Source organism: Brucella tritici (genome assembly GCF_902825325.1).
Classification (GTDB): Bacteria; Pseudomonadota; Alphaproteobacteria; order Rhizobiales; family Rhizobiaceae; genus Brucella.
In genome coordinates this window covers 230,687-288,357 of record NZ_CADEAR010000004.1, presented here as the reverse complement: position 1 = coordinate 288,357, position 57,671 = coordinate 230,687, and the positions used below count along the sequence as shown (strand labels likewise).

Sequence of the window (57,671 nt, the reverse complement as noted above, 5' to 3'; positions counted from 1 at the left end):
GCTCTATGGAACGCGAGAAGCCGAAGCTCAGCCAACGCACCTAAAAGCGGGCTTGCTTGGCCTGGATTTAAGCGACGGCAATCTTCGCACCATCACTTATGACGGCGTCGAAGTTCTGCGCGCGGTCTCCTATCTCGTGCGGGATCGAGACTGGGGAACCTACAACCCGGAAATCCATGATCTGAATGTTGAGCAAAACGACAGCGGTTTCATTGTCACCTATCAGGCACGTTGCGAAGGCCCGGATGCGACCCAACTCACCATTGATGTCCGCATTCAGGCAGAGAGTGGCGGAACACTTACTTTCGACGCCGTGGCCACTACCGTGACCGGCTTTGAAACTAACCGTTGCGGCTTCTGCATTCTCCATCCAATTGTCGGCGTGGCAGGTTCGCCTGTAACAGTCGAGCATGTCGACGGTACACTCAACAAGACCCGCCTGCCCGATCTGATCGAGCCATGGCAGCCTTTCAAGGACATGCGTGCAATCACCCATGAGGCCATGCCTGGCGTTACGGCGGAATGCCGTATGGAAGGCGATACGTTTGAGATGGAAGACCAGCGCAACTGGTCCGATGCATCTTACAAGACCTATGTGCGTCCCCTGGCTTTGCCATGGCCTTACCAGATCGAAGCCGCCAAACCCCAGCATCAGCGCATCGTGCTCAACATTTCCGACACGCGCGCGGCGACACCAAATAGCACCCGGTATGCGGAGCCGGTGTGCATCACACTCGGTGACGCAAGTGGAAAAATGCCAAATATCGGCATCATCATCACACCAGAAGAAGCCAAGGCCAGTTTAGCTGCAATAGAGCTGCTTGAGGAAATAGCCCCGCAGGATCTGTTATTTCATTACGATCCTCTGGCAAGTCATAACGAATCAGCTTTTGCTGATTTCGCGACCTTGGCTGCGAAGCATAGCGGGCACGTTTCGCTCGAAATTGCATTGCCTTGCGAGAAATCGCTCATCGAAGAGACGACAGCAATCGCTTCTGACATGACAGCAGCTGGCTTTACCCCGGATGCGATCATTCTTTCACCGGCCATAGACCGGCAATCGACGCCTCCCGGAAGCAAATGGCCTCCCTGCCCGCCGCTCGAAGATGTTTATGCGGCAGCAAGAGAAGCCTTCCCGGATGTACGGCTTGGCGGTGGAATGCTGAGCTATTTCACAGAGCTTAATCGCAAGCGCGTTCCCTGCGAGCTTGTTGATTTCGTCACCCATTGCACCAATCCGATTGTCCATGCCGCTGACGACCTGAGCGTCATGCAGACACTAGAGGCTCTGCCTTTCATCACCCGCTCGGTGCGAGCGATCTATGGCGACAAGCCCTATCGCATTGGGCCGTCGACGATCCCCATGCGTCAGAATCCCTATGGAAGCAGGACGATGGAAAACCCGAATGGCAAACGCATTGCCATGGCCAATCTCGATCCACGCCATAATGGAAAATTCGCGGAAAGCTTCGCCATGGCCTATGCCATATCGGTGCTGAATGCAGGCCTTGATCGTCTAACGCTTTCGGCCATGACTGGCCCATTCGGGCTTATTGCTGGCGAAGGCGAGCCAACGCCAGCAGGCGGAAAACGTCCGCTCTTTAATACGATAAAAACATTGGCCGGGCTGGCAGGTAAGAAATGGCAGCAGCTTGTTTCGTCGCGGCCTGACCACGTTCTGGCCTTTGCAACAGAGCGAGAATTCTGGCTGGTGAACATCACTTCACAACCTCAAACTGTGAGCATCGCTCAATTTACCGAGATTGTTCTCAATCCCTATGCGGTCAAAAGCTTGAAACGCTGCTAGTTTTTAATCAGGTCGACGTTTCGTTTTGATCAGGAGGGACCAGCGCCAGCTATAAAAACGATATGCCCGCCAGCAAGAACTGACGGGCATAGATCGAAAGAGTTTTGAGCGGTTTAGATCAGATTTGAGTGGTAGGCAGACGTCAAATTATTCCCACTCGATCGTGCCAGGCGGCTTTGAAGTCACATCATAGACAACGCGATTGATGCCACGGACCTCATTGATGATGCGGGTTGCCGCATTGCCAAGGAAGTTCATGTCGTAGTGGTAGAAATCGGCCGTCATGCCGTCCACCGAAGTCACGGCGCGCAGCGCACAGACGAATTCGTAGGTACGACCGTCGCCCATCACGCCTACGGTCTGAACCGGCAACAGAACAGCGAAAGCCTGCCAGATGGCATCGTAGAGGCCAGCCTTACGGATTTCATCCAGATAAATCGCGTCGGCTTCGCGCAGAATCTCGAGTTTCTCTCGCGTAATGCCGCCCGGGCAGCGGATAGCAAGACCCGGTCCGGGGAATGGATGACGACCGATGAAGCTGTCCGGCAGGCCAAGTTCCTTGCCGAGCAGGCGTACTTCGTCCTTGAACAGTTCGCGCAATGGTTCGACGAGCTGCATCTTCATGCGCTCCGGCAAACCACCAACATTGTGGTGCGACTTGATCGTAACCGAAGGACCACCGGTAAACGAGACACTTTCGATCACGTCCGGATAGAGTGTGCCCTGCACGAGGAAATCCGCACCGCCGAGCTTCTTGGCCTCTTCCTCGAACACTTCGATAAAGAGGCGGCCAATCGTCTTACGCTTCTTTTCAGGATCGGTTTCGCCTTCCAGCTCACCGATGAAACGATCAGCAGCATCGACGAGAATGAGTGGCAGGTTATAGTGTTCGCGGAACATTTCAACGACCTGCTGCGCTTCGTTCTTGCGCATCAGCCCATGGTCAACGAGAATGCAGGTCAGCTGATCGCCAATAGCTTCATGCGCCAGAAGCGCCGCAACGGACGAATCCACGCCGCCGGAAAGCGCGCAGATAACCTTCCCACTGCCGACCTGCTTACGAATTGCCTCGACAGCCTGCTCGCGATAGGCACCCATCGTCCAACCCGGCTTTACGCCGACGATACGATGAACGAAATTCTGCAATAGCTTGGCGCCATCCGGCGTATGCACGACTTCCGGGTGGAACTGTACGCCGTAATATTTGCGCTTCTCGTCAGCGATGACTGCAAAAGGCGCGTTTGGCGAAGTACCGATAATGGTAAAACCATCGGGCAGCGATGTAACGCGGTCGCCATGGCTCATCCAGACCTGATGGCGAGTGCCCTTGGCCCATATGCCTTCGAAGAGAGGGCTATCTTCCTGCACATCCAGGAAAGCACGACCGAATTCGCGATCATGGCCACTTTCCACCTTGCCACCCAGCTGGGCGCACATCGTCTGTTCGCCATAGCAGATGCCGAGGACCGGAATGCCTTCTTCGAAAACGGCCTGGGGCGCACGCGGCGACCCAATATCAGTCGTCGAATGGGGGCTGCCTGAAAGGATAACGCCTTTCGGCTTCAGCCGCTTGAAAGTCTCTTCCGCAGACTGGAAAGGGACGATTTCACAATAGACGTTGGCTTCGCGCACGCGACGCGCAATCAGCTGCGTAACCTGGCTGCCAAAGTCGATAATTAGGATTGTGTCGGGATGTGCCGTGGTGCTCATGTGCAGCATCTATTTAAAAAGTGACCGGGATGCAATGCCTATATGGGTTATAGACGCCATGCTCAACAAGTGCGTTGCCAAAAATCGACCTATACTGACATACCATTGTCAGGAGCCGACAAGAGACCATCCGCGATTGCAGCCTCCAGTCGCTCGACCGCTTGGGCCAGTTTTTCATCGATAATGTGCAGATACTGTGTCCAGTCCCCGACATGCTGCAACTCGCTTGCACCATCGGAGATACCGCGAAGCCCAATAAGCGAAATTCCTGCAAGCTGGCATGCGCGTAGACAGGCATAGGTTTCCATATCGACCATATCCGCATCAATCGCCGCATAGGCTTTGCCGGAAACGATATTCGCACCTGTTGAAAGCGATGCGGCAGAGATTTCCGGTACGGAAACCGGGAGTTCGATCACTTTGGGAAGATCGAGAAAAGGCGTCGCGCCTTTTTCAAACCCAAGCGGCGAAGCATCCATATCGCGATAGGAAACGGAAGATACCTGGAACACTTCCGCTTGCGGTAGTCTGGCTGAGCCTGCAGAGCCGAGTGAAACCACAAGATCAGGCTTTTCTCCCGCCTGCATCAGAGCTGCAAGAGCATAGGCGAGATTGGCAGCCGCCTCGACCGGCCCTACCCCGATCATGACCGGCGTGAAGAGCTTCGCCAGATGACGCCCATATTCGGCATCAACAGCCACAACGTAGAGCAGACGCTTTCCGGCGACAATTTTCATCATCCCTGCAGGCCTTTTCTGTCCTGCACGACCATCATTGTTCCGGTCATTGTTGCGATCAGGCGCACTTCTGTGTCGGTAACCGCAAATGCCTGTCCATCACTAACCATGATGGTACGACCGGGTTTGGTGACCTCACCGCGAAAGAGGAACCGCTCCCCTTTGCCTGGAGCAAGCAGATTCACTTTGAATTCGATAGTCAGTACTGCCGCATCGGAAGGCATCAGCGTCAGCGCAGCATAGCCGCAGGCAGAATCGAGTGCGGCAGAAATCATGCCTGCATGCAAAATGCCGTGCTGTTGTGTCAGCTCCTCACGAAACGGCATTTCGACTTCAACGATACCGGGCTCACACCGTGTCAGTTCAGCGCCGATCAGCTTCATGGCCGCCTGCCGACCAAAGCTTTCCTCGACGCGCTCTTTAAAATCCGGTTCTGCTACACGATGCGCTGACATCGTCTCCCCCGCTTTATTTTGATCTTTGCAGAATGCTCACATAAAAACCGTCAGTGCCAGTGGACAATGGCGAAAATACCGCACCATGCGACGGAAATACCGGCTCCACTTCACCGGCATCGGCAACAATTGTGTTCCAGATCGCCTGTGGCGCGACCTCCGAAAAATCAGCGTTATCTGTGAGAAACCTCGCAACCTGTTGCGTGTTTTCTTCCGCAAATAGAGAACAGGTAACATAGGCAAGTCGCCCACCCGGTTTCACATAATGCTTGGCAGATTCCAGCACTTCCTTCTGGTCCTGAACGCGCCGCTCAAGCTGCTGGTCGTTCAGCCGCCATTTCGCATCCGGGCGGCGGCGCCATGTGCCGGAACCCGTGCAAGGCGCATCAGTCAGAACGAGGTCCATCTGCCCTGTGAGCGGGTCGAGTGCATCGAGATTTCCATGGACCTGCGTATTGCGCACCCCTGCACGCTGCAGTCGCTCATGCATCGGCGATAACCGGGAGCGTTCCGCATCATAGGCGTGGACTTGACCACTATTTTGCATCGCAGCAGCCAGAGCCAATGTCTTGCCACCAGCGCCAGCACAATAGTCCAGTACCTGCTGGCCTGGTGTGGCACCAGCAAAGAGCGCGGCAAGCTGTGATCCCAAATCCTGAACCTCAAACCAGCCGTCGAGAAAGGCCTGCTCGCCCTGCACATTCGGGTGGCGGCCAAGTGCTTCAATCGGCGGTATGCGCAAGGCTTGCGCAAGGAATGGCGCCGGTGCAGCGCCAGCTTTTTCCAAGGCCGCAAGCGTTTGTTCAGGCTTGGCCTTCAAACTGTTTACGCGCAGATCGACGGGTGGCCGTGTTGCCAGTGCCCTACCCTCATCCACCCAGCGCGCCCCGAAAAGTTCCTCCAGCGAAGATGCGCACCATTCGGGCACATCCGCCTGAACATGGGCTGGCGCTTCGGTGACATCCCTGCTTTCCCAAGCAATACGACGCAGCTGCTCCAGCACGTGCGGCGCAAACTTATCTCCATCGAGAGCGGCATCAACAGCAACAATATCCATGCCGCCATCGGCCAATAGCGCGCCAAAAGCCAGAGCGCGTGCATCGTCGGCGTCCATTCGCCACGCGATGGACAGTTTGCGGCGCAGTGCATCATAGACGATATTGCCAATCACAGCGCGGTCACCCGCGCCTGCGAAACGATGGGAAGCGCCCCAATCCTTCAGCACGTCTGAAGCCGGACGCGTGCCCACTTCAATCTGATCCAATACCTCGATAGCCGCCTGCAGACGTCCGCCAAGCCGCATTGTGTCTCCTTCTCGAATGCCTGCTTGGGCATAGCCTTCCTTGGAGGGAAAAGGCAATCGGCAAATCAAAACAAAAAAGCCGGAGCGACGAGCTCCGGCTTTCTTTCTATCTTATGACAGCGGTTTATTCAGCCGCCGTTGCCTCTTCATTAGTGGCAATCGTGTTGGCTTCATAGCCATGGGCATCCTTCAAGGCTTTACGCACGCCAGCCTCATAGTCGGGATGGATCAGCTTGAAGTGACCGAGCTGACGCTCGACGATGAAGCCCGGAACCCCACCCATTGCCGCAGCGATATTGGAGAACAGGCGTTGTTTTTGTCCGTCATCGAACAGATTAAACAGGGCCCGCGGCTGCGAATAATCGTCATTACCAACACGATGGTCATAACGAGCAGCATCGCCTGAGATACGCAGCGGCGGCTCCTTGGCTGACGGCTGTTCAACCGGACCATTGAACGAGTTCGGCTCGTAATAAGCATCTGGATTGCCGGTCTTGATCCCGCCATAGACATTCATCTGACCATCGCGGTGATAATGATGAACCGGGCACTTCGGCTGGTTGACCGGAATGCTTTCGTAATGTGTACCAAGGCGATGACGATGCGCATCCGCATAGGAGAAGATACGCGCCTGCAACATCTTGTCGGGTGAATAGCTGATACCCGGCACGATATTCGACGGCGAGAAAGCCGCATTTTCAATCTCGGTGAAGTAGTTCTCCGGATTACGGTTCAGCTCCATGATACCGATATCGATCGGCGGATAGTCTGCATGCGGCCAGACCTTTGTGAGATCGAACGGATTGTATGGCGTCTTGTCGGCATCAAGTTCCGGCATGATCTGCACCTGAACCTTCCACTTCGGGAAATCTCCCTTGTCTATGGAGGTGAACAGGTCTTCCTGCGTGGATTCACGCGTACGGCCAATCACATTCTCGGCTTCTGCATTGGTCCAGTGCTTGTGACCTTGCATGGTCTTGAAATGGAACTTGATCCAATAGCGCTCGCCAGCATCGTTCCAGAACGAATAAGTATGAGAACCATATCCGTTGATGTGACGCACATCGGTCGGCAAACCGCGATCCGACATCAGGATTGTCACCTGATGCAGGCTTTCCGGCGAGAGCGACCAGAAGTCCCACATCGCAGTCGCCGAACGCAGGTTTGTCTTGGGATGACGCTTCTGGGTGTGAATGAAATCCGGGAATTTGACCGGGTCGCGCACGAAAAACACGGGTGTGTTATTGCCGACCAGATCCCAGTTGCCTTCCTCTGTATAAAACTTGAGAGCAAAGCCGCGTACATCGCGCTCGGCATCAGCGGCACCCTGCTCGCCGGCAACGGTCGAGAAGCGCGCCAGCATCGGCGTCTTAGCGCCTGGCTGCAGAGCCTTGGCTTTGGTGTATTTCGAAATATCGCCGGTAATGGTCAGTGTACCATGGGCACCCCAGCCCTTGGCGTGGACAGCACGCTCTGGAATGCGTTCGCGGTTCTGATGGCTCAGTTTTTCAATGAGCTGATAATCCTGCATCAAGAGAGGGCCGCGCTCGCCCGCACTCAGGGAATTCTGGTTGTCCGGTATCGGAGCGCCTGCACTCGTCGTCATTGTCGGGCGATCTGCCATGGGAATTCCCTCCTGAAAAAGCCAATATTGGAATACGACTAGCCTTGCTAGAAGCACGACACGGTTCGTCCGCGTCATGCCGTGGCTAGGTAACGGGCTCAGATTAGACCTATTCCAATCATAATCTCCAATTGCTTTTCCGATTATTTTTGATAACTTTTTCTTATCATGTTTACAGTACGTCAGATGCGCTATTTCGAAGCGCTTGCCACCACGCTGCATTTCCGCAAAGCCGCACAATTGGCTCATGTGTCCCAGCCCGCGCTTTCAGCTCAGATCGCGGAAATGGAGGCCGTTGCGGGTGCACCGCTTTTCGAGCGCTCTCAGCGACAGGTAATAATGACGGAGCTTGGCAGGCAACTTTATCCAGGTATCAAGACAGTGTTGCGTGAACTCCATGCACTTGAGGAAATTGCCGCGCAAAGCCGGGGGTTGCTGCAAACACGGCTACGACTGGGTATCATTCCAACCGTTGCACCCTATTTGGTTCCGGTGCTCATCCCACTTCTGCGCGAACGGCATCCGTCATTCCGCCTCCAATTGCGGGAAAGCGTAACCGCCAAACTTCTTGATGAGCTGCTTGCGGGTGAAATCGATGCGCTTGTCGCTGCCCTTCCCATTGACGACGAGCGGCTCGCCCAAAGAAAACTGTTCGATGATCGCTTTCTGATAGCGACCTCCACCAATGATCAAACGGTTTTGGCTTCACCGATGACGCAGGACAACGTTGCTATCGACCGATTACTTTTGCTGGAAGAAGGGCATTGCATGCGAGATCAGGCATTGGCCGTTTGCTCGCTACCATCGCAACGCCAGCTCGTAAAATATGGCGCCACCAGCATGACTACCCTTTTACAAATGGTGAGCCATGGCATGGGCTTTACACTCATTCCAGAAATCGCGGTGCGTGCTGAAGCGCGCAGTAATCATATGCGCATCGTGCCTTTTAAAGGCGAACAACCGAAGCGGGAAATTGCTTTGTTCTGGCGAAGACAGAGCATGCGTCGGCAGGATTTTCTAGCCCTCGCGGACTGTATCACTGAAAGCGTAAGCGGACTGAAAGTAGGCCACGATGATCTCTCTGTCCTGAAGTGACCGTCCCTCACACTCTTAAGGCTGCATTAAGTTTGGAAACATAGCCACTCAACGTTTTGATTCTGAAACCTATTGCCTGGAGGGGATAATGAGGTGGTCCGATTTGGCGGCCTATGGTGTGGTCTTTTGCCTGAGCTTGACTTATTTCGCGGTGACGAGCGACAGTTCGCGCTCTTCAATTACGCCGCGTACAAACCACGCCATCGCTAAGAATAATGCAACCGTACCGCAGAATGCGGCGACGTCTGCGAATACGGGAAACGTTTCTGCAAAAACAGCGGCGGCCGAAGACGCTGCCTGGGAGATACCAGATCCCGACACATTGCCTGACGATGCGTGGGGACGAATTGTGCGCTATGGCCACGATCTGATTACCGAGACTTATGCGCATATGGGTCCAGAAGTGGCTGATGAAACGAAACGTTTTGCAGGTAACAATCTTTCCTGCCAAAGCTGCCATCTGGAAGCCGGAACCAAGAAATATGGACTACCTCTCGTTGGTGTCTACGGCGACTTTCCTCAGTACCGCTCGCGAGAAGGTCAGGTCGGCACGATTGAAGATCGCGTCAATGGTTGCATGACCCGAAGCCTAAATGGCACAGCGCTGGCCATCGATTCCCCGCAGATGAAAGCCATGGTCGCCTATATCAAATACGTCTCTGCAGGGACTACTGTTGGCGAAAACACCAAAGGTCGCGGCTCTGGAAAGATGCCGGAACTGAAACGCCCGGCCGATCCGGTGCACGGCGAGAAACTCTATGCCGAAGTTTGCGCCGCCTGTCATGGAGCGGATGGTCAGGGCAAACGGGTCGGCGTCGTGGGCGATGCGAAAGGCTATGAGTTTCCGCCGCTCTGGGGGCCGGATAGTTTCAATGACGGCGCAGGCATGAACCGGCTGATCTCAGCGGCAAATTTCATTCACGCCAACATGCCGAACGGCGTATCACTTGACGAGCCGCAATTGGAACCGGAAAATGCATGGGACATTGCCGCCTTCTTCCAGTCGAAGCCACGTCCAGCTAAAGCAGATTTGGACAAGGATTTCCCAAACCGATTGGAAAAGCCTGCAGATGCTGGCTACGGCCCTTATGCCGACAACCTGTCCGCACAAACGCACAAGGTTGGTCCCTTCGATGAAATCCGCACAGAAATTAAGAAGTTGAAGGCCGTAACCAACTAAAGATAAAAAAAGGCGGCTTCAATCGAGTCGCCTTTTTCCATTCGTGAAATCTAATGAATTACATGCCGCCAGGATAGTTTGGGCTTTCGCGGGTAATGGCAACGCCATGCGAATGGCTTTCACGGAGACCGGCATTGGAAATCCGCACGAACGTTGCTCTCTCACGGAACTCTTCCAGTGTTTTGGCGCCAACATAGCCCATGGAGGCACGCAAGCCGCCTGCAAGCTGATGAAGAACTGCGGAAATCGGCCCCTTATAAGCTACCTGCCCCTCGATGCCTTCCGGTACAAGCTTCAGCTCATCGCGCACTTCCGCCTGGAAATAGCGATCAGCCGAACCGCGCGCCATGGCACCAACCGAGCCCATACCGCGATAGGCCTTGAACGAGCGACCCTGATGCAGATAAACCTCGCCTGGGCTTTCTTCCGTACCGGCCAACAGCGATCCAGCCATCGCTGCGACTGCTCCGGCAGCCAGCGCCTTGGCGAAATCGCCCGAGAACTTGATCCCGCCATCAGCGATAACAGGAATATTCTGCTTCTGCGCGGCCTCAACGGCTGACATAATGGCCGAAAGCTGCGGAACCCCGACACCGGCGACGATACGCGTGGTGCAGATGGAGCCCGGCCCGATACCCACCTTGACAGCATCCGCTCCGGCATCAATCAGTGCCTGCGTACCGGCAGTCGTTGCCACATTGCCCGCAAGAATGGCGACATTCGGATAGGCTTTCTTGATACGGGCCACAGCGTCGAGAACGCGCTGCGAATGACCATGCGCCGTATCCACGACCAAAAGATCGACACCTGCTTCAATCAAACGTTCGGCGCGCTCGTAACCGTCCTCGCCGACGCTCGTTGCAGCAGCCGCCCGCAGGCGCCCCTGGGCGTCCTTGGCGGCATTCGGATTAAGCTGCGACTTTTCAATGTCCTTGACCGTAACGAGACCGACACAACGGCCTTGATCGTCGACAACGAGAAGCTTTTCAATGCGATGAGCGTGCAAGAGACGCTTTGCTTCGTCCTGATTGACGTTCTCACGAACCGTAATGAGGTTCTCGCGAGTCATTAGTTCGTGGATTTTCTGCTTCGGATCAGAAGCGAAACGGACATCGCGATTGGTCAGGATGCCGACAAGACGGCCTGGGCCCTTGGTAGCATTTTCAACGACCGGAATACCGGAGATTCCATGCGTCTTCATCAATGCCTGAGCGTCGGCAAGTGTAGCGTCCGGCCCAATGGTGACCGGATTTACGACCATACCGGATTCGAACTTCTTGACCTGACGGACTTCTTCCGCCTGACGTTCCGGCGTCAGATTGCGGTGAATGACGCCGATGCCACCAGCCTGTGCCATCGCAATGGCCAGACGGGATTCCGTCACCGTATCCATAGCAGCAGAAAGAAGAGGAAGGTTAAGCTCGATATCCTTCGCGATGCGCGTGCGCAGATCAACCTGCCCCGGCATCACTTCGGAATGGCCCGGCTGCAATAGCACATCGTCGAATGTGAGAGCGAGAGCGCCAGTGGGCGATTCCACGATTTTAGCCATTGCCAATTCCTTTGCCGATCTTATCGAATGAGAAAAGCCGCCTCTCCGGAATAGGTCCGGGAGCAGCGACGCATCTGGTTTGCTAGGTTGAATTGGCACCGGCTGGTAACACGGTTATGACCAAATGGAAAGCCTTTTGCTGACAAGTTTCAGTTACCGATAAGGATTTGCGTGATAAATCTCTGTACGTCGAAAACGGGCAGCAGCAGATTTGCAGGGGCAAAGTGAGAAAATCCTATAGACGCGTTCCGCTTGTCAGACGGTCAAAAGCCATGTGGATGTCGCCGCATGTCTGGAAACCACGGCTGGTCTTCTGGTGCGGCGCATTGGCCATCGGTCTTATCAGCGTCTGCTTTGCAGAAGCCGCTGACATTGCGCAGGATTGGTTCAAGACACTAACAAGTGGAAACAGTTGGCGGGCATGGCTCCCCCTGCTTATCACACCGGTCGGGTTTATGGCCTGTTCCTGGATTGCCTTATCCTGGTTTCCAAATTCTGGAGGCAGTGGCATTCCGCAAGCAATTGCCGCACGCCACTTGCACGATCATGAAGATCGAACTCTTCTGCTTTCGCTCAAGACCGCAATCGGGAAAATCGTTCTCACTCTCGCAGGGCTTTTTAGCGGTGCTTCCATCGGACGCGAGGGCCCGACAGTGCAGATTGGCGCATCCATCATGATGCAGTCTGCGCGTTTCGGTGGCATGGAGCAGGCACGCGGCCTCATCCTTGCAGGCTCTGCTGCAGGTATCGCCGCAGCATTCAATACACCTCTGGCGGGTGTCGTGTTCGCGATCGAGGAGATGGGACGCGCCTACGCGGCCCGAACCAACGGCCTTGTGCTGTCCGCTGTCATTCTCGCTGGTCTCGCCTCGCTTGGTCTTGTTGGAAACTATAATTACTTCGGACTGACCACCGTTACGGCTTCGACCGGCAAGGATTGGGTTTTGGTTATTGCGTGCGGTATAATCGGCGGAGCATTCGGGGCAGCCTTTAGTGCGCTCGCACTGGAACTGGGACGCCGCGCGCGACGTCGTGTTCAAAAAGCCCCACTTCGCAATGCCGTGCTTTTCGCAGGAATTTGCGGCCTCCTCGTCGCAATCATCGGCATTGCATCCGGCGGATCGACCTTCGGTGCAGGCTACGATCAGGCACGGAGCGCTGTCGAAGGGCTGGCTCTTCCGCCTCTCTACTTTATCGCGAAGTTTCTTGCCGGGCTCCTCTCCATGATTTCGGGAATACCGGGTGGGATATTTGCGCCGTCTTTATCGGTCGGCGCGGGATTGGGCAGCACAATCGGCCTTGTTCTTGGAACCAGCGCCAGCCTTGCTGCCGTTCTCGGCATGGCGGGATATTTTGCCGGTGTCGTGCAAGCGCCCATGACGGCATTCGTCATCATTCTGGAAATGACCGGCAATCATAACAATGTCATTCCACTCATGTGTGCATCAATGCTTGGCTATGGCACTGCGCGGTTGATTTCTCACGAGCCACTCTATCATGCCCTGTCACGTGACTATGTGGCCGACGTTCTGCGCCAGCGCCGGGCACGCGAAAAGAATACGCTCTCTCAATAGAGCAAAAATGGAGGAGAAAACTGTTCATGGACCGCAGAACATTTACCAAGTCGCTTGCGGGACTTGGGGCAATGCCCTTTGTCGTCAATGCCGCATCGGCAGCTACTGAGGGAGGAGCGAATATGCTGGAACTTTTGGGTGGAAGCATCACGGATGTACCCGGAATCAAGCTGGGACACCACACACTGACAAAACGTCCGACCGGCTGCACCGTCCTTCTATGCGAGGACGGCGCTTCTGCGGGTGTCGACGTGCGCGGTTCAGCCCCTGGTACGCGCGAAACTGATCTGCTCGATCCGATCAATTATGTGCAGCAGGTTCAGGCCATCCTGCTTTCCGGCGGCAGTGCCTATGGTCTGGCGGCTGCAACCGGTGTCATGCGTTATCTCGAAGAAAACAATCTCGGTTTCAAGATCGGCAAAGGCGTCGTTCCGATTGTACCGGCAGCAATCCTGATGGATCTCGGTGTCGGAGATTTTTCGGTGCGCCCCGATGAAGAAGCCGGCTATCTGGCATGCAAGGCCGCAAAGGCCGAAGCTTCCGGCGAAGGCAATATCGGTGCTGGTGCAGGCGCGACTGTCGGCAAGATGTTCGGCATGGATTACGCCATGAAGGGCGGGCTAGGCACAGCCAGTTACAAGGTGCCAGGCACCGAAATCGTTGTCGGCGCAATCGTTGCCGTCAATGCTGTCGGTGATGTCTATGCACCGAACTCACGCCAGATTCTGGCTGGTGCAAGGACAGAGGACGGCAAGGGCTTCCGTGATACCATGTCCGCCATCATGCAGGGCCACGGTGTGGTCAAGTCGGGAGGCGCCAACACAACGATTGGCGCAATAGCGACCAACGTCCCGTTCGACAAGGCTCAGCTGAAAAAGATTGCGGGCATGGCGCATGATGGCTTTGCACGCACGATCAACCCAATCCATACAATGTGGGACGGTGACACGGTCTTCGCACTTTCCACAGGCAAGGCGAAGGGTGTGGAAGCCGATGTAACTGCGATTGGAGCAATTGCAGCGACTGTTATGGCAGAAGCCGTGGCACGTGCAGTTGTCAATGCAGACAGCCTTAAGGATTTGAATTTGCCAGCACATAAGGATTATGCCCCGCAATAAGGCGATTATCTGCAGACAACATTGTGTATTCAACAGCATCCGTGAATGCACAAAAGGCGGTCTGGCCGGACTATAGAAGCATGTTCTTTACAGAAGCGAATCCTTCTATAGTCCAACCATGCCCATTCGACACTTAAGCGAAACCATCATCAATCAGATCGCGGCGGGTGAAGTCATCGAACGCCCCGCCAGCGTTATCAAGGAACTTGTCGAGAATGCAATCGACGCTGGCGCGACCCGCATTGAGGTCGTGACAGGTGGTGGTGGCAAGACTTTGTTGCGGGTGACGGATAATGGTTCGGGAATCCCGATCGATGAGCTTCCATTGGCAGTTTCCCGCCACTGTACTTCCAAGCTTTCCGATGATGTGCACGATATTCGCGCACTGGGATTTCGTGGGGAAGCTCTGCCATCTATTGGCTCGGTCGCAAAACTGACCCTCAAATCTCGTCCGCAGGACGCAGACTCCGGCTTTGAAGTATCGGTTTCCGGCGGACATCTCGACGGTCCCCGTCCTTCCGCGCTCAATCGCGGGACGATTGCCGAGGTCCGCGATCTTTTCTACGCGACCCCTGCCCGTCTAAAGTTCATGAAGACGGACCGCGCGGAAGCTTCAGCGATAACCGATGTCGTCAAGCGCATCGCAATTGCCTTTCCGCATGTCCGCTTTTCGCTTGCAGGCACCGACCGGACACCACTGGAGTTATCCGCAACCGGTAGCGGCGCAGAGGCAACGCTCGAGCGCATCAACCAAATACTCGGAAAAGAGTTCGGCGAAAATGCGCTCGCCATCGACGCCGAGCGTGACGGCGTGCGCCTGGCCGGGTTTGTGGGCATTCCCTCCCATAATCGCGGCAATGCCCTGCATCAGTTCGCTTATGTGAACGGGCGCCCGGTGCGTGACAAACAGCTTTTCGGCGCATTGCGCGGAGCTTATGCGGATGTCATGGCCCGTGATCGCCATCCGGTTGCCGTATTGTTTCTGACGCTGGACCCTGCACTGGTCGACGTTAATGTGCATCCGGCCAAGGCTGACGTGCGTTTCCGTGATCCGGGTCTCGTGCGTGGACTGATTGTTGGCGCAATCAAACAGGCACTGGCGCAGTCGGGCATTCGGCCTGCAACCAGCGGTGCCGATGCCATGCTGCAAGCTTTCCGCGCAGAAGGGTTCCAGCCAGCCACGCCATCATTTACATCGCGGCCTCCTTCGGCTGGTTATGCATCAGGAAACTGGCGCCCTGCGCCTTCAGCCCCGAGAAACGAATGGTCGCCGCAGACTGCGCATCCGGCGCATCGGCCGCTGGACTTGGGAGTGGCACCCTCCTTTCAGGAAAGTGACCAGGCGACGCTCACCACCGTCAATGTTCTTGCAGCGGACGCGCGGGCGACGCTTGACGAAGTGCCGGTGGAACTCCAGCAGAAGCCGCTTGGTGCGGCCCGCGCACAAATCCACTCGAATTATATTGTTGCGCAGACGGAAGACAGTCTCGTTATTGTAGATCAGCATGCGGCTCACGAACGCCTTGTTTATGAAGCGTTGAAAAACGCCCTGCACTCTCGCCCGATACCGGGACAAATGCTGCTTATCCCTGAAATCGTGGATTTACCGGAAGAAGATGCCGAGCGGCTGGCAACCCACGCAGAAACGCTTTCACGCTTTGGCCTCGGCATCGAACAATTTGGGCCAGGTGCCATTGCTGTGCGTGAAACGCCTGCAATGCTCGGAGAAATGAATGTACAGCAGCTGATCCGCGATCTTTCGGATGAGATTGCGGAACACGATACATCCGAGGGATTGAAGGCCATGTTGAACCATGTGGCCGCAACCATGGCCTGTCATGGCTCCGTTCGCTCGGGACGGCGGTTGAAGCCTGAAGAAATGAATGCACTTCTGCGGGAAATGGAAGCCACCCCCGGTTCAGGCACATGTAACCACGGTCGCCCGACTTACATCGAATTGAAACTGACAGATATCGAACGGCTTTTTGGCAGGCGTTGATAGAATTACGACCAAGCAAGATGCCGGTACTGCTGGACGCAACGCACGGCACTTGCTAGAGTCAGCCACAAAGGTATTAGACACATGAATAAATTTGAATCGCCCCGCTCCTCCGAAGCTGTTCTGCGTTATCTTGACGGTGATTATGAGATCGTCAGACACGGAGCCTATGTCGCGTGCGCAGTGACCGGCGCCCATATCCCGCTCGATGAACTCAAATATTGGAGCGTTGCGCGGCAGGAACCCTACGCAACCGGCCTGATTTCTTTTGAGCGTGAGTTGGAAGTCAATCCTGAACTACGTAGCCGCAAGAAGGCTTAAAATTAGCTCGCAACACGGCTTTTGAAACGTTCGATGACTGTATCCAGAATGTGGTCAAGCCCGTCGTTGCGGTCAAATTTGAGATCGACATCGAGAACCGCGAGTTTTGCCAGAAAGCCGGCAGGAACGCCAATCATCGTTGCCAGACGCACCTGATCCTTGGCTGTTGTAATCAATCCCAATCCCTGACGGCGAGCTGTGTCCATCAGGTTGCGAATATCATCCGCTTCAAAACTGTGATGATCGGGGAACGAGCGCGCCTCCACAATCTCACCGCCTGCCTGTGCAACACTTGCATAGAATTTTTCTGGATTGCCTATACCCGCAAATGCGAGCCATCGATTGCCCGCTACCGGAGCGGACGACGAGGGTTCAAGCTGCGCTTCATATATCGGCCGACCAGCCCGTGCCGCTTGACGGATGACGAAATCAGCACCATCGCCCTTGCCTATACGCAGCAAAGCGTCGGTCTTACGCATCTGGTCTGTTAGCGGAGCACGCAGGGGACCTGCCGGTATGACCTTTCCATTGCCAATACCACGCACGGCATCCACAACCAGCAGCGAAAAATCGGCAAAAAGCCGCGCACTCTGGAAACCGTCATCCATGACGATGAAATCGCAACCGAGCGTCTGTAAATGGCGAGCCGCCTTTAGCCGATCAGGACAAAGAGTCACCGAGGCATGACGTGCCAGCAGGAGTGGCTCATCCCCGACATAACGCGCACTGTCGTGCGCGGGATCAACAACGTGTAGTCCCTTGTAAGCGCCGCCATAGCCGCGTGACACGATGCCGGGGTTTAGGCCTCGTGCCTTTGCGCCAGCAGCGAAAGCAATCGCGGTCGGCGTTTTTCCCGCTCCGCCTACGGTGAAATTGCCCACACAAAGGACCGGCAGAGAAATTTTTGGTGGTTCCGCTTTCAAAAGTCGACGCCCTGCCACCACTCCGTAGAGCCAGGCAGCAGGCGCCAAAGACAAAGCGCGCCAGTCAGGTTTTTCCCACCAGAAAGGCGGCGCTTCACTCACCATGCTCAGTGACCGCCCGTCTGATAGGCAGCCTCATTGCGATTGCCAGGTAACTGTGCCTGCAGGATCAAGGGCTGGATAAACGGCTCGAGTGCGACAAGTGTACGGTCCAGTGCACCGCGCATATCCCTGACCGTGCTCACTCCTGCATTGATCATGGCACGGAGATGCTGAGGATTGTTGAACAGGAAATTGATCGCGCCCGCGAGCATATTGCGATCCTTCACAATGCGCGCGCCACCATTCTTGATGAGACGCTGAAAGGACTCACGGAAATTCTGGACATTCCGTCCAGTTAGCACGGCAGTCCCCATCATCGCCGGTTCCAGCGGGTTGTGTCCGCCTTCCTTGGTCAGCGAATTGCCAATAAAGGCTATTTCAGTCAGTTGGAGGTAAAGCCCCATCTCCCCGATAGTGTCTCCCAGCAGGATATCGGTATCGGCTTCAATCGGCTCATTAGCGCTGCGACGCGCAACCTTGAGCCCTTTTTCCACCAGCATAGCCTCAATGGCCGGAGCGCGATCCGGATGACGCGGAACAATAATCGTGATGAGATGAGGATAGCGTACTTTCAGCATCTGATGAACTTCCGCCGTGATCGCTTCTTCACCGTCATGGGTAGAAATTGCGGCCCATGTCCGCCGTCCACCGATCTGGCGTTGCAACGCGGCCAGAGCCTGCGGATCGGCTGGCGGAGGATTCGTATCGACCTTGAGATTCCCTGAAACACTGACCGGTCGCGCTCCCAGCGTCCGAAAGCGATCTGCATCAAGTTCCGACTGTGCAACCACATAGGCGAAATTTTCAAAGAGCGCTTCGGCCAGTGCCGGTCTTTTCTGCCAGGCAGCGAAGGAGCGGTCAGACATGCGCCCATTGACCAGAACCTGCGGCGTATGGCGACTGCCAAGCGAAAGTACGGTTGCAGGCCAGACTTCGGACTCACAACCAATGGCAAGATCAGGTTTCCAATGGTTGAGAAACTTGTTGACCGCTGGTTGCAAATCCAGCGGCGCATATTGATGAATAACCTTGCTACCCAACTGATCCGCTACAACTTTTGCCGACGTCACAGTACCTGTCGTCAACACGATATGAATACCCGTTGCGGCAATCCGCTCAATCAATGGCGTAATCGCAACAGTTTCACCCACGCTTGCCGCGTGGGCCCAGATTACCGGTCCCTGCGGGCGTGCGATGGCGGATTTGCCGTAGCGCTCGCCGCGGCGCATACGCTCTTCCTTGCCGCGCGATGCACGATAAGCGATGTAAGGCCCCATAAAAGGGTAGGCCGCAGAGCCGAGTGCGCGGTAGGCAGCCAACATATTGCGCGCCCAGCGTTCGCTCATTTCGCTTTCTCCAACGCGGCATAGGCCTTGGCGGTCGCGTCGTTGAGTTGGCGCGTTAGCTCCATGCGTTTTTCTTCCAATTGCGTTTCATCGGCATCCGCGTCGACCCTTACATTGTCGCCGCGCACGATAATCGAACGCCCAAAGGGCAGCGGAATCGCCGTCTTGTCCCAGGACTTTTCCAAAACATGGTTCCGTGAGAAAGCATAAGCAACCGGTATTATCGGACGACCGGACAATTTCGCCAATAAAATGATACCTTCTCCGGCTTCACGCGCCTTGCCATGAGCAATGTCTGCAATTATCGACGCCGACTGGCCTTTCTTTAGCGCATTCTTCAATGTCAGAAGCGCGCGCGCCCCACCTTTTTCCGGCTTGGAGCGAGAACCTCGTCCTCCGGAACCTCGTACCGTCAATAATCCGAGTTTTTCCGCAACACGAGCATTCAACTCCGCATCGGCACTTCTCGAGAACATGGCAACCAGTTCAATTCCTTTAGGGCAGATGAACGGTCCCATGAGATGTTGCCCGTGCCAGAACGTCACGATGAAAGGATCGTCCTTGCCAACCAGTGCTTGAGGGTCAGCTGATTCTTTCAGACGCGAATTGGTGCTGTAGACGAACTTGAAATAGGTAGTGATCAGCCAGACCAGTATGGCTTTAACCACGGCAGACTGCGCCAACGGCCCGCGAATACGCCGCCAGAGGCGTTTCGCGAACCCTTGCTTCTTATGCCCGGTGGTCCGACCCGGGCTATCTCCGCTTTGCATCCGATACCGGCCGGGAGCAGGCAAACTGCTCAATCCGCCTTCAGCGTTATGCCTTCAGGATCGAGCAACCGATGCAGGTGCACGATAAAATAACGCATATGAGCATTGTCCACGGTTTGCTGGGCTTTCGACTTCCACGCCGTCTTGGCCGACTCGTAATCCGGGTAGATGCCAACGATATCGACGTTCTCAAGATCGCGAAACTCAACAGTACCGAGCTTTTTCAGCTCACCGCCGAACACCAGATGAAGAAGCTGCTTTTTGTCGCCTTCGACGCTCATGACAATTATCCCTGAACAAATTTGGTTCGCGGCATGATTAACCCAAGGGTCAGCCCGCGACAACACTCAACATTTCTTGCAGAAGGTCCCCGCTGGCGGCAACGAGAGCACCATGGCTCAACGTCGGACCACCATATGTGATCGGCAAGGCATCGCTTGTCAGGATTGCCCCGCCCGACTCACTCAGGATCAGATCAGCTGCTGCCAGATCCCAATCATGCGAATTTGGCCGAATGAAGGTGCCTGCTATATCTCCGCGTGCCACCATCGCAATACGGTAAGCGAGAGAGGGAACATAGGGGTGAACCTTTGCACGGTCCCGCCAGCTTTCCGAGAGTGCCGTCACCATGTTGCGGGCTGATGCGATGGTGACTTGTTCACCTGACGACGGTAACTTGACATGAATGGCAGCACCATTTTGCGAAGCGCCGATGCCTTTACCAGCCTCGATAAGTTCTGTACGCGCTGGACACTCCAGGACGCCGGCCAACGGGCGGCCCTTTTCAACAATGGCTATGCTAACACACCATTGATCCTGTCCTGCAATATAGGCACGGGTGCCGTCAATCGGATCGACGACAAAGGCGCGGCTACGTTTTTGAGCCACTCGTTCATCAACGGTCTCTTCAGATATCCAGCCATAATCCGGCCGCGCTTTCAAAAGGACATCCTTCAGATAGCGGTCAACAGCCAGGTCGGCTTCACTGACGGGCGATGAACCATCCTTCAGCCAGACTTCCGGAGAACGACCGAAGTAGCGCATCGCGATACGTCCGGCTTCACGCGCAGCATCACGCAGAAGCGCCAGCTCCCCGGAAATGTCGTTTTGTTTGTCAGTTTCCGGCAAGGGTCATGCCTTCGATTACGAGTGTCGGCGCCGTCATCCCGAAATTTCGGTCGATATCGGACGCTGGTGTCATATTGAGGAACATGTCCTTGAGGTTCGAAGCGATCGTCACTTCGCTAACGGGATAGGCGAGCTCGCCATTTTCGATCCAAAACCCCGACGCGCCGCGGCTATATTGGCCCGTTATCATGTCAACGCCCTGCCCAAACACCTCCGTTACATAAAAACCTGTGCCGATTGCACGGATTAATTCCTCCGGTGACTGTGAACCGGGTTCGATAGCAAAATTGGTCGATGCTGGAGAAACGCTGGAGCCAGAACGAACACCGCGACCATTGCCTCGCAAACCGAGCTCGCGGGCGCTCGACCCAGAAAGCAACCAATGATTGAGAACGCCGTCTTCAACCATCGTCAACGGCTGCCCCTCAATCCCTTCGCCGTCGAACGGACGCGAAGAAGAACCACGCACACGCAGCGGATTGTCGGTAACGTTTATACCCTGCTTGAGAATCTGTCTGCCGAGACTGTCGCGAAGAAAGCTCGTCTTGCGCGCAACCGAAGCGCCGTTAATGGCGCTTGCAAGATGTCCCGCAATACCGCGTGCAAGGCGAGGATCAAAGACAACAGTAACCGGCCCCGTCTTTGCCTGACGCGCACCCAGCCTTCGCACAGCGCGTTCGCCAGCGCGACGCCCAATATCATCCGGCGTATCAAGATCGGAAAAATGCAGTCGCGAACTAAAATCATAGTCGCGCTCCATTTTCGTGCCCTCGCCTGCAATCGCCGAGACCGATCGTCCAAAGCGTGTGGCAGCATATTGGCCTGAAAACCCGGTGGACGTGACCAGCACCAGACCACCCAGACTGCGCGAAGCGCCAGCACCACCCGAATTTGTCACACCTTTAACGGCAAGCGCCGCAGCTTCCGCCACAAGCGCATCCTCTGTCAGACGTTCGGAATCGATTTCCGTTGAATCGTAGAGATCAAGATCACGAGGCGAAACCACAAGCAGCATTGGATCGGCCAGTTGTTCATAAGGGTCTTCCGGCGCAACACGCGCCATGGCCACCGCCCGCTCAGCGAGACGGTCGGGGTCGGCGCTCGCATTTGCTGAAACACTCGCAATGCGACGCCCCACAAAAACGCGCAGAGCGAAATCGTCGCTTTCCGACGATTCGGTTCCCTCAACCTTACCCAGCCTCACCGACACGCTTACGGACCGCGCACGCATCACGACTGCGTCAGCCTGATCCGCACCGGCACGTTTGGCCGCAGCCACGAGAGCGGCTGCTCGATCAACAAGTTTCTCTGCCGAATTATCTGAAATCATTATATAATCCGAGTTTCCCAAGTTTATCACGGTTCAACCTTGCACTACAATTTGCAGCGGGACCGAAACCGGGACTTGCTAAAAAATATCGTCAAATTGTTCGACATCGGGCTGATTACAGCCATATCTTGTTTCTATATTGCCGAAATCCAAGGGCTTCAAGGCAAGTCCTCCTACATTTCTCCAAATTCCAAGAGCTTGGCATGGTTGCAACTGGCGGAAGTCTCTACCTACAGTGTCTGATGATTTTGGGTGGTGCAATTATCGCTGCGCCGCTGTTCAAACGATTAGGGCTTGGCACAGTCCTCGGCTATCTTGCGGCAGGCATCACGATTGGACCTGTAGCTCGCCTGATTGCAGACGGAGAAGATTTTCTGCACTTCTCCGAGCTCGGGGTTGTCTTTCTTCTCTTCATTATCGGACTGGAGCTGAAGCCCTCAAGACTTTGGGCATTGCGCCAATCGATCTTCGGTCTTGGCACCGCCCAAGTTCTGATTTGTGGAGCAGCTCTGACCGCTCTTGGCATCTATTTTGCGGGCCTCAGCCCTGAAGCAGGAATCATCATCGGTTTCGGTCTTGCGCTTTCGTCTACGGCATTTGCGATGCAAGTTTTGGAGGACCGGGCCGAAACGAACCAGAAACACGGCCAGCGTGCTTTTTCGATCCTGCTGTTCCAGGACCTTGCGATCGTGCCGATCCTTGCAATTATTCCGGCACTTTCGCCAAACGAACCGTCACAGGCGAGTGCAGGATTCCATCTCGCCACAGCTATCGCAGCCATAGCGGCGCTGGTGATTGCAGGACGCTATCTCATCAATCCGATGTTTCGCATTATTGCCAACACAGGCGCCCGCGAAGTAATGATCGCCGCAGCGCTCTTTGTGGTACTCGGATCAGCCAGCCTACTTCAGGCTGCAGGCCTTTCGATGGCCATGGGCGCATTCATTGCAGGCGTTCTGCTTGCAGAATCGTCCTATCGACACGAACTGGAAGCGGACATCGAACCTTTTCGCGGTATTTTCCTTGGATTGTTCTTTGTTGCGGTCGGCTTGTCGCTCAACCTCACGGTGATCCTGCAATACTGGAAGATTATCCTTCTTGCAGTGCCCATCTTCATGGCCACCAAAATCGCCATCATCTATCTGTTGTGCCGCATCTTCCGGTCCAGCCATAACGATGCAGTGCGGATCGCTTTTCTTCTGCCGCAGGGCGGTGAATTTGCTTTCGTTCTGTTCTCGGCAGCCTCGGCTGCAGCCATTATCTCAAGCGCTCTTGGTTCCGAGCTCGTGGCCGCCGTCACCGTATCCATGGCTCTGACGCCGCTTTCTGTCGCGATAGGGTCGAAGCTGCTTATCAAGGATAAGACTGTCGACGTCATTGAAGAGAACTATGAAGGTGCAGGTTCTGACGTCTTGATGATCGGCTTTTCACGATACGGGCAGATTGCATCGCAGATTCTTCTTGCCGGTGGTATCGACGTAACCGTGATTGACAGTTCGCCCAACCGTGTCCGTGCAGCGGGAAAATTTGGCTTCCGCATTTACTTCGGTGACGGCACCCGCAAGGACGTCCTGGAAGCCGCAGGAATTCGAAAAGCAAAGATTGTCGCCGTCTGTACTCACAAGAAGGAAACGACTAACCACATCGTCAATCTCATACAATCCGAATATCCGGACGTGCGTTTGTTCGTTCGTTCCTATGATCGCGAACATACGTTGCAATTACGAGCGCAAGGCGTTGAATATGAACTCCGCGAAACATTTGAATCCGGCCTGCTGTTCGGTCAGCGGACGCTTGAGGGGCTCGGCATAGCCGAAACGCGAGCCTACGGAATTCGCGAAGATGTGCGCCAGCGCGACGAAGACCGTCTCCACGTGCAGGCTTCGGAAGGAATTCTGGCCGGGCGCCATCTGCTTTTCAACAAGCCGGTCACACCAGAGCCTCTGGTCAAACCAGCTCGCGAAGGCCAGCGCATCGACAAAGGTGCAGATGATATCGTGCCCGCGGCATCGTCAAGTGACACAGTCGGATCACCGATTCCGGCGGAATAGCAATCATATAAAGACGCCGATAAATTCAGGTAGCAAGAGTTGAGTTTATCGGCACCACTTTCCCCTCAAGTGCCAGTTCGATAGCGCGTTTCAGTTCGTCACGAACGCTGGCGCTTTGTGACAAGATTTGCTCGAACTTCAGGAAATCGAGAAGCCCAATCCGCTCGACATTAGGGCGAATGAAAATGTGCGGAGGGCGAATGCGAAATTTGTTTTCGATGATGGAGCACATCGTCAGCTGGTTCGCGCCGATCACCGCCTCGAACGTCGTTGGCATATAGTCGTCAGGTCCGACCGGGGTGCCAACAACGTCAATGCCTATGACAATATCGGCCTCATCGAACAGCAAATCAAAGGGTACTGGATTGAATAATCCGCCATCGACCAGAATGCGGTCATTTCTACGCACCGGAGCGAACACCGGCGGTATGGCGCAGGACGCTGCAATGGCGGAATGTAGATCGCCATCACGAATATGAATTTCCCGAGCGGCATGGAAATCCGCCGCCGTAATGCTCATCGGGATTTTCAATTCTTCTACATTGGCTGGTAAGCTGACAGGCAAAAAGACGTCCAGCACCTTTTCGATGTTGAACTGGCTGACGCGTAGCCCACCCTTCAGTAACTCTACCCAGCGAGCCGGTCGAGTCTGCCACATGCGCTTGGCGACTTCGGAGCGGCGATTGAAAATCGCTGCCATATATTCATGAATTTCCTTGCCGGTCATACCGCTCGCCATGCCAGCGCCGACGATCGAGCCTATCGAAGAGCCTGCAATTGCAACCGGCCTGATACCAAGTTCGTCAAGTACTTCAACGATATGGATATGAGCAATGCCGCGTGCCCCTCCTCCGCCGAAAGCGACGGCAATTCGGGGTGATGACGGCACTGCCTTTTCCAATTTGGCACCTTTTAGCTTTGGGCTGGACCGAAAATCAGTATTGCCGGTTCCGCTTCAAGCAGCTTCTTGGCAATAGCCTTGACCTGATCCAGCGTTACAGCATCGATCAACTCCGAGCGCTTGTCGATATAATCACGCGGAAGTTCTGCTTCCTGCAAGCTGACGAGAGTTTCAGCGATTGCTGCAGACGAGTCCAGATTGTTGACTGCGTAAGACCCCTTGAGGAAGTTTTTTGCAGCAGCAAGTTCCTCTTCCGTCGGTCCCTCGGCAGCCATTGCAGCAACCTGTTCACGAATGATCTTCAGGGATTCCTGCGCCTTATCGGGACGGGTTGCGGTCGAAATCATAAGCGCTGAAACATGATCACGCATGACCATAGATGACGACACCGAATAGGCAAGACCGCGCTTTTCGCGCACCTCGGCATAGAGTCGCGAGGTAAAGCCGCCTCCCAGAATATGATTCATCAGATAGGCTGCAAAGAATTCGGGATCTTTGCGCGGAATAGCCGGATAGACGAAACTGATCGAGGTCTGCGGCATATCGAAATTGAGACTGGTCGTGGTGCCGAGTGCCAGTTTGGCATCCGGTACGGGAACCAGTTCGGCCATCGCAGGCAGATCACCGAACACCTTATCCAGCAACGCACCAAGATCCTTTGCGTTGATGGAACCCACTACGCCAATGGTCAGGCGGTCACGTGCAAAATTCTTGCGATGAAAGTTCAGCAGATCGTCACGCGTGATCGATTGCAGCGACTTCACCGTGCCGTCATCGGGACGCGCATAAGGATGGTTGCCGTAGAGAACTTCGGAGAATTTACGCGATGCAATCGTCGAAGGATTACGTTGCGATGATTCGATACTTGCAACCACCTGCTGTCGAATACGGTCGATTGCATCCTGGTCGAAGCGAGGCTTGTTGACGGCAAGAGCAAGCAAACTCGTTACTGCGTCACGATTTTCCGCGAGCATGCGAATGCCGCCCGAAACAGAATCGGGCGTTGCAGAAAAACTCATTTCCGCGCCCAGATTGTCGATCTTCTCCTGAAATGCATCCGATTTCAGGTCGCCGGCGCCCTCGTCGAACAGCCCAGTCATGAGGTTAGCCAACCCTTCCTTGCCTGAAGGATCCTGTGATGTGCCACCCTTGAATGAGAACCGCATGGAAACAAGCGGAACTGAATCGTCTTCTACCAGCCAAGCATGAATGCCCTTTGGCGAAACAACTTCCTGAATTTCTATTGCGCGCGCCGGCAAGGCACATACGATCAACAATGTCATGGATGCCGCAAGAATACCCACAGCGGAACTGGCATAGCGAAAGCCGAAAACACGTTTGAAGTTCAACATAAGAATGTTCTTCACTGGATTGCTCCCTCAGCACCATTGCCATCGGCGCCCTCTGTTGACGCGGCCGGGTTCTCGCGAGCGCTTTCCGGCTCGGCGTCGGGTGGAAGCAAGTAGCTGGTTACCGACTGGTCTTTGACAAGATAGCGCGTCGCCACATCCTTGATTTGGTCGACGGTGACACCCTTGATGACCTCCGGCCATTTCTGGATATCGTCGACCGTCTGTCCTACAGACAGCGACGAGCCATAAATCCGGGACATACCTGTCTGGCTGTCGCGTGCAAAGATAACCGCTTTCAGGAAACGATTGCGAGCTTGATCGAGCTCAGTCTGGCTGACGCCATCCTTGATGATCCGCGCAACTTCGGTATCAACAGCCTTTTCAACATCGCCAAGCGTAGCGCCATTGCGTGGTGCACCATAAACGGAAAACGTACCGTCATCGAGCGCATCGCCGCCATAGCTCGCGCCCGTATTGGCAGCAATACCCTGCTTGACGATCAATTCCTGATAAAGGCGCGAACGTAACGAACCGCCAAGAATTTCGCTTAAAAGATCAAGAGCGGGGGCATCCCCCGGTTTCACATTCGGAAACCGCTTTTCATTCGCATAGGATGGTACGAGCCAAGACACTCGGAAAGAAGGCGTGCTGACACGCTCATCATGCAGCGTCACGACGCGCGCGGCGTGCTTCGCGGGTTCCTGCGGACGCTCACGCGGCAGAACTTCGGCTCGTTTCGGCACGTTTGCCCATGTCTTCAAAGTCAGATCACGCACGCGTTCTGGCGAAACGTCTCCGGCTATAACAAGCGTCGCATTATTCGGTGTATAATATTGCTGATAAAAGTCGATGGCGTTCTTGAGGCTTAGCTTTTCCATTTCCTGCTGCCAGCCAATGACAGGCTTGCGATAAGGATGGTTATAGAAAAGGACAGCGTCGGCGTTTTCCATCAGCATCGACGCGGGATTGGAATCGACCCGCATGCGGCGCTCTTCCAGAATGACGTCCCGCTCGGTTTTGACGGCTTCTTCGTTGAGCACCAGATTTTCCATCCGGTCCGACTCGAACTGCATCACCATTTCCAGCGCTTCGGGAGATACACGCTGGAAATAGGCCGTATAATCATAAGACGTGAAGGCGTTTTCCTGCCCGCCGATGGAGGCAACTTTCGCCGAAAACTCACCAGCTGGATGGTTCTTCGTCCCCTTGAACATCAGATGTTCGAGGAAATGCGCAATACCCGAAACGCCGGGTGCCTCATCGGCCGATCCCACATGGTACCAGATCATCTGGGTCACGACCGGAGCGCGATGATCGGGGATAACGACCACTTCCAAACCATTTGGCAATGTGAAGTGACTGACTCCATCCGACTGGATAATTTCTGGAAGCGCCGCTTGTTCAGTAGCTGGTGGCGACGGAGGCGCTGGTTGCGTTTCAGTAGTAGCGGCAGGTTGGCTTTCTGCCCGGACAACACCGTTTGCCATTGGTAAAGCCAGCACGAAACCCAAGGCGGTAGACAGCAGCAAGCGCCGGAGTGAGGGGGTTTTCACCAAGCGACATCTCCAATCGGTTTCATCTTCGCTCGGTTGTTCCGGGCGACTTGTTATATTTTATGCGAACGGAATCGTCCGCTAATTCAACCGGCGGCTTTCAACTGGATCAGCCGAATAATCGTGCCCCCGTAGTTGCGCTCTTCCAGCACGACGAATCGTTCATCGAGTTCGAGCGCCGCCTCAGCATCTTCTTCAAGCACCAAAAGTGCGTCAGGATTAAGCCAGCCGCCCTGAAGCGCTGATAAAAAAGCCTTTTCACCCATTCGACGTCCATAGGGAGGATCCGCAAAAACCAGGTCAAACGGCTCCATCGTGCCGACAATACCTAGCTGGCAAGCGTCGCGCCGCAAAATTTTGGTATGCCCCTGAAGACTGAAAGCTTCGATATTCTGGCGCAACAATCCCCGTCCTTCTACGGATTCTTCCACGAAGGTCGCATAGCGCGCGCCGCGCGACAAAGCCTCCAAACCGAGCGCGCCAGTTCCCGCGAACAGGTCGAGGACGCGCGCGCCCTCCACCTTGTCGAGGAAATTATGCGCGAGAATATTGAACAGGCTCTCGCGAGTGCGGTCAGTGGTGGGACGAATGGCGTTGGTCGAAGGTGTTACGAGCACTCGCCCACGGAACTTACCGCCGACGATCCGCACCGCCGCCTCCAGTTCTGCCACCGCCTGACTTGCCGCCTCCCGGCTTTCCACCAGGTTTACCACCCGGCTTGCTTCCCGGTCCCCGACGCGGGCCATCGTTCGGGCGATCATCAAAACGACGAGTCTTGTTGCCCGGTCCGCTGCTGCGCGGACCTGAACGCGTATCACGGTCGGAAGCACCAAAACGGCCTTCTCCACGCGGCCCGCCCGGCTTACCCGTCTTACGACCCTCAAAGCCACCTTTACCGTGCTCTGCAGAGCGCCCTTCCGTATCGCGCAATTCCGCACGTTCGCGCTTGCCGGGACGACGTTCCTTGCGTCCATCCTCACGCGGCTCGCGGCGCTCCGGACGTCCTTCTTCCGAACGATTTCTTTCCGGGCGCGGACGTTGTGGACGGGAATCCTTGTCAAAACGGCCTTCCGGTCGTTTGTTGTAGCGGCGTTCGCCGCCGTCTTCGCGGCCGCGACCCTGCTCCTCTTCCCCAGCCCGGCGCGGCCGCATTTGCAGGTCGCCACTGAACTTTGCCGAGCGATGCGGAACCTGGTGCTCTACACGAGGAGGCTTTGCAGCCGCCTTTTCGCCCTTGGGTCGCGCACCGGGAGCCATCCAGACATTGGCGTTTCCACGACGGCGTGGCTCGACCTTCTCTGTCTTGTCTTCCCGTCCGCGACGACGTTCGGGGCGACTGGAAATCCATTCACGCTCACGCGGTGCCCGGCGGGTTTCGCCTTCCTGCTCCGGCTGAGTTTCTTCCATCTCACGGCGAGTGCGGCCCTGCACGGCGGTGTTGGAAAACTCATTGAGAACAGGGGCATCAAAATCTGCGCCCGATTCCTCGATCAGCTTGTCACCCAACTGATCCCGCAGAATACGCCCCTTGATTTCGCGAACGGCGCCTTCTTCAAGATCACTAAGCTGGAACGGGCCGAACGAAACACGGATAAGCCGCCCGACCGTAAGGCCCAGCGCACCGAGAATGTTCTTCACTTCGCGGTTCTTGCCTTCACGCAACCCGATGGAAATCCAGACGTTCGCACCCTGTACGCGTTCAAGTTCGGCTTCAATGCTGCCGTAGAACACGCCATCGACCGCTATGCCGTTCTTCAGTTCATCCAGTTGCGGCTGGGTGACCTTGCCATGAGCCCGCACACGATAGCGGCGCAACCATCCGGTGGACGGCAGCTCCAGAACGCGTGACAACCCGCCATCATTGGTCAGAAGAAGAAGCCCTTCGGTATTGATATCAAGCCGACCGACCGACAGCACACGCGGCATTTCTGCTGGCAACGCCTCAAAAACCGTTGGACGGCCTTCAGGATCGCGATTTGTCGTCACCAAACCTGCTGGCTTATGGTACAGCCAGAGACGGGTACGCTCGGTTTGCTTCAACGGCTTGCCGTCGACCGTGATAATGTCAGTACGCTTGACATTGACAGCCGGGCTTTCCAGCACCTTGCCGTTCACAGCAATACGGCCAGCCGCAATCATCGTCTCAGCTTCACGACGCGAAGCTATGCCTGCGCGCGCCAGACGCTTGGCAATACGCTCACTCGTCTCCTCCTGCGCTTCAGTGCCGCGCGATCCGAATTTTCGTGGCTTGTCACGTCCACCGTCGTCGCGGCGCGGACGGCTATCCCGGTCTGTCCGGCCGGGACGATCGGAGCGCCCTCCTCGGCCATAGGGACGCTTGCCGTCCTTGTTATCGTCATCTGTAGTCATCTGGTATTGGCCTTTCAGCAGCGCTGCCGTGTCACCTTACACCTTTAATGACAGGCAAGGGACAGCCGGAAACAGGAACGCCGTATAAATCCGTTCGCAAATCGGTTTCGATTTCGAGAAATATGCAGTAACAAATCGTTCCATGGCTTGCGAGCGAAATTTCCGAAAGAGTGCATGAAATGGAACCCGCGTGAAAAAGAGTGCCGAAGTCCTGAACCAGAATATGGCGATTCCCATGGAGATCGCACTGGAAGAGGCACGAGCTGCAGGCGCACGCGGAGAAGTTCCGATTGGCGCAGTCATCGTGCATCAGGGTACAGTCATCGCGCGGGCAGGCAACCGCACACGTGAGCTCAACGACGTAACCGCTCATGCTGAAGTACTTGCAATTCGCGACGCGGGCGAAGCTCTGAAATCCGAACGTCTAATCGACTGCGATCTTTATGTGACACTGGAACCATGCGCGATGTGCGCAGCCGCCATCTCTTTTGCCCGTATCCGTCGTCTATATTATGGCGCCTCCGATCCGAAAGGAGGGGGCGTGGAGCAAGGGCCACGCTTTTTTACGCAGCCCACCTGCCATCATACACCCGAGATCTACGCGGGCCTCTCCGAGAGAGACGCGCAGGAAATCCTGCGGGACTTCTTCCGCGATAAGCGCTAATTCAAGACCTTGCGTCCAGTCATATAGCGCAGCGTATCATCCCGTAGTGCGAAATGATGAAAAAGTGCCATCAAGACATGCCCAAAGACCGCCGCAAGCAACACCCACCCCAACAAACCATGCAGTACATTACCGGGAGCGGTTAGTGCGGCATTCTGCACGCCTGTTTGCTCGAAAATCCGAACACCAAGAAACGAGAAACCTCGCCCACTGCCATATGTACGCAACAGCGCCAAGGCTGGAACTGCGAACATCAGTCCATAGATAACGAGATGTCCCAGCGTCGCCAGCTTGCCAACATGACCTGATTTATGCGGACGACGACCGAAATTCAGTACTCCCCATGTTCCGCGCAATAGCACCAATACCAGAAGCACAAAACCGAGCTGGTGATGAGCCGACCAGAAGATATTATAGATCGTTGTATCTTTAGCGACAACACGCAGGATTGCGGACATAAACTGCCAAAGAAACAAAACAGCCATCAGCCAGTGAAGAGCTCTGCTGATCAGACCATACCGCGACGGCGTATCCCAGATAGTGTTCATCTTGTTCATCAAATCATACCTTATATCCCAAGTTGGCAAGATACGATCTGCTTGAAGGAAATCTTTGATTGAAATCAAATATACGTCAGAACCAGCAACATTAAAAATATTTAATGATTTCAAAAAAGAATAGCCGAAGCAATGAAACGAACCCGAAATAAAGTAAGCCTCAGTAAATTTTATTTACTGAGGCTTACCATCAACCATTTTATTTAAAGAAGAGTTAGTTCCAAGGAAGATAATCGCGCCAGCCCTTTGACTTGCCAGCGGCCTTCTTGCGCTCACGCTCCTTCTGAGCCTCGTCCGTACCCAACTCACCGACAGCTGCGGTAGACGCTGGCTCACGATAGGTAAGCGGCGGCTCGCTCAAATAACGGCGCGTCGTCGAGGAACCTTGAGTCTGCTGCTCCCGTGCGGCCTTGTAGGCAGCAACCTTCGCTGGGTCGAACGTCGGTGTACGGGATTCATAATCTTCGCGACGGCTATTACCGCGTGGCAAGGCTGCCTGAATATTAGACGCCACCGGACCATCCTGAACAACCGGTGACACGAAATTCGGATCATCACGGTTCGCAGTGATTTCGTCACGCAGACGTTTGCGGCGCTGTTCCGGTGATTCTGGCCAGTTCGGATCGTTGGAGCTGGCGACGCTTTGCTGAGGAGCAGGCAGCTGGCCCTTGTCACCAGGAGCCGGACGAACCAGATCGGGACGCGGCTTGTAATCAATCCGCTCTTTCTTGTTCTTACCTTGTCCGAAGCTCGCCATATTCGACACGTCGTCAAAGAGCTGTGCTCCTGCGGTCTTGTCGGTTCCATAGGTTGGCGAAGAAACGCAGCCGGATAGCGAAACGCCCGCTATCGCTGTCATAAGCACCAGAACTCGTCCTTCAATCTTCATTAGCGCCACTTCTTTTACGCTTGCCGATCTTATCTTCACCAAAATTTGCTCAAGCAAGCCTTGACTGAAGAAACCGGCAACTCCAAGGCAGATCTTGAAATTATCCGAGGAATGCCTTGTACATGAGTGCACCCCATGCGGCAATCCGATGTTAACTGGTATTTCACCATGTCCGAAGAGAGGAATGCAACCCGTTTCCTTCTGAAAATGCCCCCGCCATGTGAAACGCCGAGGGCAAATCCTTCAGAAGACCATTAAGCCTCAAGCTTGCCAAGTGACTTTAGTTCCTTGAGAGCGGCAGCGTCTCGCGCCGAGACTTCGGGAAACTCGGGGTCGGAACCAACATCTGTCGTATAACGCCACGAACGCGCGCACTTTTCACCATCAGCGCGTGCAGGCACAACAGCTACACCTTTCACATCACCAAGCGTGAAAGCGTCTTCCGGTGCAGCCGCGTCACTCAACGATATACCGCTGGTGATGCAGATTTCTGCAAAATCAAGACCTTCGAGCGAATCGGTCAGACTCTTGTCGGAAATGTAGACGAGCGGAGCGGCTTCGAGCGACGATCCGATACGCTTGTCCGCACGCTCCAGTTCCAGAGCGCCAGTAACGACACGGCGCACCGCACGAACCTTGCGCCACTTTTCGGCCAGCACATCATCCCGCCATTCGGCAGGCGTTGGCCGGAACTGCTCGGCATGAACCGAAACCGATTGCGGATAGCGGTCGAGCCACGCTTCTTCCATCGTGAATGGCAGCATTGGCGCCAGCCAGGTCGTCAGACGGTCGAAGATTTCACGCACAGTCTGAAGCGCAGCCTTGCGACGAACGCTCGACGGCGCATCGCAGTAAAGCGCGTCCTTGCGGATATCGAAATAGAAGGCTGAAAGCTCGACATTCATGAAATCGATGAGCGTGCGGGCAATGCGCTTGAAGTCGAAAGCATCATATCCAGAGCGAACAACTTCATCCAGTTCCGTCAGCCGATGCAGCATCAGGCGTTCAAGTTCCGGCAAATCAGCGTAGGGAACATTTTCGCCTTCATCATGGGCAAGCGTCCCCAACATCCAGCGGATCGTGTTACGCAGCTTGCGATAAGCATCAATGTTAGTCTGGATGATGCTCTTGCCGAGACGCTGATCCTCCCAATAATCGGTCGTCATGACCCAGAGACGCAGGATATCCGCGCCGGATTCCTTGATCACGTCCTGCGGCGTTACCGTATTGCCGAGCGACTTCGACATTTTCTTGCCGTGCTCGTCCATGGTGAAACCATGGGTCACGACGGCATTATATGGCGCGCGACCGCGCGTTCCGCAGCTTTCGAGAAGCGACGAATGGAACCAACCGCGATGCTGGTCCGAGCCTTCGAGATAGACATCTGCCGGCCACTTCATGTCCGGGCGGTCTTCCAGCGTGAAGGTGTGAGTCGAACCGGAATCGAACCACACGTCCAGAATGTCGCGCACCTGCACCCAAGGCTCATTGGCGCGACTTCCGAGGAACCGCTCGCGAGCACCTTCAGCAAACCAGGCATCGGCACCCTCTGCCTCAAAAGCATCAAGAATGCGCTTGTTGACGGCATCATCCTGAAGAATGCTGCCTTCTTCATCCACGAAAACACAGATCGGCACACCCCAAGCTCGCTGGCGCGACAGAACCCAGTCCGGACGGCCCTCGATCATCGAGCGCAGGCGGGTTTGACCAGCCGCCGGGACAAAACGAGTGTCATCAATCGCCTTCAACGCGCGCGAACGCAACGTCGTGCCGTCACCGAGGTTTTTGTCCATATAGACAAACCACTGCGGCGTGTTGCGGAAGATGACCTGTTTCTTGGAGCGCCACGAATGCGGATAAGAATGCTTCAGACGACCACGTGCGAAAAGCTTGTCGCGTGCGATCAACTGATCCATGACAGACTTGTTGGCGTCACCCTTCTTGCCGTTATCGTCGATAACCCGCGCGGGGCCGCCGTCACGGTCCGGACCAAAGCCCGGTGCATCCTTGGTGTAAAAGCCATCATCCCCGACTGGGAACGGAATACTTGGATCGATACCGCGCGCTTCCAGCTCGCGGGCGTAGTTCATCCATGCCTCAAAGTCTTCGCGACCGTGACTTGGAGCTGTATGCACAAAACCCGTACCCGCATCATCGGTAACATGATCGCCGTCGAGCATCGGCACGATGAATTCATAACCATCGCCAAAGCCCTTGAGTGGGTGATCGAGAACGATTTTACCTAGTTCATCAGCCGAGATACCACGCAAACGCTTGAACTGAAGCTTCGCCTTGGCAAAGCATTCTTCCGCAAGCTTGTCGGCGAAGATAAGCTTTTCGCCTGGACGCGGACCGAAATCGTTCTCGGCTTCCGTGACTTCATAAAGCCCGTACTCGATACGCGAAGAATACGACACGGCACGATTGCCGGGGATGGTCCACGGCGTGGTCGTCCAGATCACCACGGCGCTGCCGGAGAGATCGTTTTGTCCAGCGACCGGGAACTTGACCCAGATCATATCCGACTCGACATCGTGATATTCGACTTCGGCTTCGGCAAGCGCCGTGCGCTCGACGACCGACCACATCACCGGCTTGGAGCCGCGATAAAGCTGCCCTGAGGCCGCGAACTTGAGAAGTTCACCAGCGATACGCGATTCAGCGTGAAAGTTCATCGTGGTGTACGGATTTTCAAAATCGCCAAGAATCGCAAGGCGTTTGAATTCTTCCGTCTGAACCTTGATCCAGCTGGAAGCAAATTCACGACATTCCCGGCGGAATTCATTGATCGGAACTTCGTCCTTGTTCTTGCCCTCAGCGCGATACTTTTCTTCGATCTTCCACTCAATCGGCAGGCCGTGGCAATCCCAACCCGGAACGTAATTCGAATTGTATCCGCGCATCTGGAAGGAACGTGTGATGACGTCCTTGAGGATCTTGTTCAGCGCGTGGCCAATATGGATATTGCCGTTGGCATAGGGCGGACCGTCGTGCAGTACGTAAAGTGGGCGATCTTTCGCCTGCTCACGAAGCTTTTTATAAAGGTTCATGCCCTCCCAGCGCTCAACGAAAAGCGGCTCACGCTGCGGCAAGCCAGCGCGCATCGGGAAGCCGGTCTGCGGCAGATAAAGGGTTTTGGAATAATCGATTTTGGTCGTCTCAGTCATGAGGGTATTCGCCTGTGAAGCCCCAGCCAGAAGTGGCGGGCATGTGGATCAAAGAAAACATGGGACTGTAGAGCACAGCCGGTCACTCCCGGACCTCCGCGCCAGATATTGCCTAGCAAAGCAGCCATTCAGGCAAAGCGGGAGGCCGGGCCAATAATTCGTATGGCCGTCATGATAAGCCGAAAATTCGTCATCATGGGCACGCTTTTAGCAATGAGCTTCGCAGGAATAAAGAGGCCAGAGGGGCAAAGACGCAATAAAACTGCATCCCTGCCCCTGAAAATGTTCACATTGATACCGCTGAGGTCAGTCCAGCGAGAAATCGAAACGATAGGTCGCAGAAACCCCGACCATGAACTGGTCCGGGGATCCACGTTCTTTCACGATGCTTGAATCCTTTGCCGGACCTTGCAGACGACTATATTCACCAAACAGGCTCGTATCGATCTTGTCGGTTGCCTTCCAGGTAATTGCGCCACCAACACCAGCTGACTTGAAGCCACCGCCTGGACTATATTCGGAAAGTCCCGACGCAACTGCTTCCTCGGCATCGACGCCGAAATATGTCTTGAAATAATCCTTTGATGCGAAGGTAGCACGCGGACCACCTGAAACGCGAACGGTCGGCGTGACATCATAGAATGCATCTGCAGCAATATCAGCCACCACGCCCTTATGTGCACGGATACCTTGACGCACTTCACCACGCACACGCAGCCAGTCGGTTGGATAAACGTCAACGAATGCACCTGCTTCACCGCCGAATTTTGTATCTTTCAGACCATGAATATCGTCATCTCGTTCGAACAGCAGCTTCCCGGCGAGCCCCACACGGAAGCGATCATTGTCAATCAAAGCGAAGGATACGTTGTCGTTTCGTGACGAAAAGCGTGTCGCCTGCCCCTGTCGGCCAAGCGAGATCAACGGCTGAGCAGAAAAGCGATATTTGTTCGAGCCTTCGAACTTCGGAGCTACGAGCCCTGCCGCACCTACCTTGAGATACCAATCGCCGGACCAGAAATGCTTGCGAGCAGGCTGAACCGTTTCAGCCGCGTAAATATCAGTTTGCTGCGCATCGGCCGAGAAAGCAAGCGAGCTACTCGTTAGGAATGCGGCACCTGCAATGAGCGCCAGAGGAACAATACGTGCCACATTAAACTCCAACAAAAAGCACCCCAACAAGTTTTGAGGCATTTATCCCTTTTTGTCGAGAATAAGTAAAATTTGATTTAAATCTTAAGTGGAAAACGAAACCAAGAGTTCGCCTCACTCAAAAGAAAGCAACCGATCCAATTCCGAAAGTGGTTTCGCACTTGCAAGCAGGGCTCGCGCTTCCGCATCGTCGTGCCTCATCTGCTCGATAAGCGGATCAAGGCCGTCAAACTTGATCTCGCCACGTAGAAACCCGAAGAAAGATACACAAGCGGTCTCACCATAGAGATCCCCCGAAAAATCAAACAGGAAGGTTTCAAGAAGGGGTATACCGTCACTATCGACAGTCGGGCGACGACCGAAACTTGCAACCCCGTCGTAAAGATCGCCATTCTCGCGCCTGAACCTGACAGCATAGATTCCGTGCTTCAGGCCTGCCTGCGCGTCGATTTTCATGTTGGCAGTCGGAAATCCAAGTGTTCGCCCTAGCTTCTTGCCATGAATGACTTCACCACACACCATATAGCGATAACCAAGAAGTCCTGCTGCTTGGACGACGTCACCTTCGCAAAGCAGATTTCTTATGCGGGTGGATGAGACAAGATTGGCACCTTCATCGGTGAAGGCATCAACCAGAGTAACTGTGAAACCAGCATCTTCACCGGCCTTTTGAAGAAACTCCGGTGTCCCGCGCCGTCCCTTGCCGAAATGAAAATCGTACCCCGTGACCACACAGCTTGCGTGCAATCGGTCAACCAGAATGTGCTCAACGAAATCTTCAGCCGAGCGGGATGAGAACTCATCGGTAAAGGGCTGTTCAACGACAGCATCAAATCCCATCAGACGCAGTATTTCTGCCTTCTTCACCGCCGCAGTCAAACGATCGATTGGCGCGTCGGGCTTGAAAAAGCTGCGTGGGTGCGGCTCGAAAGTCAGGACCACCGCTGGCAGGTCGTGCTTTCCGGCGATCTCCAGCGCGCGTTCGAGCACCGCCTGATGGCCGCGGTGGACACCATCGAAATTACCGATTGCCACCACACAATTCTGTAAGCGTTCCGGTAAGGAATCCGCTCCAGAAAGGCGCTGAAAGCTGGATTTGGTCATCTTGATCTGGACTTCGCTTGATAGTAGCGGGATTGCTGAGGTTCAAACAAGAGCGTTAAGCGTAGCGACCGGGCGGTTGCCGTGCTTCTGGAGAAACGCTTCCATTCGGCTAATGTCAACCGTACCGCCGGTTGTATAGTCCGCTGCGTGAACTCCGCCGGAGATGTAAAGCACGTCCAGACCGAAGTCCGCGGCGCCCTTCACGTCTGTCAGAACCCCGTCACCGATACCGAGAATTCGACTTTTCTCGACCTTTTCGCCTCGAATCTCTTCGGCAAACCGCAATGCTGCCTCGTAAATCGGGCGATGCGGCTTTCCAGCAATAAGTGTGCGCCCACCGAGCTGGCCATATTCGCGCGCAAGGGCACCCGCGCACCAGATCAGTCGCGTGCCGCGCTCAACCATAATATCCGGATTGGCGCAGATGAACGGAAGATTGCGGGAGCGCAACCGGGCCAGCAATTCCTTGTAATCGTCCGGCGTTTCGCTTTCATCATCATAAAGCCCGGTGCAGACGACGCCTGAAGCTTCAAATTCTTCGACCAGTTCAACATCTAGACCGTCATAGATGGTCAGCTCGCGTTCACAGCCGATATGAAATACCTTGCGCGGACCTTCCGCGATCAGATCGCGGGTTACGTCACCCGAAGTAACTACGCGATCATAAGTATCGGCGGGAACGCCAAGACCTAGCATCTGCTTCTCCACATCTGGATGAGGTCTTGGAGAATTCGTCACGAGAATGACCGTAACACCTTTGGCCCGCGCGCGCTTTAGCGCCTCGATTGCAGCCGGATAAGCCGACACGCCGTTATGCACCACGCCCCATACATCGCAGAAGAGCACATCGTACTGGTCGGTCAGATCGTCGAGGCGTTCGAGCTGCTTCATGGTTTCCTCTTGATAATCCATCTGTAAGGCGAGAGCCGCTATAGGGGGTATATGGAAGTCCGCCAAAAAGGCAGTCAGCGCTCCATCTAACGCAGGCAACCACTTCTGTCACGGCCTTTGGTCCGGATATCCAACCCGCAGAGCGCGTCCAATTATCCCATAGTGTGTTTCATCGATCATTTACCGTGCTTCGTGACTGACTGTTAGAAAGATGCTGATAGGAGCGGATACAACTTTTCATTTCATGTGTCGCAGACACAACCGTCGGCGGGGGCCAAATTGAAAAACTGGATCACTCAAGCCCTCAGGCTTCGTCAACATTTGCTTCAATCACCGAGCGCGTTCTTTATCAGGGACGAGCGCGGTAACTTTGCAATGATAACGGCGTTAGTGCTGGTACCTCTGCTTCTGGCAGGCATGGTTGCGGTTGACACAGCCAATCTCATGCGCGTGCGCAACAATGTGCAGGCCTCGCTTGATGCTGCGGCACTTGCTGTAGGCAAGAGGTTTTCCACTGGTGAAAATCAGACCGTCGTGCAGGTCTACGGCGCCAAAGTTTTTACCGCTAACCTCACCGTTCTAAGTGCAGATGCAGTCAATTTCCAGATCGCCTTCCCCCAAAATAGAACAACTGATCAACAGATACTCGCTACTGCTGGGTTTACCTACAAATCTCTGTTTGGCGTAGTAGCCTCCCGCCTCATAGGAGATAACTGGGATCAATACCGGTATACGCTCAACGCTTCCGTCAGACTTAAGAACACAATTGAAGTTGCACTGGTCCTCGACAACTCCGGTTCAATGGATGAAACAAGAAGTGGGTCAACAAAAAAACGCATCGATCTTCTAAAGGAAGCCGCCTCGCAGCTTGTCGAGACGATGGCCTCGCAATCTGCACTCATAACGCACGTCGAACGACCCGTGCAGTTTTCATTAGTTCCTTTTGCGGGCTCTGTGAATGTCGGCCCACAATACTTGAACGCAACCTGGATGGACCCGGAAGGCAAGTCTTCCGTGAATCTTGAAAACTTTACACTACCAATCACGATCGACAATATGCGCAAAATAGAAGAAAGACCGGCAGGCAGCGGGCGATACTACAAATCTGGTACAGGTTGGGGAACACGCAATAACAAGCCTTTTTCGCGCGCGGAACTCTATGCCGACCTTTCACAGCGGTCAAAGGAGACCTGGCTACCCTGGCAGGGGTGTGTCGAGTCTCGTCCAGGCACTTATGCCCTGGATGTGACGCCTCCTTCTGACAACAATCCAAACACGTTATTTGTACCCATGTTCGGCCCGGCTGAATATTACAACACCGACAGCAAAGGAAACGTCACCTCGACAGTTTTGAACAGTTGGTGGCAAGATGATATATCTCTGTCTTATTCGTCTCGACAAAGCGACCTCAAAAAATACTACTTGCGTGATTCCCTTGATAAGATTTACCGAGGTGGAAGATCGAAAGACGGCGGCCCGAACTATAGTTGTACATCATTACCTCTCACGCCCTTGACAGACGTCTCGACGGAACAAGGGATGAAAACGATCCAAACCGCAATCAAGGCGATGGTGCCAGCTGGCGGCACAAACGTTCCCGAAGCGATGGCCTGGGGATGGCGGACTATCGTCCAAGGCGCACCGTTTACAGAAGCCCGCGCTGCGACTGAACGGGGCAACGATAAGGTTGTAATTGTACTCACCGATGGCGCCAACACTTACTATAAATATGACGGACTCGCGGGTTCTGGGCCGGATCGCGCTGGAAACTTGTCGTATTATTCGGCACATGGCTATACCGCTCGTATAACCAAAAACTACACGCAGTCCCGCTTGTTTCAGGAAAGCGGCGTTTCGGTTTCACAAAACAACAATACGTACACCAAGGCTATGAACGCCCGCTTTGCAAAGCTCTGCGACAATGCCAAGTCTGCAAACATCATCGTCATGACAGTCGCGTTGGACCTCAGTGCGACGGACAGTGCAGAGAAAGCACAAATAGATTTGCTGAGATCGTGCTCTTCAAACTCACGCGTGCGCATGGAAAGCGGTAAACCAGTTAAGCTTTTCTGGAACTCGACAGGTGGCGAACTGAGCGAAACCTTCCGGCAGATCGGCGACGAATTGTCAAACTTGCGTCTCGTCGATTGATATTGCCAACGACATCACCATATGCCGGGTTGGCCGGAGCCACCTCTTTGCCGTTCCGCATTAAGGATGGTGCAAATTAACCATCATTTGTCTGTCAAATTTCTCAGGCAATCTTGACAAGATAAGGTCCGGCTTCTATCTCAGAGCCACGTTAGCACTCTCGCATGATGAGTGCTAACAAGCGCGGATCGGCTCGATCCGTTAACAGGGTTCAACGTCTATAACACCAAGGGTTATACCATGGCTGATATCAAGTTCCGCCCGCTTCATGACCGCGTCGTCGTTCGTCGCGTTGAATCGGAAGCCAAGACCGCTGGCGGCATCATCATCCCTGACACCGCCAAGGAAAAGCCGCAGGAAGGCGAAATCGTCGCTGTTGGCGCAGGCGCCCGTGACGAAGCTGGCAAGCTGATCGCTCTGGAAGTCAAGGCTGGCGACAAGGTTCTGTTCGGCAAGTGGTCGGGCACCGAAGTCAAGATCGGCGGCGAAGACCTGCTGATCATGAAGGAATCCGACATTCTGGGTATCGTTGGCTAATTAGCCAGAAGCGTTTCGCTTTTATCCTAGAAATCCAATTCACCATAATCTGACCGGGATATTCCCAGGAGAGTAAAATGGCTGCAAAAGACGTAAAATTCGGCCGCACTGCGCGCGAAAAGATGCTGCGCGGCGTCGATATCCTCGCTGACGCTGTTAAGGTAACGCTCGGCCCCAAGGGTCGTAATGTTGTCATCGACAAGTCCTTCGGCGCACCGCGCATCACCAAGGACGGCGTATCGGTCGCCAAGGAAATCGAACTGGAAGACAAGTTCGAAAACATGGGCGCACAGATGCTGCGCGAAGTGGCTTCGAAAACCAACGACACTGCTGGTGATGGCACGACGACTGCAACTGTTCTCGGTCAGGCAATCGTTCAGGAAGGCGCAAAGGCTGTTGCTGCCGGCATGAACCCGATGGACCTGAAGCGCGGTATCGACCTCGCAGTAACCGAAGTTGTTGCTGAACTTCTCGGCAAGGCCAAGAAGATCAACACTTCGGAAGAAGTTGCTCAGGTCGGCACGATCTCTGCCAACGGCGAAGCCGAAATCGGCAAGATGATCGCTGACGCGATGCAGAAGGTCGGCAATGAAGGCGTGATCACGGTTGAAGAAGCCAAGACCGCTGAAACCGAACTCGAAGTTGTCGAAGGCATGCAGTTCGACCGCGGTTACCTGTCGCCTTACTTCGTCACCAACCCGGAAAAGATGGTTGCTGACCTGGAAGACGCTTACATCCTCCTGCACGAAAAGAAGCTCTCGAACCTTCAGGCTCTCCTGCCGGTTCTGGAAGCTGTCGTTCAGACTTCCAAGCCACTCGTCATCATCGCTGAAGACGTCGAAGGCGAAGCTCTTGCAACGCTCGTCGTCAACAAGCTGCGTGGCGGCCTGAAGATTGCTGCTGTCAAGGCTCCTGGTTTCGGCGATCGCCGCAAGGCCATGTTGGAAGACATCGCGATCCTCACCGGCGGTCAGGTCATCTCTGAAGACCTCGGCATCAAGCTCGAAACCGTTACGCTCGACATGCTCGGCCGCGCAAAGAAGGTTTCGATCTCGAAGGAAAACACCACGATCGTTGACGGTGCAGGCCAGAAGGCTGAAATCGACGCTCGCGTTTCGCAGATCAAGCAGCAGATCGAAGAAACCTCTTCGGACTATGATCGTGAAAAGCTTCAGGAACGTCTTGCCAAGCTTGCTGGTGGCGTTGCCGTGATCCGCGTCGGCGGTGCAACGGAAGTTGAAGTGAAGGAAAAGAAGGACCGCGTTGACGACGCCCTGAATGCAACCCGCGCTGCGGTTGAAGAAGGCATCGTTGCTGGTGGCGGCACTGCCCTCCTCCGCGCTTCGGCCAAGATCTCTGCCAAGGGCATCAACGCCGACCAAGAAGCTGGTATCAACATCGTTCGTCGCGCTCTGCAGGCTCCGGCTCGCCAGATCACGACCAATGCCGGTGAAGAAGCTTCGGTTATTGTTGGCAAGATCCTTGAAAATGCCTCTGAAACCTATGGCTACAACACTGCCAATGGTGAATTCGGCGACTTGATCAAGGCTGGCGTTGTCGATCCGGTCAAGGTTGTCCGCACCGCTCTGCAGAACGCAGCATCGGTTGCCGGCCTCCTGATCACGACGGAAGCTATGATCGCCGAACTGCCTAAGAAGGATGCAGCTCCGGCTGGCATGCCTGGCGGTATGGGTGGCATGGGCGGCATGGATTTCTAAAAAGCCCATAAAGCACGCCCATCAAGTAACAAGCTCGCACCGCAGAGCGGTGCAGGTGGCAGCACGGATTTTTAAGAGGTCCGTAAAGCTTACCTTGGTGAGAATGCGAGAAAGGCGGCCCAAGGCCGCCTTTCTTTTTACGTCGCATAACCGTTTGTGATTTATGAAAAATTTACTCTGCTCGCGCTTTGCAGCAGCGAAGTCGTTATTTTAGAAACTTCTGATTGACTCATAACCACCAATCATGGTCAATCCCGAATGATATGGAGATGGACTTCCTGTTTGCCCCCGCACTTTGGAAGTCCTGTCTCAGGCAACAGGAAAGGCAGGCTTCGGCCTGTCTTTCCACTTGTACTCCTCAACGATTAGCTCTCATTCTGCAGCGTCGATCTGTGCATTACCTGACGCTAAAGCATCATAGCGGGCACGAGCGACCAGCACCTTTGCTTCATTGGCTATCGCCCACTCACCCAGCGCTCGCACAGGGCGCAAAAGATCGCACCCCAATTCGGTCAATTCATATTCGACCTTTGGCGGGATTGTCGGAAAGAGAGTGCGCTTGACGAAACCATCCCGTTCCAGATTACGTAACGTCGTCGTCAGCATTTTTTGCGAAATACCATCCACTGTTCGACGCAATTCGTTGAACCGCATTGGACCATTGCCGAGATAACTCACCACAAACACTGTCCATTTATCGCCAACTCGCGACAAGATCTCTGCTACAGTCCTGCATGCACTGGTTTCCTTGAAGTCACTGGGTTCCATAAAAGTGCCTCCTTGCGCCGCCAATTAGTCACTTATATAGCGTCGGTTTCCAATGGTTACCACTCTAATAAAGGTGCTATCTATGTCTAAGCTCAAAGTCGCAGTCATCGTCGGCAGCACGCGCGAACAGCGTTTTGCCCCAGTTCCCGCCCAGTGGATTGCGAAACTCGCTGCCGAACGGGCCGCACTGGACGTGGAAATTCTCGATATTGCCGACTATCCGATGGGCTTCTATGGCGACACTTCCACCACGACTGCACAAGCGGAAACTGCCGACAAATGGAAAACCAAGCTGCGCGAGTTCGACGCCTACATTCTGACCGCGGCTGAATACAACCACGCTCCCACTGCGGTTCTGAAGAACGCCATCGACTACGGTGACTGGATTCAGAAGCCAATGGGGTTTGTCGGTTATGGCGGCGTTGGCGGCGCTCGCGCTGTCGAACAACTGCGGATGATTGCCGTCGAAATGTCTTCTATGTCCGTCAAAACCGGCGTTCATATCCTTTTTCCTGATTATCTCGCTGTCGTCAAAGGCGAGAATAAGCTGGACGATTTCCCGCATCTTGGGGAAGCTGCCAAGAACATGCTGGATCAGCTGATCTGGTGGGGCAAGGCCCTTAAGTCTGCACGTTCGGCATAAACAAGACGGCAGGCCGGAACGTTGGGGTTCCGGCTTGCCGCTGGCATTGTATGCCCTATGATTATCTGCAGTCACAATGGAATGGATGATCATATGCGCAAAGAACTTCCCATCGCCACAGCTCCGAAAGACGGCAGTAAGATAACAGTCGTCTGGACCGATGAAGATGACCAGCGCAATGAGTCAATTGCACAGTATCGAACGCTAGCCCAGTTGCAGGCCGGCGGCGGTCAATGGGATGAGACTGATACAGGCTGGTGGACGTTCACCGATAGTAAGACCCAGCGCAAGATCGAACCGACCGCCTGGATTTCCGAAGCGGATGACAGTGAGGATGAGGATGACGCTTGACCGTGCAGGTCCGGTCAATAAAATTTGACTTTTATAGTCATATTTTATCAAGTGATTGCGTTATAGTAGTTTCACAAAGAAACATCAGCCCGCCAAGGACCCGGCGGTGCTATATTTGCTTAGAATGGCTCGGCTTCGAGTCCAAGTTACCCGGAGACCTGAAATGACCGCTATGCGTACCGAGACAGATACGTTCGGACCGATTGATGTTCCTGCGGACCGTTACTGGGGCGCCCAGACGCAACGCTCATTGCAAAACTTCAAGATCGGCGGGGAGCGCATGCCGCTTCCATTGGTTCACGCATTGGGTGTCGTCAAGCGCGCAGCGGCAGAAACCAATATTGCGCTTGGCAAACTCGATCCGATTCTCGGTCAGGTCATTGCTGTAGCGGCTTCAGAAGTCATTGAGGGCAAACTCGATGACCATTTCCCACTGGTCGTCTGGCAGACTGGTTCGGGAACGCAATCGAACATGAATGCCAACGAGGTCATCTCAAACCGGGCTATAGAGCTTCTCGGTGGTGAAAAGGGGTCCAAGAAGCCGGTCCATCCCAATGACCACGTGAATATGAGCCAGTCGTCCAATGATAGCTTCCCGACGGCGATCCACGTCGCTACGGCAGTTGAGGCAGTCAATCGACTTTACCCGGCGCTTGAACACCTGACCAAGGCGCTTCAGGTCAAGGAAGAGGCATTTAAGGATATCATCAAGATCGGCCGTACCCATACGCAGGATGCGACGCCGGTCACACTCGGACAGGAATTTTCCGGTTATCGCGCCGCATTGGAATATGCGCGTCATCGTATCCAGCAATCACTCGCAGACATTTTTCTGCTCGCGCAAGGCGGAACTGCAGTCGGTACGGGCCTCAACGCACCGGTTGGTTTCGATACAGGCTTCGCCGATGCGGTGAGCGAAATTACCGGCCTTACTTTCAAGACTGCGCCCAATAAATTTGAGGCTCTAGCCAGCCATGGTGCCATTCTCAACTTCCACGGCAGCCTGAACGCCTTGGCGGCAGATCTTTTCAAGATAGCCAACGACATCCGTTTCCTCGGTTCAGGTCCTCGTTCCGGCTTGGGTGAACTGTCATTGCCGGAAAACGAACCAGGGTCGTCCATCATGCCCGGAAAGGTCAACCCGACCCAGGCCGAGGCTTTGACGATGGTGGCAACACAAGTATTCGGCAACCAGACCACTGTCACCGTTGCTGCAAGCCAAGGCCATTTTGAGCTCAATGTGTTCAAACCGGTGATCGCATTTAACGTTCTGCAATCAATCCGCATTCTTAGCGACGCCATGGTGTCGTTTGCTGATCATTGTGTCGAGGGAATCGAACCGAATCTGAACCGTATCAAGGAACTGCTGGACCGCTCGCTGATGCTCGTGACCGCACTGGCCCCGGCCATCGGTTATGACAATGCGGCCAAAATCGCCAAGACTGCTCACAAGAATGGAACGACTTTGCGCGAAGAAGCATTGGCGAGTGGATTGGTGTCGGAAGCAGACTATGAGCGACTGGTGCGCGCGGAGAGAATGATTGCGCCAGAATGAATTGTATTCATACTGTAAACAAACTGTCGAGGATTAGACGGCTTTCCTTGACAGTCAGTAATCGTTAATTGATGCCCCAGTTCAACAGGAGATAGCCCCGCATGTCCTCTATCACTCCGCAGACCAATGGCGTTGTAACGCTCATTGCCCGCATTTTCCTTTCAATTCTCTTCATCCTTGCTGGCTATGCCAAGCTGACCGCCATCTCGGGTACCGCAGGTTATTTTGCTGGCCTTGGCCTTCCGGTTCCGACCGTTACGGCTGTTATTGTCGGTCTGGTGGAATTTGTTGGCGGCCTCGCAATTCTCGTCGGTTTTCAGACCCGCATCGCGGCAGCCGTTGTCGGTCTGTTCACCATCGGCGCGACGCTTGTTGCCCATATGGACTTCTCGCAGGGTATGAACGCCATGATGGCGCAGAAAAACCTCGCAATTGCCGGTGGTCTTTTCATCCTTGCCCTGCATGGCGCAGGTTCGCTTTCGATCGACGCCAAGCGCAGCTGATCAAGTACCGCAAAGACAACGAAACCGCGCCATTTTCATGGCGCGGTTTTCTTATCTCTAAACCCTTGTCGTCAGCACAATCACAATGCTGGATACTCCTCGAACTGAGGCAGATCATCCAGAATGTCATACCATTGAGCTTTCGAGCCAACGAAAATATGGGCCGACGGCTTCAGGCTTGGCTCCTCAGCCAATACACCATAATTGACATGAACATATTCCCCGTCGCGAACAATGGAATATAGAAAAGAAGCGCAAGCAGCACAGCGCACATCGTGATCGGTCTCGTTGCCGACAAACATGAGCAACGCTTTGTCGTTCGCCCCTTCCAATGCGTTGGTTCTTATTCCGCCAAAAGCCTTGAATGCACTGCCCGTCGCACGACGACATAATGAACAATGGCAGTTCAGGGCGTATTCGAATTCATCTGGCACGGTGAAACGGACAGCTTCACAAGCACAACGACCAATCAATCTCCGCACACCGTTCATCTGGACTGTTCCGAGTTCCAATTGTGAAATCGCAACTCGCAACATAAAAGACAAACTTGAAGTTATCTACCCGTCCAATCCTTTACGAATACGGGTCGCAACTTCAGTGACACGTGAATTCTCCCGGCTGCGGCGTGCCGAAACAAGGCAAGCCTGCGAGCGCAAAATAACGCCATCTTCCAAAACCTTGAGACGGTTGGCCCGCAGCGTTGAACCGGTCGATGTAATATCAACGATCATGTCCGCAGAACCAGCCGCCGGAGCGCCTTCAGTGGCACCAAGGCTTTCAACGATGCGGTAAACCTGAATGCCATGCTTTTGCGAAAAAAACTGCTGTGTCAGTCGCCAATATTTGGTGGCGATGCGCAGACGACGACCATGGCGTTGGCGGAAATCTGCCGCTACATCATCCAGATCGGCCATGCTGGTCACATCGCGCCAGACTTCAGGCACTGCCACGATCACGTCGGCATGACCAAATCCCAATTCGGCTTCAATAGCCACACGTTCTTCCGAATGCGCCAATGTTTCGCGAACAAGATCTTCGCCTGTAACGCCCAGATCAACGCTGCCATATCCCAACTCGCGGGCAATTTCGGAAGCTGAAAGGAACAGAATATCTAGATCAGGCTCGCCCTCGACACGCGCTCGGTAATTACGCGAGTCGTCTGGCAGGATCACCCTGTAGCCCGCCTTTTCGAGCACTGCGAGCGTCTGTTCCTTCAACCGTCCCTTGGACGGCAACGCGAGGGTGACACTCATTTTTTCTCTCCCGCCAGGGCCTGAAGCCGGTCCAGCCAGATGGAAAAGCCAACGCCGGGAATGTTTTCGGAAGCGCCAAGCATGGTCAGAAGGCGATCATAGCGGCCACCACCTGCCAGAACAGCATCCTTCTCCACGCCTGTGGCACGAATCTCATAGACGAGGCCGGTATAATAATCGAGCGGGCGCCCGAAAGAGGCATCGTAGATAATATCTTTCGTAGCAATCCCCTCATTCGCAACAGCTTCACTACGCGCTTCAAACTTCTGCAATACCGCAGCAAGATCAAGGGCGTGTTCCGATGCGAACGCCCGCAAGGTAACGGCTGCGGAATCAAGCGATACACGCATTTCGAGAAACTGCTTCAAGAGGTCGAGCGCAGATGCCGGGAAACGCGTGGCCGCCAAATCCTCCTTTTCGATCAACCGCCGTGCAATCTCTGCGGGCGAGCGTCCAGAGCTAGGCGAAATGCCAGCTTCTAACATTTCCGCTTCCAGCATGCGCGCAAGCCCGGTTTCGTCGCCTTCTGCGACCAGAACGGCAAGGGTTTCCGGCAATGGATCACGCCGCTGTGCGCCGGTCAGCTCGGCTAGTACCTGCTCCATCGAATTCGCGTCGCCAAAAGAACGCAAAAGCTTCTTGCGCCAGCCTTGTGGCAGGCCCAGCGCCTTCAGCATGCCCGCAAAAACCGACTGGTCTCCCAAAACGATCTCAAGTTCTGCTTCCGGAGCCGCAGCACGAACGCAGGAAAGCGCATCTGCAATTGAGCGCGCATCCGAAGCCGCTTCGTCGGAAGCGCCCAAGTCTTCAATACCAGCCTGAAGGAATTCAGCCGCTCCGTCACGACGCTGACGGAACACTTCGCCCAGATAAGCATAGCGCTTCGGCGTGGCGGCATTCAGAGCGATGTGGTTGCGGCAGACGGGAATTGTAAATTCCGGTCGCAAGCACAAACTATCGCCATTCTCGTTTTCGGTCAGAAAAATGCGGCGGCGCAAATCCTCACCCGCCATATCCAGAAATGGATCAGCTGGCTGGATCAGCGGAATTTCGACAAGTTCGGCTTCGCGCGCATCAAGCGTTGCACGAAGAGAATTGAGAACACCAGATGAGCTCGATCCAGCCATGGTTTCCGTCACTTAGACTGCTCTGCGCGATCTTGCGCCTGACTGGCAAGGATTTCACGGACAGCATTGATGAGATCATCTTCCTTGGCCGTGATCTGCGCCGGACGGCTTTCACGCCAGGTTACATTGTCCTCGATCTCCGCAGAAAGACGCTTGCCCTCGACCAGATCCTTGATCTGCACCTCACCGGCCTCACGCTCCTGCGAACCCTGAATGATGACGCACGGAGCCTCACGGCGATCAGCATATTTCATCTGCGCCTTCATGCCAGATCCGCCAACATACATTTCAGCGCGAATGCCAGCTTGGCGCAGATCGGAGACCATTTTCTGATAGCGCCCAAGGCTTTCCGTATCCTTGTCCATGACCAGAACCACTACCGGCCCGACGACATCGGAAACATCCAGTTTGCCGAGGTTCTTCAAAGCCGTCATCAGACGCGAAACACCGATGGAGAAGCCTGTCGCAGGAACTGGTTCACCCCGGAAGCGTGACACGAGACCGTCGTAACGGCCACCGCCCCCCACCGAACCGAACACGACCTTCTGGCCGTCTTCATTAGTCACATCGAACAGAAGTTCTGCCTCGAAAACCGGACCAGTGTAATATTCAAGACCGCGCACAACAGATGGATCGATCTTCACACGACCATCATAGCCGCCCGCAGAGAACAGCGCCTGCATGTCGGCGAGTTCGGTCACACCTTCTTCGCCCTTGGCGTTGCCTGCGACGACTGCACGGAGATTGGCGATTGTATCGGCACCCGTCGCACCACCGGCGGCGGTGAAAGCCAGCACCTTTTCAATCGCGGCATCGGTCAACTCTGCGCCCTTGGTGAAATCGCCACTTTCATCGAGGCGACCTTTACCGAGCAGAAGGCGAACGCCTTCCGGGCCAAATTTGTCGAGCTTGTCGATGGCGCGCAACACATTCAGGCGTTTCGCAGCATTGCTCTCACCTGCAAGGCCGATGGCTTCCAGCACGCCATCGAGAACCTTGCGGTTATTGACGCGGATCGCATAATCGCCACGACGGATGCCAAGGCGCTCCAGCGTGTCGGCCATCAACATGCACATTTCAGCATCAGCAGAGACATTCGGCGCACCGACCGTGTCAGCGTCGAACTGCATGAACTGACGGAAACGGCCCGGTCCCGGCTTTTCATTGCGGAACACCCAACCATTACGATAGCTGCGATAAGGCTTTGGCAGCGACTCGTAGTTTTCGGCAACAAAACGTGCCAGCGGCGCAGTCAGATCGTAGCGCAGCGACAGCCATTGTTCATCGTCGTCCTGAAACGAGAACACGCCTTCGTTCGGGCGATCTTGATCCGGAAGGAACTTGCCAAGCGCGTCCGTATATTCCACGAGCGGAGTTTCCACCGGCTCGAAGCCATAAAGGTCATAAACTTCCCGGATGGTCGCCATCATCTTTTCAGCGGCGCGCAAATCATCCGGCACCCGATCGACAAACCCGCGCGGCAACCGCGCCTTCATCTTGTCCGCTTTATCGGCCATTTTTCCTGCCTGATCGCTGATTTATACATACATGCCGATTGGAACCGGCATCAATTCTGTTGCCGGTTTCCTAACCGATCAAGTCCGTTGCGGCAAGTGCGGGAAGCGTGTTCAGCGTGTCGCAATGGCGACAGCCGCTCCCGCCATCATGCCAGCGCTGGTTCTATTGGCAATTCGCATCATGCGGGGACTGCGCAGAAACCGTCGCGCCTGCGCTGCGAGCACCACCCATGCGGTATCGACTGCTGCGAGAACCGCAAACATGACCAGCAGCAATTCGCCCCAGCCAACCAGCGAAACATGGGTGATATCAACCACCGTCGGCAAGATGGCGAGGTAGAAAACCATGATCTTCGGATTGCCGAGTGTGATCGCCAGCGCACTAAGGAAGAGCTTCCCCGCTTCACCCTGACGCGGAACGGCATCTCCATCTGCAACTTCATCTACCGGAGCGATCCACATCTTCCACGAAAGATAGACCAGATAGGCTACGCCCACATATTTGAGGATGAGAAACGCTGTATGAAACGTATTAGCCAGCGCGGCCAGTCCCCAAACCGCGAGTGAAAGCCAGATGGCATCACCGAGCCACAGACCGAACATGAATGGAAAAACGCCCTTGTGGCCGCGGCTGATGACACGTGCCACCAACGCGCCGACATTCGGTCCGGGCGTGCCCGCCGCCACGACCAGAATACCGGCAAATGCCAACAACGACACCAAGTCCATGATCGTCTCCCATACTCAAAGATGGATGTTTCTCGCAGAAATGATGCGGCTTAGCAATCGTTGCTCTAGCTCGGTCGTTTGAAACTCTGTCGCAATTTTTCAATGTGAGTCCGACAATGGCAACCCTCAATGTGGTCGTTCACCAGTCCCATGGCCTGCATGAAGGCGTAAACCGTGGTCGGCCCAACGAATGACCAGCCGCGCTTCTTCAGGTCTTTGGAGATGCGGATGGAAGTCTCAGTCGTCGGGTTGGCGACAAGAGTTGGATAGTCCACCACGGCAGGGCGATCTTTAGCCCCCGGCTCGAAAGACCAGAAATAGGCCGCAAGTGAACCCTTTTCTGCAACCAGTTCAATTGCGCGCTTGGCGTTATTAATCGTGGATTCGATCTTGCCGCGGTGACGCACAATTCCCTTGTCGGCCAGCAAGCGCTCCACATCCTCTTGATTGTACTGCGCAACACGATGGAAATCGAAGCCATCGAAAGCTGTACGAAAATTCTCGCGTTTGCGCAAAATCGTGAGCCACGACAGGCCTGATTGGAAACCCTCGAGGCAGATTTTCTCGAAAAGCCGGAAATCGTCAGAGACAGGAACCCCCCATTCATTGTCATGATAAGCAAGGTAATCCGGTAACTCGCCCGGCCAGAAACAACGTGCCATACCATCGGCGCCGACGATCAGGCCGGTTTTTGCCTCAGTAACCTCGCTCATTGTTCCGCCTCTCAAGTTTCATCCATAATTAATTATGTCACGCAACCTGACACTAACCACAACTTTAATTGGAAGGACCATCAGGCGAAACACGCGACCAAAATTTACCTTTACGATTCCATTCCAGCACACAATCCCTACACGAGCATGAGGGTCGCTCTCCTGACAGCTGATGTCAGGAGCTGCAACGGGCAACTGCGCCACAAAGATTTTCCGGCGCAAAGAGACGGATCTGGATTATGAAACCACGTCATCTTCTTTTAATCGGATCGCTTGCGGCGATTGCTGTTTCCATCGTCAGCACGGGTATGGCGTTTGCCAATGACCGCTATGCAACCCTGCCGCCGGTGAGTGTGAGTCCTGACCTCTCTGCCCCTTGGGTAGCTCAGTTGCATGGACAACCCGCCCGCATCAAGGCCGTACCGCAATCTTTACAGCCAGCGCCACGTGTTGGAGCCAGGCAGAAGCAAAAAGTCAAATCGAACTATCGCCAGGTTTCCTATCAACGACCGCCCGCAAATCCGGCAAACACGGTACGAAAGCACCAGATTGATCCCGTTTATCTGCCGCAGATGGTGTCCTATTCCGGCAACGAAAAAACGGGAACAATCGTCATCGATACAAGCAAGCGCTTCCTTTATCTCGTTCAACCTGGCGGGAAGGCGATGCGATATGGTGTTGGCGTCGGCAAGCAGGGATTTAGTTGGAAGGGGTCGCAGCGCATCAGCCGCAAGGCTGAATGGCCAACCTGGACGCCACCGAAGGAAATGATTGCACGCGAGCGCAAGAAGGGACGTATTCTGCCTGCACGCATGGAAGGCGGCGTCAACAATCCTCTCGGCGCACGTGCCCTTTATCTCGGTTCGACGCTTTATCGCATCCACGGAACTAATCAGCCATGGACCATCGGCAAGGCGATGTCGTCCGGCTGTATTCGCATGCGTAACGAAGACGTCACTGATCTTTATGAACGTGTTCCAGTTGGTGCAAAGGTCGTTGTCCGCTAACCAAACCATTTTGCATGCCATTTGCGACTGTCTTCTCCCGAAGGCGGTCGTATTGTTTTCACAAATCTGAAAAGATCAAAATTTCTGCACAGAAAGAATGATCGCAGACTTCGAAACATGCCTGAAAGGGCTTTTCCTTTTGCCCCAAACACCCATATGCTGACCATGGCAAAGTCCAGAAAGATATGGAAAAGGCTGCCGGATGGCAGTTGTGCTGGAGAAGAAAACCGGCATGTAGGTCAATAGCATTTATGCGCATAAAGGGGCCACCCCGCGCCGAATGCTTCGGAGGGAAAGGATAAATCATGACCGTATCGACAGTTAAACTGAACGACGGCAATCACATTCCGCAGCTCGGTTACGGTGTCTGGCAAGTGGGTAACGACGAAGCGGTCGCCGCTGTCAGTGAAGCGTTGAAAGCAGGATATCGCCACATCGATACCGCTGCCATTTATGGCAATGAAGAGGGCGTCGGCAAGGCGATCAAGGGTTCCGGTATCGAGCGTGGCGACATTTTCCTCACCACGAAATTGTGGAACAGCGAACAAGGCTATGAATCAACGCTGAAAGCATTCGACACCAGCCTGAAAAAGCTTGGTACGGACTATGTGGATCTTTATCTCATCCACTGGCCGATGCCATCAAAAGACCTTTTCATGGAAACATGGCGCGCGTTTCTTAAACTGAAAGAAGAAGGCCGCGCCAAATCCATTGGCGTATCCAACTTCCGTACAGCCGATCTCGAACGCATCATCAAGGAAAGCGGCGTTACGCCTGTTCTTAACCAGATTGAATTGCATCCACAATTCCAGCAGGACGAGTTGCGTCTGTTCCACAGCAAACACAACATCGCAACAGAAGCCTGGAGCCCACTCGGTCAGGGTAAAATTCTGGAGGAGGCCACGCTGAAAACCATCGCGGAGAAGCATGGCAAGTCGGTTGCACAGGTCATTCTGCGCTGGCACATCGAGACAGGTAATATCGTCATCCCGAAGTCCGTTACTCCTGCCCGCATCAAGGAAAACTTCGATATTTTCGATTTCCATCTCAACGGAACCGATCACGATGCGATTACGAAACTGGACAAGGCCGATGGCCGTATAGGTCCGAACCCGAGTACATTCTCGGCCGGCTGAACAGGTATCAAAGAAAAACCGGGCAAGCGCCCGGTTTTTTTATGCAGCGCTTTGTGACAATCCTTGCGGCTTCGGTCCACCATAGGCCCAGTCAATCAGTTCCACAGTATGCACAATGGGTAGTTTGCTGCCGGTTGCGATCTGCGTCATGCAACCGATATTGCCGGTAGCGATCAGATTAGCTCCCGTCGCCTCGATATTCTTCACTTTACGGTCGCGAAGTTTTGCAGCAATTTCCGGCTGCATGATGTTGTAAGTACCCGCCGACCCACAGCACAGATGCCCCTCCAGCGGCTCCTTCACCGTGAAGCCCGCTTTGGACAGCAGGTCTTTCGGCTGGCGTACGATTTTCTGCCCATGCTGCATGGAACAGGCAGAATGATAGGCAACTGTCAGTGCCTGCGGTGCATCCGGCTCGGGCAGATCAATGTTTGCCAGATATTCAGTGATGTCCTTGGCCAGTGCCGATACGCGTGCTGCCTTGTCCTTGTAGGATGAATCGAGGCGCAGCATGTAACCGTAGTCCTTGATGGTCGTGCCGCAGCCCGATGCCGTGACGATAATGGCATCAAGACCACCCGCTTCGATCTCACGCGTCCAGATATCGACATTGTGCCGTGCCTGATCAAGCGCCTGCTCTTCGCGTCCCATATGATGGACCAGCGAACCGCAACAGCCCTCGCCTTTCGGTGTCACGACCTCAATGCCGAAACGGTTCAAAAGGCGTAAGGTTGCCGCATTAATGCCTGGATTGAGCACTGGTTGCGCACAACCGTTGAGGATCGCAACGCGACCACGCTTCTCGCCTTTGGCGGCACTGATCGTTTCGACATTGGCGGCGGCTGGCAAATTTTGTGGAGCAAGATCAAGCATTGCCGCCATCGGTCGCAGGGCCTGGCTCTTTCGCAGAAGCGGCGCAAACGGCTTGCCGATCTTCGCAAGCTTTAGTGCTGCACGGAAGCGCCCCGGATAGGGCAACACCTGCGCCAGAACCCCACGCAAGAAGCGGTTCATAAATGGGCGCTTATAGGTCTTTTCGATATGCGCACGCGCATGATCGACCAGATGCATGTAATTGACGCCCGAAGGGCAGGTTGTCATGCAGGAGAGGCAGGACAGACAGCGGTCGACATGGCGCACGATTTCCTCATCCGCCGGGCGGCCGTTTTCCAGCATATCCTTGATCAGATAAATGCGTCCGCGGGGACTGTCGAGTTCGTTACCGAGCGTCACATATGTCGGGCATGTGGCGGTACAGAAGCCGCAATGCACGCATTTCCGCAGGATTTTTTCGGCTTCGTTGACACCGGGATCGCGCAGTTGGTCGGGGCTGAAATGAGTCTGCATGTGTTCAAGCTCCAGCCTGACGGGGATGCATACGCCCCGGATTGAGGATATTCTCCGGATCGAATTGCTGCTTCAACCGCTGCGACAATGCCGCAAGGGCTGCTGGCTGCGGTTCGAACACATGGATACTGGCGCGGATTGCTTCCGACGCGCGCACCAGCGTCGCATGACCACCACCATGTCTGGCGATGAGCTTGCGCAAAATCTGCGCTTCCGGCTCAGCTTCCATCCGCATCCAGATCAGGCCGCCCTGCCAGTCGTAATAGGCATCGACACCGGCATGACGGCGGAATTCATCCACCATCTGCCAGCCCTGCATCGGCGCCATCGAGACGCGCCAGACCACGCGATTGTCATCGGCCTTGGCATAGGGATGCACATCGCGCACTTCGCGCCAGAGCTGTTGCGACTGCGTTCCGTCCAGCACATCAACCGCACCCGACCCGCTGAGCAGCGTCTGCAACTGTCGGCTGCGATGCGCGACCGAGGGCGCAAAGCCCTCAAGCCGCAATACCGTCGCCGCTTCCCAGCCCAGTTTGCCATCGAGAAAGCAATTGGCAACCGTGGGCGGCAAATGTGCCGCGGAAGCAACTTCCTCGCGCGATCCCATGGCCATTGCCATAATACGCGTCGCCTGCTCATCGGTCAGTCCGCGCACGGCGAGCGTCGCCGCCGTCTCCGGTTTCGGCAGAACCTTGAACGTCACCTCCGTGGCGATGCCTAGCGTCCCCCATGAATTAGCCATGCCTTTCGACAAATCATAGCCAGTCACGTTCTTGACCACACGACCGCCAGATTTGAACAACTCGCCACGTCCGGACACAACGCGCACGCCAAGCACATGATCACGGGCGGCACCCGCTTTGATGCGGCGCGGACCGGACAGATTGGCGGCAAGCGCTCCACCGATCGTGCCACGCCCGCTCTCGCCCGACAGCAACGGACCGTAATCCATCGGTTCGAAATGAAAGCATTGATTGTTATCGGCCAAAAGCTTTTCGATCTCGGCCATTGGCGTTCCAGCCTTTGCCGAAAGCACCAGTTCGTCCGGTTCGTACAAGGTCACGCCAGTAAGCCGCGACACGTCGAGTACGCGGCCTGCGTCGACCCTGTGTCCGATGCCGCGCTTGGAGCCATGGCTGATGATTTCAAGCGGGGTGGAACTGGCCAGCGCATCCTGCACCACATCCAGAACGCCCGTCTCATCCTGCGGCTTTAGAATATTTGCATCACTCATGATCAAAACCACAACTCAGAATCGAGGAATATCCGGGAAGGCCAGCTCACCGCGATGCACATGCATGCGGCCAAGCTCGGCGCAGCGGCGCAATTGCGGAAACACCTTGCCGGGATTGAGCAGATGCTTGGCATCGAAAGCACATTTGACACGCATCTGCTGATCGAGGTCGATCTCGTTGAACATTTCCGGCATCAGATCGCGCTTTTCAATGCCGACACCATGTTCGCCGGTGAGAACACCGCCAACCTTCACGCAAAGACGTAAAATGTCCGCGCCAAAATCTTCCGCAGCTTCCAGTTCGCCAGGGATATTCGCATCATAGAGGATAAGCGGATGCAGGTTGCCATCGCCGGCATGGAATACATTGGCCACCCGCAATCCATATTTTTCGGACAGTTCGCGCATCCCCGACAAAACACGCGGCAGCTCTTTACGCGGAATGGTGCCGTCCATGCACAGATAGTCCGGCGAGATGCGTCCTACTGCCGGGAATGCAGCTTTCCGCCCCGCCCAGAAAGCCAGACGCTGTTCTTCCGACTGAGACAGAATACACGTCGTGGAACCATTTTGGAGCGCCAGCGCTTCGACCCGCCCGATCAGATAATCCACTTCAACTGGAGGTCCATCCAGTTCGACAATCAACAATGCTTC

The 57,671-nt window shown here is 54.8% G+C and carries 51 protein-coding genes (2 of these 51 running past the window's edge); 18 read left to right on the top strand and 33 right to left on the bottom strand.

The window, feature by feature from the left end; translation table 11 throughout:
- Positions 1-1,807, top strand: the 3' portion of a protein-coding gene (locus tag HWX93_RS07975) for a hypothetical protein (RefSeq protein WP_176037063.1). 23 nt of this gene lie to the left of the window's left edge; the window shows 1,807 of its 1,830 coding nt (coding positions 24-1,830); its start codon lies off the left edge, out of view; the stop codon is at positions 1,805-1,807.
- A 147-nt stretch (positions 1,808-1,954) separates the two neighbouring features.
- Here the strand turns inward: HWX93_RS07975 and guaA are convergent, their stop codons facing one another.
- The 5 genes from guaA to katA form a co-directional block, all read right to left on the bottom strand.
- Positions 1,955-3,517 (bottom strand): glutamine-hydrolyzing GMP synthase, encoded by a 1,563-nt coding sequence (gene guaA, locus HWX93_RS07970; RefSeq protein ID WP_176037062.1) that lies wholly within the window; start codon positions 3,515-3,517, stop codon positions 1,955-1,957.
- 89 nt (positions 3,518-3,606) lie between these two features.
- On the bottom strand, positions 3,607-4,257 hold the full coding sequence (locus HWX93_RS07965) for a 5'-methylthioadenosine/S-adenosylhomocysteine nucleosidase (RefSeq protein ID WP_176037061.1): 651 nt from the start codon (positions 4,255-4,257) through the stop codon (positions 3,607-3,609).
- A complete protein-coding gene (locus HWX93_RS07960; RefSeq protein WP_010661020.1) occupies positions 4,254-4,709 on the bottom strand; it encodes a PaaI family thioesterase in 456 nt (151 codons plus the stop codon). The genes HWX93_RS07965 and HWX93_RS07960 overlap by 4 nt, the downstream gene beginning before the upstream one ends.
- A gap of 13 nt (positions 4,710-4,722) precedes the next feature.
- Positions 4,723-6,012 (bottom strand): RsmB/NOP family class I SAM-dependent RNA methyltransferase, encoded by a 1,290-nt coding sequence (locus HWX93_RS07955; RefSeq protein ID WP_176037060.1) that lies wholly within the window; start codon positions 6,010-6,012, stop codon positions 4,723-4,725.
- A gap of 124 nt (positions 6,013-6,136) precedes the next feature.
- Complete coding sequence (gene katA, locus HWX93_RS07950; protein ID WP_176037059.1) at positions 6,137-7,636, bottom strand: catalase KatA; 1,500 nt, start codon at positions 7,634-7,636, stop codon at positions 6,137-6,139.
- Positions 7,637-7,804: 168 nt separating this feature from the next.
- On the opposite strand from katA, the gene HWX93_RS07945 reads away from it, so the two are divergent.
- Entirely contained in the window at positions 7,805-8,731 is a 927-nt protein-coding gene (locus tag HWX93_RS07945; protein WP_176037058.1) for a hydrogen peroxide-inducible genes activator, read from the top strand.
- An 88-nt stretch (positions 8,732-8,819) separates the two neighbouring features.
- Positions 8,820-9,911 carry a c-type cytochrome gene (locus tag HWX93_RS07940; RefSeq protein ID WP_176037057.1) on the top strand — a complete coding sequence of 364 codons (1,092 nt, stop codon included), beginning with the start codon at positions 8,820-8,822 and terminating at the stop codon, positions 9,909-9,911.
- Positions 9,912-9,969: 58 nt separating this feature from the next.
- Here the strand turns inward: HWX93_RS07940 and guaB are convergent, their stop codons facing one another.
- Positions 9,970-11,463: an IMP dehydrogenase gene (guaB, locus tag HWX93_RS07935; RefSeq protein ID WP_176037056.1), complete on the bottom strand. Its 1,494-nt coding sequence runs from the start codon at positions 11,461-11,463 to the stop codon at positions 9,970-9,972.
- Between the two features lie 224 nt (positions 11,464-11,687).
- On the opposite strand from guaB, the gene HWX93_RS07930 reads away from it, so the two are divergent.
- The 4 genes from HWX93_RS07930 (at position 11,688) to HWX93_RS07915 (ending at position 16,475) form a co-directional block, all read left to right on the top strand.
- Positions 11,688-13,037: a chloride channel protein gene (locus HWX93_RS07930; RefSeq protein WP_176037055.1), complete on the top strand. Its 1,350-nt coding sequence runs from the start codon at positions 11,688-11,690 to the stop codon at positions 13,035-13,037.
- A 26-nt stretch (positions 13,038-13,063) separates the two neighbouring features.
- On the top strand, positions 13,064-14,155 hold the full coding sequence (locus tag HWX93_RS07925; protein ID WP_176037054.1) for a P1 family peptidase: 1,092 nt from the start codon (positions 13,064-13,066) through the stop codon (positions 14,153-14,155).
- Positions 14,156-14,273: 118 nt separating this feature from the next.
- Positions 14,274-16,154 (top strand): DNA mismatch repair endonuclease MutL, encoded by a 1,881-nt coding sequence (gene mutL / locus HWX93_RS07920; protein ID WP_176037053.1) that lies wholly within the window; start codon positions 14,274-14,276, stop codon positions 16,152-16,154.
- An 84-nt stretch (positions 16,155-16,238) separates the two neighbouring features.
- Positions 16,239-16,475, top strand: coding sequence for a DUF2093 domain-containing protein (locus HWX93_RS07915; protein WP_104755504.1), 237 nt, complete (start codon positions 16,239-16,241; stop codon positions 16,473-16,475).
- A 2-nt stretch (positions 16,476-16,477) separates the two neighbouring features.
- On the opposite strand, the gene lpxK is transcribed toward HWX93_RS07915, so the two are convergent.
- The 6 genes from lpxK to HWX93_RS07885 are packed head-to-tail and all read right to left on the bottom strand — an operon-like array spanning position 16,478 to position 22,074.
- On the bottom strand, positions 16,478-17,503 hold the full coding sequence (gene lpxK / locus HWX93_RS07910; protein ID WP_176037052.1) for a tetraacyldisaccharide 4'-kinase: 1,026 nt from the start codon (positions 17,501-17,503) through the stop codon (positions 16,478-16,480).
- 2 nt (positions 17,504-17,505) lie between these two features.
- A complete protein-coding gene (waaA, locus tag HWX93_RS07905) occupies positions 17,506-18,846 on the bottom strand; it encodes a lipid IV(A) 3-deoxy-D-manno-octulosonic acid transferase (protein WP_176037051.1) in 1,341 nt (446 codons plus the stop codon).
- Positions 18,843-19,616, bottom strand: a complete 774-nt coding sequence (locus HWX93_RS07900; protein WP_176037128.1) for a lysophospholipid acyltransferase family protein — start codon at positions 19,614-19,616, stop codon at positions 18,843-18,845. Before HWX93_RS07900 ends, waaA begins: the two co-directional genes overlap by 4 nt.
- Positions 19,617-19,645: 29 nt before the next feature.
- On the bottom strand, positions 19,646-19,897 hold the full coding sequence (locus tag HWX93_RS07895; RefSeq protein ID WP_176037050.1) for a DUF4170 domain-containing protein: 252 nt from the start codon (positions 19,895-19,897) through the stop codon (positions 19,646-19,648).
- 49 nt (positions 19,898-19,946) lie between these two features.
- A complete protein-coding gene (locus HWX93_RS07890) occupies positions 19,947-20,744 on the bottom strand; it encodes a 3'(2'),5'-bisphosphate nucleotidase CysQ (RefSeq protein ID WP_176037049.1) in 798 nt (265 codons plus the stop codon).
- Positions 20,731-22,074 (bottom strand): TldD/PmbA family protein, encoded by a 1,344-nt coding sequence (locus tag HWX93_RS07885; protein WP_176037048.1) that lies wholly within the window; start codon positions 22,072-22,074, stop codon positions 20,731-20,733. The genes HWX93_RS07890 and HWX93_RS07885 overlap by 14 nt, the downstream gene beginning before the upstream one ends.
- 203 nt (positions 22,075-22,277) lie before the next feature.
- Here HWX93_RS07885 and HWX93_RS07880 point away from each other — a divergent pair, with 203 nt between their 5' ends.
- The gene (locus HWX93_RS07880; protein ID WP_176037047.1) at positions 22,278-24,125 is read left to right on the top strand and encodes a monovalent cation:proton antiporter-2 (CPA2) family protein; all 1,848 of its coding nucleotides are present in this window, start codon (positions 22,278-22,280) and stop codon (positions 24,123-24,125) included.
- Positions 24,126-24,150: 25 nt separating this feature from the next.
- Here HWX93_RS07880 and HWX93_RS07875 read toward each other — a convergent pair whose 3' ends face one another.
- The 5 genes from HWX93_RS07875 to HWX93_RS07855 all read right to left on the bottom strand — a co-directional run bounded on the left by HWX93_RS07875 (position 24,151) and on the right by HWX93_RS07855 (position 30,301).
- Positions 24,151-25,026, bottom strand: a complete 876-nt coding sequence (locus tag HWX93_RS07875) for a patatin-like phospholipase family protein (protein ID WP_109986839.1) — start codon at positions 25,024-25,026, stop codon at positions 24,151-24,153.
- An 11-nt stretch (positions 25,027-25,037) separates the two neighbouring features.
- Positions 25,038-26,378 (bottom strand): M16 family metallopeptidase, encoded by a 1,341-nt coding sequence (locus tag HWX93_RS07870; RefSeq protein WP_235969087.1) that lies wholly within the window; start codon positions 26,376-26,378, stop codon positions 25,038-25,040.
- An 11-nt stretch (positions 26,379-26,389) separates the two neighbouring features.
- Complete coding sequence (locus HWX93_RS07865; protein ID WP_176037127.1) at positions 26,390-27,931, bottom strand: M16 family metallopeptidase; 1,542 nt, start codon at positions 27,929-27,931, stop codon at positions 26,390-26,392.
- 86 nt (positions 27,932-28,017) lie between these two features.
- Positions 28,018-28,581, bottom strand: coding sequence for a 16S rRNA (guanine(966)-N(2))-methyltransferase RsmD (gene rsmD / locus HWX93_RS07860; protein WP_109986938.1), 564 nt, complete (start codon positions 28,579-28,581; stop codon positions 28,018-28,020).
- The gene (locus HWX93_RS07855) at positions 28,562-30,301 is read right to left on the bottom strand and encodes a pseudouridine synthase (RefSeq protein ID WP_176037046.1); all 1,740 of its coding nucleotides are present in this window, start codon (positions 30,299-30,301) and stop codon (positions 28,562-28,564) included. The genes rsmD and HWX93_RS07855 overlap by 20 nt, the downstream gene beginning before the upstream one ends.
- 235 nt (positions 30,302-30,536) lie before the next feature.
- On the opposite strand from HWX93_RS07855, the gene HWX93_RS07850 reads away from it, so the two are divergent.
- Positions 30,537-30,965: a nucleoside deaminase gene (locus HWX93_RS07850; RefSeq protein ID WP_276313505.1), complete on the top strand. Its 429-nt coding sequence runs from the start codon at positions 30,537-30,539 to the stop codon at positions 30,963-30,965.
- Here HWX93_RS07850 and HWX93_RS07845 read toward each other — a convergent pair.
- The 6 genes from HWX93_RS07845 to HWX93_RS07820 all read right to left on the bottom strand — a co-directional run bounded on the left by HWX93_RS07845 (position 30,962) and on the right by HWX93_RS07820 (position 38,725).
- Positions 30,962-31,522 carry a cytochrome b gene (locus tag HWX93_RS07845; protein ID WP_109986835.1) on the bottom strand — a complete coding sequence of 187 codons (561 nt, stop codon included), beginning with the start codon at positions 31,520-31,522 and terminating at the stop codon, positions 30,962-30,964. The two genes, HWX93_RS07850 and HWX93_RS07845, sit on opposite strands and share 4 nt — an antisense overlap.
- A gap of 214 nt (positions 31,523-31,736) precedes the next feature.
- Positions 31,737-32,411, bottom strand: a complete 675-nt coding sequence (locus HWX93_RS07840; protein ID WP_109986834.1) for a hypothetical protein — start codon at positions 32,409-32,411, stop codon at positions 31,737-31,739.
- A 254-nt stretch (positions 32,412-32,665) separates the two neighbouring features.
- Complete coding sequence (ileS, locus tag HWX93_RS07835; protein WP_176037045.1) at positions 32,666-35,578, bottom strand: isoleucine--tRNA ligase; 2,913 nt, start codon at positions 35,576-35,578, stop codon at positions 32,666-32,668.
- 306 nt (positions 35,579-35,884) lie between these two features.
- On the bottom strand, positions 35,885-36,772 hold the full coding sequence (locus tag HWX93_RS07830; protein WP_176037044.1) for a MipA/OmpV family protein: 888 nt from the start codon (positions 36,770-36,772) through the stop codon (positions 35,885-35,887).
- Positions 36,773-36,844: 72 nt separating this feature from the next.
- Positions 36,845-37,834 (bottom strand): bifunctional riboflavin kinase/FAD synthetase, encoded by a 990-nt coding sequence (locus HWX93_RS07825; protein ID WP_176037043.1) that lies wholly within the window; start codon positions 37,832-37,834, stop codon positions 36,845-36,847.
- 42 nt (positions 37,835-37,876) lie between these two features.
- Complete coding sequence (locus tag HWX93_RS07820; protein WP_176037042.1) at positions 37,877-38,725, bottom strand: TIGR01459 family HAD-type hydrolase; 849 nt, start codon at positions 38,723-38,725, stop codon at positions 37,877-37,879.
- Between the two features lie 279 nt (positions 38,726-39,004).
- Here HWX93_RS07820 and HWX93_RS07815 point away from each other — a divergent pair, with 279 nt between their 5' ends.
- The 3 genes from HWX93_RS07815 to groL all read left to right on the top strand — a co-directional run bounded on the left by HWX93_RS07815 (position 39,005) and on the right by groL (position 43,131).
- On the top strand, positions 39,005-40,876 hold the full coding sequence (locus tag HWX93_RS07815) for a pilus assembly protein (protein WP_235969080.1): 1,872 nt from the start codon (positions 39,005-39,007) through the stop codon (positions 40,874-40,876).
- 240 nt (positions 40,877-41,116) lie between these two features.
- Positions 41,117-41,413: a co-chaperone GroES gene (groES, locus tag HWX93_RS07810; protein WP_006472506.1), complete on the top strand. Its 297-nt coding sequence runs from the start codon at positions 41,117-41,119 to the stop codon at positions 41,411-41,413.
- 77 nt (positions 41,414-41,490) lie between these two features.
- Complete coding sequence (groL, locus tag HWX93_RS07805) at positions 41,491-43,131, top strand: chaperonin GroEL (protein WP_061346604.1); 1,641 nt, start codon at positions 41,491-41,493, stop codon at positions 43,129-43,131.
- 372 nt (positions 43,132-43,503) lie between these two features.
- On the opposite strand, the gene HWX93_RS07800 is transcribed toward groL, so the two are convergent.
- Positions 43,504-43,899, bottom strand: a complete 396-nt coding sequence (locus tag HWX93_RS07800) for a winged helix-turn-helix transcriptional regulator (protein WP_176037041.1) — start codon at positions 43,897-43,899, stop codon at positions 43,504-43,506.
- 82 nt (positions 43,900-43,981) lie between these two features.
- Between HWX93_RS07800 and HWX93_RS07795 the strand changes: the two genes are divergently transcribed.
- From HWX93_RS07795 to HWX93_RS07780, 4 genes are all read left to right on the top strand, one after another.
- Entirely contained in the window at positions 43,982-44,542 is a 561-nt protein-coding gene (locus tag HWX93_RS07795; RefSeq protein WP_176037040.1) for an NADPH-dependent FMN reductase, read from the top strand.
- 93 nt (positions 44,543-44,635) lie between these two features.
- Entirely contained in the window at positions 44,636-44,893 is a 258-nt protein-coding gene (locus tag HWX93_RS07790) for a hypothetical protein (protein ID WP_109986936.1), read from the top strand.
- Between the two features lie 163 nt (positions 44,894-45,056).
- The gene (fumC, locus tag HWX93_RS07785; RefSeq protein WP_176037039.1) at positions 45,057-46,448 is read left to right on the top strand and encodes a class II fumarate hydratase; all 1,392 of its coding nucleotides are present in this window, start codon (positions 45,057-45,059) and stop codon (positions 46,446-46,448) included.
- A gap of 101 nt (positions 46,449-46,549) precedes the next feature.
- Positions 46,550-46,951, top strand: coding sequence for a DoxX family protein (locus tag HWX93_RS07780; protein WP_109986826.1), 402 nt, complete (start codon positions 46,550-46,552; stop codon positions 46,949-46,951).
- Positions 46,952-47,031: 80 nt separating this feature from the next.
- On the opposite strand, the gene HWX93_RS07775 is transcribed toward HWX93_RS07780, so the two are convergent.
- The 6 genes from HWX93_RS07775 to HWX93_RS07750 form a co-directional block, all read right to left on the bottom strand.
- Positions 47,032-47,442, bottom strand: a complete 411-nt coding sequence (locus HWX93_RS07775) for a GFA family protein (RefSeq protein WP_235969079.1) — start codon at positions 47,440-47,442, stop codon at positions 47,032-47,034.
- A gap of 66 nt (positions 47,443-47,508) precedes the next feature.
- Complete coding sequence (hisG, locus tag HWX93_RS07770; RefSeq protein ID WP_109986824.1) at positions 47,509-48,204, bottom strand: ATP phosphoribosyltransferase; 696 nt, start codon at positions 48,202-48,204, stop codon at positions 47,509-47,511.
- Positions 48,201-49,331, bottom strand: a complete 1,131-nt coding sequence (locus HWX93_RS07765) for an ATP phosphoribosyltransferase regulatory subunit (RefSeq protein WP_176037038.1) — start codon at positions 49,329-49,331, stop codon at positions 48,201-48,203. The genes hisG and HWX93_RS07765 overlap by 4 nt, the downstream gene beginning before the upstream one ends.
- 8 nt (positions 49,332-49,339) lie before the next feature.
- Positions 49,340-50,848 carry a histidine--tRNA ligase gene (gene hisS, locus HWX93_RS07760; protein WP_176037037.1) on the bottom strand — a complete coding sequence of 503 codons (1,509 nt, stop codon included), beginning with the start codon at positions 50,846-50,848 and terminating at the stop codon, positions 49,340-49,342.
- A gap of 111 nt (positions 50,849-50,959) precedes the next feature.
- Positions 50,960-51,577: a LysE family translocator gene (locus HWX93_RS07755; protein ID WP_176037036.1), complete on the bottom strand. Its 618-nt coding sequence runs from the start codon at positions 51,575-51,577 to the stop codon at positions 50,960-50,962.
- Positions 51,578-51,642: 65 nt separating this feature from the next.
- On the bottom strand, positions 51,643-52,290 hold the full coding sequence (locus tag HWX93_RS07750) for a DNA-3-methyladenine glycosylase I (protein WP_176037035.1): 648 nt from the start codon (positions 52,288-52,290) through the stop codon (positions 51,643-51,645).
- 239 nt (positions 52,291-52,529) lie between these two features.
- Here HWX93_RS07750 and HWX93_RS07745 point away from each other — a divergent pair, with 239 nt between their 5' ends.
- Both HWX93_RS07745 and HWX93_RS07740 read left to right on the top strand, forming a co-directional pair.
- Positions 52,530-53,297, top strand: coding sequence for a L,D-transpeptidase (locus tag HWX93_RS07745; protein ID WP_176037034.1), 768 nt, complete (start codon positions 52,530-52,532; stop codon positions 53,295-53,297).
- Between the two features lie 305 nt (positions 53,298-53,602).
- Complete coding sequence (locus HWX93_RS07740; RefSeq protein ID WP_176037033.1) at positions 53,603-54,433, top strand: aldo/keto reductase; 831 nt, start codon at positions 53,603-53,605, stop codon at positions 54,431-54,433.
- A gap of 39 nt (positions 54,434-54,472) precedes the next feature.
- Here HWX93_RS07740 and glcF read toward each other — a convergent pair whose 3' ends face one another.
- The 3 genes in view from glcF to HWX93_RS07725 are tightly spaced (at most 15 nt apart) and all read right to left on the bottom strand, a layout consistent with a single transcriptional unit that may run on beyond the window.
- A complete protein-coding gene (glcF, locus tag HWX93_RS07735; RefSeq protein ID WP_176037032.1) occupies positions 54,473-55,780 on the bottom strand; it encodes a glycolate oxidase subunit GlcF in 1,308 nt (435 codons plus the stop codon).
- Between the two features lie 4 nt (positions 55,781-55,784).
- Complete coding sequence (gene glcE / locus HWX93_RS07730) at positions 55,785-57,017, bottom strand: glycolate oxidase subunit GlcE (RefSeq protein WP_176037031.1); 1,233 nt, start codon at positions 57,015-57,017, stop codon at positions 55,785-55,787.
- Positions 57,018-57,032: 15 nt separating this feature from the next.
- A protein-coding gene (locus HWX93_RS07725) for an FAD-linked oxidase C-terminal domain-containing protein (protein ID WP_176037030.1) crosses the window boundary here: on the bottom strand, positions 57,033-57,671 show its end. The gene runs 858 nt beyond the window's last position; only the last 639 of its 1,497 coding nucleotides appear in the window; its start codon lies beyond the right edge, outside the window; the stop codon is at positions 57,033-57,035.

Bases quoted from the DNA above. Each gene is read 5' to 3' on its own strand.
- HWX93_RS07895 (WP_176037050.1), bottom strand. From the start codon at position 19,897: ATGAGCGTCGAAGGCGACAAAAAGCAGCTTCTTCATCTGGTGTTCGGC.
- hisG (WP_109986824.1), bottom strand. From the start codon at position 48,204: ATGAGTGTCACCCTCGCGTTGCCGTCCAAGGGACGGTTGAAGGAACAG.
- HWX93_RS07915 (WP_104755504.1), top strand. From the start codon at position 16,239: ATGAATAAATTTGAATCGCCCCGCTCCTCCGAAGCTGTTCTGCGTTAT.
- HWX93_RS07775 (WP_235969079.1), bottom strand. From the start codon at position 47,442: ATGAACGGTGTGCGGAGATTGATTGGTCGTTGTGCTTGTGAAGCTGTC.
- hisS (WP_176037037.1), bottom strand. From the start codon at position 50,848: ATGGCCGATAAAGCGGACAAGATGAAGGCGCGGTTGCCGCGCGGGTTT.
- HWX93_RS07940 (WP_176037057.1), top strand. From the start codon at position 8,820: ATGAGGTGGTCCGATTTGGCGGCCTATGGTGTGGTCTTTTGCCTGAGC.
- lpxK (WP_176037052.1), bottom strand. From the start codon at position 17,503: ATGGTGAGTGAAGCGCCGCCTTTCTGGTGGGAAAAACCTGACTGGCGC.
- HWX93_RS07925 (WP_176037054.1), top strand. From the start codon at position 13,064: ATGGACCGCAGAACATTTACCAAGTCGCTTGCGGGACTTGGGGCAATG.
- HWX93_RS07750 (WP_176037035.1), bottom strand. From the start codon at position 52,290: ATGAGCGAGGTTACTGAGGCAAAAACCGGCCTGATCGTCGGCGCCGAT.
- HWX93_RS07755 (WP_176037036.1), bottom strand. From the start codon at position 51,577: ATGGACTTGGTGTCGTTGTTGGCATTTGCCGGTATTCTGGTCGTGGCG.
- HWX93_RS07900 (WP_176037128.1), bottom strand. From the start codon at position 19,616: ATGCAAAGCGGAGATAGCCCGGGTCGGACCACCGGGCATAAGAAGCAA.
- guaB (WP_176037056.1), bottom strand. From the start codon at position 11,463: ATGGCTAAAATCGTGGAATCGCCCACTGGCGCTCTCGCTCTCACATTC.
- HWX93_RS07945 (WP_176037058.1), top strand. From the start codon at position 7,805: ATGTTTACAGTACGTCAGATGCGCTATTTCGAAGCGCTTGCCACCACG.
- HWX93_RS07840 (WP_109986834.1), bottom strand. From the start codon at position 32,411: ATGAAGATTGAAGGACGAGTTCTGGTGCTTATGACAGCGATAGCGGGC.
- groES (WP_006472506.1), top strand. From the start codon at position 41,117: ATGGCTGATATCAAGTTCCGCCCGCTTCATGACCGCGTCGTCGTTCGT.
- HWX93_RS07765 (WP_176037038.1), bottom strand. From the start codon at position 49,331: ATGGCTGGATCGAGCTCATCTGGTGTTCTCAATTCTCTTCGTGCAACG.
- HWX93_RS07870 (WP_235969087.1), bottom strand. From the start codon at position 26,378: ATGTTGAACTTCAAACGTGTTTTCGGCTTTCGCTATGCCAGTTCCGCT.
- glcF (WP_176037032.1), bottom strand. From the start codon at position 55,780: ATGCAGACTCATTTCAGCCCCGACCAACTGCGCGATCCCGGTGTCAAC.
- mutL (WP_176037053.1), top strand. From the start codon at position 14,274: ATGCCCATTCGACACTTAAGCGAAACCATCATCAATCAGATCGCGGCG.
- HWX93_RS07955 (WP_176037060.1), bottom strand. From the start codon at position 6,012: ATGCGGCTTGGCGGACGTCTGCAGGCGGCTATCGAGGTATTGGATCAG.
- ileS (WP_176037045.1), bottom strand. From the start codon at position 35,578: ATGACTGAGACGACCAAAATCGATTATTCCAAAACCCTTTATCTGCCG.
- HWX93_RS07795 (WP_176037040.1), top strand. From the start codon at position 43,982: ATGTCTAAGCTCAAAGTCGCAGTCATCGTCGGCAGCACGCGCGAACAG.
- glcE (WP_176037031.1), bottom strand. From the start codon at position 57,017: ATGAGTGATGCAAATATTCTAAAGCCGCAGGATGAGACGGGCGTTCTG.
- HWX93_RS07740 (WP_176037033.1), top strand. From the start codon at position 53,603: ATGACCGTATCGACAGTTAAACTGAACGACGGCAATCACATTCCGCAG.
- HWX93_RS07885 (WP_176037048.1), bottom strand. From the start codon at position 22,074: ATGATTTCAGATAATTCGGCAGAGAAACTTGTTGATCGAGCAGCCGCT.
- HWX93_RS07880 (WP_176037047.1), top strand. From the start codon at position 22,278: ATGGTTGCAACTGGCGGAAGTCTCTACCTACAGTGTCTGATGATTTTG.
- fumC (WP_176037039.1), top strand. From the start codon at position 45,057: ATGACCGCTATGCGTACCGAGACAGATACGTTCGGACCGATTGATGTT.
- guaA (WP_176037062.1), bottom strand. From the start codon at position 3,517: ATGAGCACCACGGCACATCCCGACACAATCCTAATTATCGACTTTGGC.
- HWX93_RS07820 (WP_176037042.1), bottom strand. From the start codon at position 38,725: ATGAAGCAGCTCGAACGCCTCGACGATCTGACCGACCAGTACGATGTG.
- HWX93_RS07780 (WP_109986826.1), top strand. From the start codon at position 46,550: ATGTCCTCTATCACTCCGCAGACCAATGGCGTTGTAACGCTCATTGCC.
- HWX93_RS07965 (WP_176037061.1), bottom strand. From the start codon at position 4,257: ATGATGAAAATTGTCGCCGGAAAGCGTCTGCTCTACGTTGTGGCTGTT.
- HWX93_RS07830 (WP_176037044.1), bottom strand. From the start codon at position 36,772: ATGCCTCAAAACTTGTTGGGGTGCTTTTTGTTGGAGTTTAATGTGGCA.
- groL (WP_061346604.1), top strand. From the start codon at position 41,491: ATGGCTGCAAAAGACGTAAAATTCGGCCGCACTGCGCGCGAAAAGATG.
- HWX93_RS07855 (WP_176037046.1), bottom strand. From the start codon at position 30,301: ATGACTACAGATGACGATAACAAGGACGGCAAGCGTCCCTATGGCCGA.
- HWX93_RS07790 (WP_109986936.1), top strand. From the start codon at position 44,636: ATGCGCAAAGAACTTCCCATCGCCACAGCTCCGAAAGACGGCAGTAAG.
- HWX93_RS07745 (WP_176037034.1), top strand. From the start codon at position 52,530: ATGAAACCACGTCATCTTCTTTTAATCGGATCGCTTGCGGCGATTGCT.
- HWX93_RS07800 (WP_176037041.1), bottom strand. From the start codon at position 43,899: ATGGAACCCAGTGACTTCAAGGAAACCAGTGCATGCAGGACTGTAGCA.
- katA (WP_176037059.1), bottom strand. From the start codon at position 7,636: ATGGCAGATCGCCCGACAATGACGACGAGTGCAGGCGCTCCGATACCG.
- HWX93_RS07960 (WP_010661020.1), bottom strand. From the start codon at position 4,709: ATGTCAGCGCATCGTGTAGCAGAACCGGATTTTAAAGAGCGCGTCGAG.
- HWX93_RS07845 (WP_109986835.1), bottom strand. From the start codon at position 31,522: ATGAACAAGATGAACACTATCTGGGATACGCCGTCGCGGTATGGTCTG.
- HWX93_RS07825 (WP_176037043.1), bottom strand. From the start codon at position 37,834: ATGACCAAATCCAGCTTTCAGCGCCTTTCTGGAGCGGATTCCTTACCG.
- waaA (WP_176037051.1), bottom strand. From the start codon at position 18,846: ATGAGCGAACGCTGGGCGCGCAATATGTTGGCTGCCTACCGCGCACTC.
- HWX93_RS07850 (WP_276313505.1), top strand. From the start codon at position 30,537: ATGGAGATCGCACTGGAAGAGGCACGAGCTGCAGGCGCACGCGGAGAA.